At 67.2% G+C, this 56,167-nt stretch carries 54 protein-coding genes and 1 pseudogene (2 of these 55 cut by a window edge); 26 read left to right on the forward strand and 29 right to left on the reverse strand.

Annotation, left to right across the window (positions count from 1 at the left end; genetic code table 11):
- The 4 genes from ACSUZC_RS03625 to ACSUZC_RS03640 all read left to right on the forward strand — a co-directional run.
- Positions 1-546, forward strand: the 3' portion of a protein-coding gene (locus tag ACSUZC_RS03625) for an MFS transporter (protein ID WP_439031562.1). The gene continues 876 nt to the left of window position 1, outside the view; the window shows 546 of its 1,422 coding nt (coding positions 877-1,422); the start codon falls outside the window, past its left edge; it ends in the stop codon at positions 544-546.
- Positions 547-1,006: 460 nt separating this feature from the next.
- A complete protein-coding gene (locus ACSUZC_RS03630; protein WP_439031563.1) occupies positions 1,007-3,049 on the forward strand; it encodes a hydantoinase/oxoprolinase family protein in 2,043 nt (680 codons plus the stop codon).
- A 1-nt stretch (position 3,050) separates the two neighbouring features.
- Entirely contained in the window at positions 3,051-4,814 is a 1,764-nt protein-coding gene (locus tag ACSUZC_RS03635; protein WP_439031564.1) for a hydantoinase B/oxoprolinase family protein, read from the forward strand.
- A gap of 312 nt (positions 4,815-5,126) precedes the next feature.
- The gene (locus ACSUZC_RS03640; RefSeq protein WP_439031565.1) at positions 5,127-5,723 is read left to right on the forward strand and encodes a fumarylacetoacetate hydrolase family protein; all 597 of its coding nucleotides are present in this window, start codon (positions 5,127-5,129) and stop codon (positions 5,721-5,723) included.
- A gap of 1,224 nt (positions 5,724-6,947) precedes the next feature.
- Here the strand turns inward: ACSUZC_RS03640 and ACSUZC_RS03645 are convergent.
- The 7 genes and pseudogenes from ACSUZC_RS03645 to ACSUZC_RS03675 all read right to left on the reverse strand — a co-directional run bounded on the left by ACSUZC_RS03645 (position 6,948) and on the right by ACSUZC_RS03675 (position 14,047).
- Positions 6,948-8,573, reverse strand: coding sequence for a solute symporter family protein (locus ACSUZC_RS03645; protein ID WP_439032983.1), 1,626 nt, complete (start codon positions 8,571-8,573; stop codon positions 6,948-6,950).
- A 38-nt stretch (positions 8,574-8,611) separates the two neighbouring features.
- Entirely contained in the window at positions 8,612-8,968 is a 357-nt protein-coding gene (locus ACSUZC_RS03650; protein WP_439031566.1) for a DUF485 domain-containing protein, read from the reverse strand.
- A 157-nt stretch (positions 8,969-9,125) separates the two neighbouring features.
- Entirely contained in the window at positions 9,126-10,892 is a 1,767-nt protein-coding gene (locus ACSUZC_RS03655; protein WP_439031567.1) for a sodium/solute symporter, read from the reverse strand.
- Between the two features lie 119 nt (positions 10,893-11,011).
- Positions 11,012-11,398, reverse strand: a pseudogene (locus ACSUZC_RS03660) (hypothetical protein); the annotation flags it as partial.
- A complete protein-coding gene (locus ACSUZC_RS03665) occupies positions 11,391-12,206 on the reverse strand; it encodes a LytR/AlgR family response regulator transcription factor (protein WP_439031568.1) in 816 nt (271 codons plus the stop codon). The pseudogene ACSUZC_RS03660 and the gene ACSUZC_RS03665, both read right to left, overlap by 8 nt.
- 73 nt (positions 12,207-12,279) lie before the next feature.
- On the reverse strand, positions 12,280-13,470 hold the full coding sequence (locus ACSUZC_RS03670; RefSeq protein ID WP_439031569.1) for a sensor histidine kinase: 1,191 nt from the start codon (positions 13,468-13,470) through the stop codon (positions 12,280-12,282).
- Positions 13,463-14,047, reverse strand: a complete 585-nt coding sequence (locus tag ACSUZC_RS03675; RefSeq protein ID WP_439031570.1) for a TetR/AcrR family transcriptional regulator — start codon at positions 14,045-14,047, stop codon at positions 13,463-13,465. The genes ACSUZC_RS03670 and ACSUZC_RS03675 overlap by 8 nt, the downstream gene beginning before the upstream one ends.
- 81 nt (positions 14,048-14,128) lie before the next feature.
- Here ACSUZC_RS03675 and ACSUZC_RS03680 point away from each other — a divergent pair, with 81 nt between their 5' ends.
- Positions 14,129-15,070, forward strand: coding sequence for an SDR family NAD(P)-dependent oxidoreductase (locus ACSUZC_RS03680; protein WP_439031571.1), 942 nt, complete (start codon positions 14,129-14,131; stop codon positions 15,068-15,070).
- Here the strand turns inward: ACSUZC_RS03680 and ACSUZC_RS03685 are convergent.
- The 5 genes from ACSUZC_RS03685 to ACSUZC_RS03705 all read right to left on the reverse strand — a co-directional run bounded on the left by ACSUZC_RS03685 (position 15,064) and on the right by ACSUZC_RS03705 (position 18,938).
- Positions 15,064-16,650, reverse strand: a complete 1,587-nt coding sequence (locus ACSUZC_RS03685) for a polyamine aminopropyltransferase (RefSeq protein WP_439031572.1) — start codon at positions 16,648-16,650, stop codon at positions 15,064-15,066. The two genes, ACSUZC_RS03680 and ACSUZC_RS03685, sit on opposite strands and share 7 nt — an antisense overlap.
- A 22-nt stretch (positions 16,651-16,672) precedes the next feature.
- The gene (locus ACSUZC_RS03690; protein WP_439031573.1) at positions 16,673-17,098 is read right to left on the reverse strand and encodes a DUF350 domain-containing protein; all 426 of its coding nucleotides are present in this window, start codon (positions 17,096-17,098) and stop codon (positions 16,673-16,675) included.
- A 57-nt stretch (positions 17,099-17,155) separates the two neighbouring features.
- On the reverse strand, positions 17,156-17,692 hold the full coding sequence (locus ACSUZC_RS03695) for a DUF4247 domain-containing protein (protein ID WP_439031574.1): 537 nt from the start codon (positions 17,690-17,692) through the stop codon (positions 17,156-17,158).
- Positions 17,689-18,237: a DUF2617 family protein gene (locus ACSUZC_RS03700; protein ID WP_439031575.1), complete on the reverse strand. Its 549-nt coding sequence runs from the start codon at positions 18,235-18,237 to the stop codon at positions 17,689-17,691. The genes ACSUZC_RS03695 and ACSUZC_RS03700 overlap by 4 nt, the downstream gene beginning before the upstream one ends.
- Positions 18,238-18,302: 65 nt before the next feature.
- Complete coding sequence (locus ACSUZC_RS03705; protein ID WP_439031576.1) at positions 18,303-18,938, reverse strand: DUF4178 domain-containing protein; 636 nt, start codon at positions 18,936-18,938, stop codon at positions 18,303-18,305.
- A gap of 284 nt (positions 18,939-19,222) precedes the next feature.
- Here ACSUZC_RS03705 and groL point away from each other — a divergent pair, with 284 nt between their 5' ends.
- Positions 19,223-20,848: a chaperonin GroEL gene (gene groL / locus ACSUZC_RS03710; protein ID WP_238421819.1), complete on the forward strand. Its 1,626-nt coding sequence runs from the start codon at positions 19,223-19,225 to the stop codon at positions 20,846-20,848.
- 124 nt (positions 20,849-20,972) lie between these two features.
- Here groL and ACSUZC_RS03715 read toward each other — a convergent pair whose 3' ends face one another.
- Both ACSUZC_RS03715 and ACSUZC_RS03720 read right to left on the reverse strand, forming a co-directional pair.
- Positions 20,973-22,565, reverse strand: coding sequence for a DUF222 domain-containing protein (locus ACSUZC_RS03715; RefSeq protein ID WP_439031577.1), 1,593 nt, complete (start codon positions 22,563-22,565; stop codon positions 20,973-20,975).
- 45 nt (positions 22,566-22,610) lie between these two features.
- Positions 22,611-23,093, reverse strand: coding sequence for an ArsI/CadI family heavy metal resistance metalloenzyme (locus tag ACSUZC_RS03720; protein WP_439031578.1), 483 nt, complete (start codon positions 23,091-23,093; stop codon positions 22,611-22,613).
- A 96-nt stretch (positions 23,094-23,189) separates the two neighbouring features.
- Here ACSUZC_RS03720 and ACSUZC_RS03725 point away from each other — a divergent pair, with 96 nt between their 5' ends.
- Positions 23,190-23,552, forward strand: a complete 363-nt coding sequence (locus ACSUZC_RS03725) for an Rv2640c family ArsR-like transcriptional regulator (RefSeq protein ID WP_439031579.1) — start codon at positions 23,190-23,192, stop codon at positions 23,550-23,552.
- Positions 23,553-23,594: 42 nt separating this feature from the next.
- On the opposite strand, the gene ACSUZC_RS03730 is transcribed toward ACSUZC_RS03725, so the two are convergent.
- Entirely contained in the window at positions 23,595-23,735 is a 141-nt protein-coding gene (locus tag ACSUZC_RS03730; RefSeq protein ID WP_439031580.1) for a three-helix bundle dimerization domain-containing protein, read from the reverse strand.
- On the reverse strand, positions 23,732-23,983 hold the full coding sequence (locus ACSUZC_RS03735; RefSeq protein ID WP_439031581.1) for a hypothetical protein: 252 nt from the start codon (positions 23,981-23,983) through the stop codon (positions 23,732-23,734). Before ACSUZC_RS03735 ends, ACSUZC_RS03730 begins: the two co-directional genes overlap by 4 nt.
- A gap of 55 nt (positions 23,984-24,038) precedes the next feature.
- Here ACSUZC_RS03735 and ACSUZC_RS03740 point away from each other — a divergent pair, with 55 nt between their 5' ends.
- The 4 genes from ACSUZC_RS03740 (at position 24,039) to ACSUZC_RS03755 (ending at position 27,344) form a co-directional block, all read left to right on the forward strand.
- Positions 24,039-24,248 carry a hypothetical protein gene (locus tag ACSUZC_RS03740; RefSeq protein WP_439031582.1) on the forward strand — a complete coding sequence of 70 codons (210 nt, stop codon included), beginning with the start codon at positions 24,039-24,041 and terminating at the stop codon, positions 24,246-24,248.
- Positions 24,249-24,359: 111 nt separating this feature from the next.
- Positions 24,360-25,046, forward strand: coding sequence for a DUF899 domain-containing protein (locus ACSUZC_RS03745; RefSeq protein WP_439031583.1), 687 nt, complete (start codon positions 24,360-24,362; stop codon positions 25,044-25,046).
- Positions 25,047-25,162: 116 nt separating this feature from the next.
- Complete coding sequence (locus tag ACSUZC_RS03750) at positions 25,163-25,885, forward strand: response regulator transcription factor (protein ID WP_439031584.1); 723 nt, start codon at positions 25,163-25,165, stop codon at positions 25,883-25,885.
- Positions 25,860-27,344: a sensor histidine kinase gene (locus tag ACSUZC_RS03755; RefSeq protein WP_439031585.1), complete on the forward strand. Its 1,485-nt coding sequence runs from the start codon at positions 25,860-25,862 to the stop codon at positions 27,342-27,344. The genes ACSUZC_RS03750 and ACSUZC_RS03755 overlap by 26 nt, the downstream gene beginning before the upstream one ends.
- 4 nt (positions 27,345-27,348) lie before the next feature.
- Here ACSUZC_RS03755 and ACSUZC_RS03760 read toward each other — a convergent pair whose 3' ends face one another.
- The 4 genes from ACSUZC_RS03760 to ACSUZC_RS03775 all read right to left on the reverse strand — a co-directional run bounded on the left by ACSUZC_RS03760 (position 27,349) and on the right by ACSUZC_RS03775 (position 30,341).
- The gene (locus ACSUZC_RS03760; RefSeq protein ID WP_439031586.1) at positions 27,349-28,080 is read right to left on the reverse strand and encodes a cation transporter; all 732 of its coding nucleotides are present in this window, start codon (positions 28,078-28,080) and stop codon (positions 27,349-27,351) included.
- Positions 28,080-28,415 (reverse strand): ArsR/SmtB family transcription factor, encoded by a 336-nt coding sequence (locus ACSUZC_RS03765; RefSeq protein ID WP_439031587.1) that lies wholly within the window; start codon positions 28,413-28,415, stop codon positions 28,080-28,082. The genes ACSUZC_RS03760 and ACSUZC_RS03765 overlap by 1 nt, the downstream gene beginning before the upstream one ends.
- A gap of 62 nt (positions 28,416-28,477) precedes the next feature.
- A complete protein-coding gene (locus ACSUZC_RS03770; RefSeq protein WP_439031588.1) occupies positions 28,478-29,320 on the reverse strand; it encodes a hypothetical protein in 843 nt (280 codons plus the stop codon).
- A gap of 22 nt (positions 29,321-29,342) precedes the next feature.
- The gene (locus ACSUZC_RS03775) at positions 29,343-30,341 is read right to left on the reverse strand and encodes a DNA adenine methylase (protein ID WP_439032984.1); all 999 of its coding nucleotides are present in this window, start codon (positions 30,339-30,341) and stop codon (positions 29,343-29,345) included.
- Positions 30,342-30,546: 205 nt separating this feature from the next.
- On the opposite strand from ACSUZC_RS03775, the gene ACSUZC_RS03780 reads away from it, so the two are divergent.
- Positions 30,547-30,972 (forward strand): HIT family protein, encoded by a 426-nt coding sequence (locus tag ACSUZC_RS03780; protein WP_439031589.1) that lies wholly within the window; start codon positions 30,547-30,549, stop codon positions 30,970-30,972.
- Here ACSUZC_RS03780 and ACSUZC_RS03785 read toward each other — a convergent pair whose 3' ends face one another.
- Positions 30,973-33,090 carry a RecQ family ATP-dependent DNA helicase gene (locus ACSUZC_RS03785; RefSeq protein ID WP_439031590.1) on the reverse strand — a complete coding sequence of 706 codons (2,118 nt, stop codon included), beginning with the start codon at positions 33,088-33,090 and terminating at the stop codon, positions 30,973-30,975.
- Between the two features lie 134 nt (positions 33,091-33,224).
- On the opposite strand from ACSUZC_RS03785, the gene ACSUZC_RS03790 reads away from it, so the two are divergent.
- From ACSUZC_RS03790 to purD, 4 genes are all read left to right on the forward strand, one after another.
- Positions 33,225-34,490, forward strand: coding sequence for a glycosyltransferase (locus tag ACSUZC_RS03790; RefSeq protein WP_439031591.1), 1,266 nt, complete (start codon positions 33,225-33,227; stop codon positions 34,488-34,490).
- Entirely contained in the window at positions 34,487-36,583 is a 2,097-nt protein-coding gene (locus tag ACSUZC_RS03795; RefSeq protein WP_439031592.1) for an ArnT family glycosyltransferase, read from the forward strand. Before ACSUZC_RS03790 ends, ACSUZC_RS03795 begins: the two co-directional genes overlap by 4 nt.
- Before the next feature lie 194 nt (positions 36,584-36,777).
- Entirely contained in the window at positions 36,778-37,986 is a 1,209-nt protein-coding gene (locus tag ACSUZC_RS03800) for a low temperature requirement protein A (protein ID WP_439032985.1), read from the forward strand.
- 62 nt (positions 37,987-38,048) lie between these two features.
- Entirely contained in the window at positions 38,049-39,302 is a 1,254-nt protein-coding gene (gene purD, locus ACSUZC_RS03805) for a phosphoribosylamine--glycine ligase (RefSeq protein WP_439031593.1), read from the forward strand.
- Positions 39,303-39,373: 71 nt separating this feature from the next.
- Here the strand turns inward: purD and ACSUZC_RS03810 are convergent, their stop codons facing one another.
- The 3 genes from ACSUZC_RS03810 to ACSUZC_RS03820 all read right to left on the reverse strand — a co-directional run bounded on the left by ACSUZC_RS03810 (position 39,374) and on the right by ACSUZC_RS03820 (position 41,853).
- Complete coding sequence (locus tag ACSUZC_RS03810) at positions 39,374-40,342, reverse strand: alpha/beta hydrolase (protein WP_439031594.1); 969 nt, start codon at positions 40,340-40,342, stop codon at positions 39,374-39,376.
- A 179-nt stretch (positions 40,343-40,521) separates the two neighbouring features.
- Positions 40,522-41,007: a nucleoside deaminase gene (locus tag ACSUZC_RS03815; protein ID WP_439031595.1), complete on the reverse strand. Its 486-nt coding sequence runs from the start codon at positions 41,005-41,007 to the stop codon at positions 40,522-40,524.
- Positions 41,008-41,046: 39 nt separating this feature from the next.
- The gene (locus ACSUZC_RS03820) at positions 41,047-41,853 is read right to left on the reverse strand and encodes a DUF6882 domain-containing protein (RefSeq protein WP_439031596.1); all 807 of its coding nucleotides are present in this window, start codon (positions 41,851-41,853) and stop codon (positions 41,047-41,049) included.
- A gap of 181 nt (positions 41,854-42,034) precedes the next feature.
- Here ACSUZC_RS03820 and ACSUZC_RS03825 point away from each other — a divergent pair, with 181 nt between their 5' ends.
- The 3 genes from ACSUZC_RS03825 (at position 42,035) to purB (ending at position 44,710) form a co-directional block, all read left to right on the forward strand.
- The gene (locus tag ACSUZC_RS03825) at positions 42,035-42,628 is read left to right on the forward strand and encodes a TetR/AcrR family transcriptional regulator (RefSeq protein WP_238423359.1); all 594 of its coding nucleotides are present in this window, start codon (positions 42,035-42,037) and stop codon (positions 42,626-42,628) included.
- Between the two features lie 104 nt (positions 42,629-42,732).
- Complete coding sequence (locus ACSUZC_RS03830; protein WP_439031597.1) at positions 42,733-43,209, forward strand: hypothetical protein; 477 nt, start codon at positions 42,733-42,735, stop codon at positions 43,207-43,209.
- A 73-nt stretch (positions 43,210-43,282) separates the two neighbouring features.
- Positions 43,283-44,710, forward strand: coding sequence for an adenylosuccinate lyase (gene purB, locus ACSUZC_RS03835; protein ID WP_439031598.1), 1,428 nt, complete (start codon positions 43,283-43,285; stop codon positions 44,708-44,710).
- A gap of 141 nt (positions 44,711-44,851) precedes the next feature.
- On the opposite strand, the gene ACSUZC_RS03840 is transcribed toward purB, so the two are convergent.
- Positions 44,852-45,133 (reverse strand): SelT/SelW/SelH family protein, encoded by a 282-nt coding sequence (locus tag ACSUZC_RS03840; protein WP_439031599.1) that lies wholly within the window; start codon positions 45,131-45,133, stop codon positions 44,852-44,854.
- A 91-nt stretch (positions 45,134-45,224) separates the two neighbouring features.
- Between ACSUZC_RS03840 and ACSUZC_RS03845 the strand changes: the two genes are divergently transcribed.
- On the forward strand, positions 45,225-46,124 hold the full coding sequence (locus ACSUZC_RS03845) for a phosphoribosylaminoimidazolesuccinocarboxamide synthase (protein ID WP_439031600.1): 900 nt from the start codon (positions 45,225-45,227) through the stop codon (positions 46,122-46,124).
- On the forward strand, positions 46,121-48,265 hold the full coding sequence (locus ACSUZC_RS03850) for a S9 family peptidase (protein WP_439031601.1): 2,145 nt from the start codon (positions 46,121-46,123) through the stop codon (positions 48,263-48,265). Before ACSUZC_RS03845 ends, ACSUZC_RS03850 begins: the two co-directional genes overlap by 4 nt.
- An 88-nt stretch (positions 48,266-48,353) precedes the next feature.
- Here the strand turns inward: ACSUZC_RS03850 and ACSUZC_RS03855 are convergent, their stop codons facing one another.
- Both ACSUZC_RS03855 and ACSUZC_RS03860 read right to left on the reverse strand, forming a co-directional pair.
- Positions 48,354-49,901, reverse strand: coding sequence for a DHA2 family efflux MFS transporter permease subunit (locus tag ACSUZC_RS03855; RefSeq protein WP_439031602.1), 1,548 nt, complete (start codon positions 49,899-49,901; stop codon positions 48,354-48,356).
- Positions 49,898-50,386 carry a MarR family winged helix-turn-helix transcriptional regulator gene (locus ACSUZC_RS03860; protein ID WP_439031603.1) on the reverse strand — a complete coding sequence of 163 codons (489 nt, stop codon included), beginning with the start codon at positions 50,384-50,386 and terminating at the stop codon, positions 49,898-49,900. Before ACSUZC_RS03860 ends, ACSUZC_RS03855 begins: the two co-directional genes overlap by 4 nt.
- A gap of 143 nt (positions 50,387-50,529) precedes the next feature.
- Between ACSUZC_RS03860 and ACSUZC_RS03865 the strand changes: the two genes are divergently transcribed.
- The 4 genes from ACSUZC_RS03865 to ACSUZC_RS03880 all read left to right on the forward strand — a co-directional run bounded on the left by ACSUZC_RS03865 (position 50,530) and on the right by ACSUZC_RS03880 (position 53,361).
- Positions 50,530-51,012, forward strand: a complete 483-nt coding sequence (locus tag ACSUZC_RS03865; RefSeq protein WP_439031604.1) for a glutathione peroxidase — start codon at positions 50,530-50,532, stop codon at positions 51,010-51,012.
- A 97-nt stretch (positions 51,013-51,109) separates the two neighbouring features.
- Positions 51,110-51,349 carry a phosphoribosylformylglycinamidine synthase subunit PurS gene (gene purS / locus ACSUZC_RS03870; protein WP_004020746.1) on the forward strand — a complete coding sequence of 80 codons (240 nt, stop codon included), beginning with the start codon at positions 51,110-51,112 and terminating at the stop codon, positions 51,347-51,349.
- 9 nt (positions 51,350-51,358) lie between these two features.
- Positions 51,359-52,039: a phosphoribosylformylglycinamidine synthase subunit PurQ gene (gene purQ / locus ACSUZC_RS03875; RefSeq protein WP_238423327.1), complete on the forward strand. Its 681-nt coding sequence runs from the start codon at positions 51,359-51,361 to the stop codon at positions 52,037-52,039.
- A 29-nt stretch (positions 52,040-52,068) separates the two neighbouring features.
- The gene (locus tag ACSUZC_RS03880) at positions 52,069-53,361 is read left to right on the forward strand and encodes a M18 family aminopeptidase (protein ID WP_439031605.1); all 1,293 of its coding nucleotides are present in this window, start codon (positions 52,069-52,071) and stop codon (positions 53,359-53,361) included.
- An 18-nt stretch (positions 53,362-53,379) separates the two neighbouring features.
- Here ACSUZC_RS03880 and ACSUZC_RS03885 read toward each other — a convergent pair whose 3' ends face one another.
- Positions 53,380-54,144, reverse strand: a complete 765-nt coding sequence (locus tag ACSUZC_RS03885; RefSeq protein ID WP_439031606.1) for a lytic transglycosylase domain-containing protein — start codon at positions 54,142-54,144, stop codon at positions 53,380-53,382.
- 230 nt (positions 54,145-54,374) lie between these two features.
- The gene (locus tag ACSUZC_RS03890) at positions 54,375-55,685 is read right to left on the reverse strand and encodes an outer membrane protein assembly factor BamB family protein (protein WP_439031607.1); all 1,311 of its coding nucleotides are present in this window, start codon (positions 55,683-55,685) and stop codon (positions 54,375-54,377) included.
- A 117-nt stretch (positions 55,686-55,802) separates the two neighbouring features.
- Between ACSUZC_RS03890 and ACSUZC_RS03895 the strand changes: the two genes are divergently transcribed.
- A protein-coding gene (locus tag ACSUZC_RS03895) for an anthrone oxygenase family protein (protein WP_439031608.1) crosses the window boundary here: on the forward strand, positions 55,803-56,167 show its 5' portion. It continues 109 nt past the right edge of the window; 365 of the gene's 474 nt are visible here — the first part of the coding sequence; the start codon lies at positions 55,803-55,805; its stop codon lies beyond the right edge, outside the window.

The raw sequence follows: 56,167 nt of genomic DNA on the forward strand, positions 1-56,167 counted from the left end.
ATCTACGGGTACTCGATTTGGTTACCGACGATGTATGTGAGGGTCGGTGGCCTGTCCCCGAGTTCATCGCTCACCTTGACTGTCGCGCTGGGCATCATGCAGTTGATGGCGGTCTACGTGGGGGCGGTTCTCATCGAGCGCACGGGTCGAGTTCGCCTGCTCGTCGGGGGCGTTGTGACGGGCGCCGTGGGCGCGCTCGTCGGCTTCGTGGGTATCACCCTGTTCGGCGTGACGGATTGGAAGCTCCTGTTCTGCGCGGCAGTGATTCTGGCCGTAGGAGTGACGGTGCCCGCTGGGATGCTGTACCTGTACACCGCCGAACTGTTTCCCACCCGCATACGTGGGTTCGCAACCTCGCTGTGCAGCAGCATGAACCGATTGGCATCGATTCTCTCGCCTCTGTTCGTGGCGTGGCTCCTGAACGGCACGTGGGGCGCGGGTTCGATCTTTGCTGCCTTTCTGCTCGCCATGGTCGCTGCGGCGGTGATCGCCGGTGTCTTCGGAGTGGAAACTCGTGACCGGTCGTTGGAGGAGCTGTCCCCTTGAGCAGCAACGAACCCACGCTCGACGAGAATGACGGCAGTCCGAGGCAGACCGGATCATTTAGCTCACGTGCCCAGAATGGCGTGTCGAGATGATTGAACGACTCCGCTCTGCGCTGCAAGAACCAGCCGAATGCGCATTGTTCGTCACCGAACTGTCGGCCCGAGTCGGCTCTGACGACAACGAGTTCGAAATCGCGTTGGCCGACTTGAGGAATGCGGGGGAGTGCCTCGTCGTCGAACACTCCTTCAGCGACCCGCATGTGGAGGGAGATCTCCGCGTGGCCGCTTTGGTGACGGACGTCAGATCTCCTCGAGATGCGGCCGAGGCCGCTCGACGCGTGTGGGACCAGTGGCTGCGCGAGTTTCTCCGCACACACCGCTGTTCCTAGGACATTACGACCAGCGTGTAGGTCAGACACGCACCTACCAAGCAGAGAGAGACAAGATTCGTGGGAACTAGAGTGGCAGTCGACATCGGCGGGACATTCACCGATGTGGTCGCCTTCAATGATGCCAGCCAGCAATTGCATGTCGGAAAGTCACTCAGTACTCCCGATGATTTGATCCGGGGTATCGCCAGCGGCCTGGATGCGACCGGGGTGCCGATGTCTGAGCCCGAGATGGTCATCCACGGCAGCACTGTGGTCATCAACGCCCTGATCGAGCGCAAAGGTGCGGCGACGGCGTTGATAACCACGGCCGGGTTCCGTGACGTGTACGAGATCGGTCGGGTGAATCGACCTGATGCCTTCAACCTGGCATTCGTCCAACACCGACCGCTGATCGGTCGACAGAACGTCTTCGAGGTGCCCGAACGACTCGACGCGAGCGGTGCGGTGATCGAAGGATTCGATGAGGCTGCGGCACGGGAGGTCGCGCGATCGATCGGGCGGCGTGGACTGACCGCGGTGGCGGTGATGTTCCTCCATGCGTATCGCAACCCGGTTCACGAGGTTGCGATGGGCGAGATCCTGCGTGCCGAACTTCCCGGGGTGTACGTCAGTCTGTCTCATGAAGTCAGCCGTGAGTATCGCGAGTTCGAGCGCACATCGACGGTGGCTGCCAACGCTTTCGTGGGACCGACCGTCAGCGACTACCTCACTCGTCTGCAGTCGACCCTGGCCGATGCAGGAAATCGCGGATCGCTGGCCATCATGCAGTCCAACGGTGGCCTGTCCGACGTGGCGCGCATAGCCGCCGAGCCGATCCAGATGATGGAGTCGGGTCCGGCCGGGGGGGTTGTGGGCACGATCGAGGTCTGCCGGTCGCTTGGTCTACGGGATGCGATCGCGTTCGACATGGGTGGAACCACCGCGAAGGCATCGGTCATTCGGGATCTCTCATTCCCCACGGCGGCAGAGTACTTCGTCGGTGGCTACGCGAGCGGTCTGCCGATGCAGATTCCGTGCCTGGACATCGTCGAGGTCGGGACCGGTGGCGGCAGCATTGCGTGGACAGACGCCGCCGGGGGCGTGCATGTCGGCCCAGAAAGCGCGGGCGCTGCACCCGGGCCCGCTTGTTACGGACAGGGGGGTACCGAACCCACGGTGACCGATGCAGCGGTGGTGCTGGGATTCATCTCCGGCGAGGGCAGTCTGTCGGGCGGACTTCAACTCGACGGCGACGCTGCCGGCGTCGCCGTCCAATCACTGGCGACTCGTATCGGACTCGACCGCAACTCAGCCGCTGCCGGGGTTCTCTCCATCGCTGCAGCATCGATGGCGAATGCAGTGCGTGCGGTGACCACCGAGCGAGGTCTCGACCCGCGTGACTTCGCGTTGTTCGCCTACGGTGGCAATGGTCCGCTGCACATATCCCTCGTGGCGCGCGAGTTGGGGATCACCAGGGTGATCATCCCGCAAGCGCCGGCAGTCTTCTCTGCGCTCGGGATGCTCATGGCCGATCTCCGCCGGGACACCGTTGTCACGAACATCCGTCGCCTTGATGGTTTGCGCGCGACCGACTTCGAGGCCGAGTTATCGTCGCTCGAAAGCGAACTCGCGGAATCGATGTCGGAGGGCGACGTCGGGTACTCCCACATGACCTTTCTCCGCGCGGTCGACATGCGTTACGTCGGCCAGGAGCACTCCATCACGGTCGACATCAGCGGGGTCGATCTCGGCCCCTCGAATCTCGCCGTGTTGAAGTCGATGTTCGACAAGGCCCACCAGGAGCGGTTCAACCACTCGGCCGCAGACGAGTCCGCCGAGATTGTGTCGGTACGGGTGTCCGCGTTAGGGCGGATGCCGCGTATCGAACAGGCCAAGATCGGCCTGGGAACGGCGGAGCCGCCGCAGGACGCACAACGCGGATCGCGATCGTTGATCTTCGAGGAAGGCACTGCCGTCGATAGTTCGGTCTACATTCGATCCGAACTGCTCGCCGGGAACGTGATAGTCGGACCCGCGGTGATCGAAGAGGACACGACCACCACCCTGCTCCGACCGAGCGACTCGGTTGCTGTCGATGCCTTCGGCAACCTCAACCTGACGATCGGACACTGACATGACCACATCATCACTTCCGTCGGCCGCCACGGCGTTGGACCCGATTTCTGCCGAGATCATCAGGGATGCCTTCGTTTCCATCACGGACGAGATGAAGACCAACCTGATGCGTACTGCGTACAACCTGATCATCTACGAGGCACAGGACTTCACGGTCGGTCTGTTCAACGCCGAGGGTGAAACGGTGTCCATCGGACTCGGGCTGCCCATGTTCGTGGGTGGGTTGTCGCGTGCCGTCAAAGCGAAAATCGACTATTACGGCCGCGACGGAATCGAACCGGGCGACATCCTGCTCACCAACGACGCCTATATCATGGGCAGCCATCTCAACCACATGATTTTCACCCTGCCGATCTTCCACGCGGGTGAACTCGTCGCTTTCGCCTCGTCGATGGCGCACTGGGCAGATGTCGGGGGTGTGCTCGGCGGCACGACGCAGGACATCTACAGCGAGGGCTTGCAGATGCCGATCGTGAAGGTGTTCAAACGCGGCGTGCAAGACGACGAGATCACCCGCATCATCGAGACGAACGTCCGATTCGCCGATCTGGCGATGGGCGACTTTCGCGCCCAGGTGGCCGCGATTCGCACCGGCGAAGCGCGGATGACCGAACTGCTCCAGCGGCACGGTGCCGACACGATCAGCCTGGCGATGACCGAGACATTCAAGCGCAGTGCGGCTCTGGCGCGTCGGGCGGTACAAGAGATCCCAGACGGCACGTACCGGGCTTCCACTGCCATGGACGACGACGGGGTGTCGCCGGGGGTACCCATCCCCATCACGGTCACCGTCACCGTCGCGGACGACCAGATGACCATCGACCTCAGCGAGGTGGCGCCGCAGGTCGCCGGCTACTTCAACTCCGGGGAAACCGCAGGGATATCGGCCGCACAGGTCGCATTCAAGTGTCTGACATCGCCGAATGACTACCCGGTCAACGCTGGTTCGTTCGAACCGGTCTCGGTCGTGCTACCGCCTGGCACTGTGGTCAGCGCGACCAAGCCGGCAGCAATGCGCTGGTGGATGACCTTCCCGATGACTGTGGTCGACTGCATCATGAAGGCACTTGCCACGGCGATGCCCGAGCGGTCCATTGCCGGACACCACGCCGATCTCGCCGTCGGCAGTTTGTACGGGACCGACCGTGACACCGGACGGCTGTTTGTCTTCTTCGGGGGAGCACAGGGTGGTGGCTGGGGCGCGACATCCACTAAGGACGGCGAGAGCGCCACGATCTGCATCAACGACGGCGACACTCACAACACCCCGATCGAATCAAATGAGATCAAGTATCCTTCATTGCTGTTCGAGCGCTACGAGCTGCGCCCGGACTCGGGAGGGCCGGGGCGCAACAGGGGTGGGCTCGGTACGCGACTCGACGTTCGTAGCCACAGCAAGGTGAAACTAAACAGCTTCATGGACCGTACAGTCGAGGCCCCCTGGGGGATCGACGGGGGCGGACCTGCGCATCCGAATCGTCTGTCAATCCGGCGGGAGGGAGCAGACTTCCTCCCACAACCGTCTGGCAAGGTCGACAGCCTGGAGTTGCGCGCCGGGGACGGTTATCGCATCGAAACGGGTGGAGGCGGCGGATACGGCGACCCGTTCACCCGCGATCCGGAGGCTGTGTTGGCTGACGTGCGCGCCGGGTACGTGACATCCGAGATGGCACGAGACCAGTACGGCGTCAGGGTTATTGCAGACAGCGATGACGTTTGGACGGTCGACCACGCCGGCACTGCTGCCCGGCGTTCTCAGTAACTTCCGCACGAAAGGCGGTCCCTCATGTCCAGCTTCTCCATAGCGAACCTAGCGGGCTCATTTCGCCCGGTGGTCCTCGAATCCCGCGGGGTCGTGCCCGTCGATGTCTTGGTCGACACCCCGGCGGACGATTTCGCCCAACTCATCGACAAGTGGGATGCGGTTGTCGACTCGATCGGTATACGTCTCGAGCACCCCGATTCGGACGGCCTCGACTGGTGCGATCCGTCGTCATTGTCATTCGCACCCGCCGGGGTGCGGAGGCCCGCAATCTATTGCGCGGGAGCCAATTACGCCGATCACGTCGCCGAGATGGGCGCCGAGGCGAGCAAGCGGGCTTTCCATTTTCTCTCGCCGGCAACCACTCTGAACGCACACGGTTGCGACGTCGTGCGACCTCACGGGGCCACCATGCTGGATTGGGAGGTGGAACTCGCGGCTATTATCGGTCGCCGCGCACGTGACATCTCACGCGACGATGCACTGTCCACAGTCCTGGGATACACCGTGGCGAACGACTTCTCGGTGCGTGACCCCGAAATGATGCGGCACCCCGTCTTCGGCATCGATTGGATGGCGGCGAAGAACGGCGAAGGCCTCACCCCGCTGGGGCCCGGGATCGTGCCTGCGCGCTTCATTCACGATCACACCGAACTCGGCCTGCGGCTCACGGTCAACGGTGAGACACGACAGAAGTCGAACACGTCGCAGATGATCGTGACGTTGGCCGAGCAAATCGCGTCACTCAGTTCAATGATCACGCTCGAGCCCGGCGATGTCGTCCTGACCGGGACGCCCGCGGGAACAGCCGCGGCCTACGGTCACTACCTGAACGACGGAGATGTCGTTGAGGCGACTGTCGTCGGAATTGGCACGATAAGCAACACAATCGTTACGGCGTCACCCTAAACGAGGGTGTGCAGCTGACCCAGACCGAGCTGGCCCAGTGCATGGGTTTCAGACAGGCCGCGGTGTCGGGGTTGGAGCACGCGAGGACCTGTTGCTGTCGACGCTGGCCAACTACCTAGCGGCCGTGGCCACCGAGGTGACCATCACCGCCCGGTTCGGCGACGATATCGTCGAGGTACCAATTGTCGGCCGCGAGAGCACAGGGTATACGGGGCGTGAGGGAGCGAACGAAAGAGTGGTGGGTGAGATCGTCGGTTCTCAACTATTTCGGTGGCGATCGCTGGTGTCCTATTCAAACTGTCGTGGCCGGCCGCTCCGTCCAGATTAGGAGGCGTCATTCGGTGCAGAATAACTCAACCAGTCTGGCGGAGTTTCGAACATATAGGCCTTTTGAGGCCTCGCGCATCGAGCCGGACCACGTTATTCCAGGCGTCGTGCGTCCACCGGCTCAGCATGTCGTCCGCCGCGTTTGCCGGCGCGTTCGGGCCGAGCGCGATGATCGTGTTGGCCGGGATCGCCGCACGGTTCGGCGCTTCTAGATTACAGGGTTGCGGGCCGCCCAACCGGACGTAGCACCCTGTCCGGTATAGCTCGGGGGCGGGTGCCGTCATTGGTCACGCTCCGACCGGGTTGCTCGACAACCAATACTCCGGGAATCTTTCGGGATTCCCGAAGTGGTGGTGGTCGATGTAACCGTGTCTTCGTGCTCCCAGCCATGCGCAAACTCCCTGGGGCGGACCTTCGGTGAACATCTCGTCGAAGGCTTGGCGATCGATTCGGTAGTGCATTTAGGGGTCAGTGATCGTGATCGAGAAAGCGATTAGCGCGTCCTCGTGAAACTCTGTGTGACGCATGCAGCTCGCAGCCGGTGGATTCGCTGACCTTGGACTAGCTTTATCGCTTCGCCGTCGCGTCCTTAGCCGCCCCCCCACCGAGCAGTCGATAGCGCACACCGCGCGCCAGTGCCTGCTCGTTCGCCAGGCGGTCACGAACGCGTGTTTCGGTCTCGGCACGGAGTCGCGGTCCACAACCACTGGGTTTGCTCGAACCGCTCTTCCTCGATGACTGCACAGCGCGACTCAGTGTCGGTGACCCCCATGCGGGACAGCGTAGAGACAAGTGCCTTCCATCCCGACGCCCACATCCACAGATCCACCACCAATGGACAGGCGCACCACCGAATCGGTGATGCGCCTGTCCATTGAAGGTGGGTTTGTCGATGGCCTAGTGCTGCACGGCCTTCTCCGCGCCGATGCCGGTGAGGGAGCGAACCTCCATCTCCGCGTTGCGTTCCGGGGTGCCGTTGTCCGACGGGGTCGTCAGCGTGCCGACGATGCCGAGGACGAAGGCCAGCGGGATCGAGATGATGCCCGGGTTGGCCAGCGGGAACCAGGCGAAGTCGGCGCCGGAGATCATGGCGGTCGACGACCCGGAGACGGCGGGGGAGAAGATGATCAGCACGATCGTGGAGATCAGGCCGCCGTACATGCTCCACAGGGCGCCGCGGGTGTTGAACCGCTTCCAGTAGAGCGAGTAGACGATCGTCGGCAGGTTCGCGGCCGCGGCGATCGCGAAGGCCAGTGCCACCAGGAAGGCGATGTTCTGGCCGTTGGCGAGGATGCCGAGGATGATGCTCACGATGCCGAGGACGACGACGGTGTACCGCGAGACGCGGACTTGGTCGGCCTCACTTGCCCTGTTGCGCTTGATCACCGAGGCGTAGATGTCGTGGGCGAATGACGCCGATGCGGTGATGGCGAGGCCGGCGACCACGGCGAGGATGGTCGCGAAGGCGACCGCCGAGATGATGCCCAGCAGGACGACGCCGCCGAGCTCGAACGCCAACAGCGGTGCCGCGGAGTTCTGTCCGCCGGCGGCGTCGAGGATCTTGTCCGGTCCGACCAGGGCGGCCGCACCGTAACCGAGCACCAGGGTGAACAGGTAGAAGGCGCCGATCAGGGCGATGGCCCAGACCACGGATTTGCGAGCCTCCTTGGCGGTCGGCACGGTGTAGAAGCGCATCAACACGTGCGGCAGGCCCGCGGTGCCGAGGACGAGTGCGATGGCGAGCGAGATGAAGTTGATCTGGCTCGTCAGCGATCCTCCGTACTGGGCGCCAGGAGCGAGAACATCACGCGCAGCGACCTTTTCGCTGGTCGAATCGGTCACTGCGTCCTGTGCCGCACCGAGGATCGATGACAGGTTCATGCCGAACTTGGCCAGCACGATGAAGGTCATGATGCCGGCGCCCGCGATGAGCAGGACTGCCTTGATGATCTGCACCCAGGTGGTGCCCTTCATGCCGCCGATGAGGACGTAGACGATCATCAGCGCACCGACGACTGCGATGACGATGGACTGACCGACGCGTCCCTCGATGTCGAGGAGCAGTGCGACGAGGCCGCCGGCGCCGGCCATCTGGGCGAGCAGGTAGAACAGCGACACCGCGAGGGTGGAGATCGCCGCGGCCAGACGGACCGGGCGCTGCTTGAGCCGGAAGCTCAGGACGTCGGCCATCGTGAACTTGCCGGTGTTGCGCAACAATTCGGCTACGAGCAGCAGCGCCACGAGCCACGCGACGAGGAAGCCGATGGAGTAGAGGAAGCCGTCGTAACCGTAGACCGCGATGGCGCCGGCGATGCCGAGGAAGCTGGCCGCCGACAGGTAGTCGCCGGCGATCGCGATGCCGTTCTGCGGTCCGGAGAATCCGCGGCCGCCGGTGAAGAAGTCGGCGGCGGTGTTGTTGTTCTTGCTGGCCTTGATGACCACGAACATCGTGACGGCGACGAACGCCGCGAAGATACCGATGTTGGCGACGGGGCTACCGACGGTCGCCGCGAGGACGGTCACGTCGGTGGTGTGTACAGAGATGTCTGCAGCGGGGATGTTCACAGCGAGGGACCGCCTTCCATCTCGTTGCGGATCGCCTCGGCCTTCGGATCGAGGTTGCGATTGGCGAAGCGTACGTACATGCCGGTGATGACGAAGGTGCTGACGAATTGCAGCAGGCCCAGGATGAGGCCGAGGTTGATGTTGCCCCAGACCCGGGTCGCCATGAAGTCATGCGCGAAGGCGCCGAGCAGCACGTAGACGGCGTACCAGATCAGGAAGAACGCGGTCAGCGGGAAGACGAACTTCCGCAGGGTTCGCCGTAGTTCCTGGAACTCCGGGCTGGCCTGCATCGCGAGAAATTCCTCGCCGGTCGGCGCGTGTGGCGCCGGTGGTGGTTGGTCGACGGTCGACACGTTTCCTCCCAGGGTGACGTGGCCACATGTGTGATGGCTCTACGACAGTCAGCCTGAATGAGGTGCAGATCACAGACAATCAGGTGGCCTGGGTCACACGCCGAAGCCTGCGGACTGTGCGACAGGCGGTCGATGGGCCACGACGAACGGCGAGCGGTCACCTGTCCGATCGGTCATCGGCCACCCGCCCGGGTGTGCGGTCCAGCCCCATCCCGACGCGTTCCGGAACATGCATCCGCGCGAAGATCCGCGCGCGGTCGGGTGGCAGGCTGCGGCGCGTCGCCCTGCTGACCAGCACCATCGTGCCGAAGGCGAGCGGGACGGTCACCGCTGCGGGGTAACCGATCGCCACGGCCGGCCAGCCCCCGAGCGCGGCGTCGTCCACGACCCCCGCGATGGCGAGCATCGTCGCCGATCCCGACGAGACGCCGCCGACGACCAGTCCCGCGATCGCTCCGGCTGCGGTCAGCCCACGCCACCAGATACCCAGCACCAGCAGCGGGCACAGCGTCGACGCCGCGACGGCGAACACCAGTCCGACGGTCCGCGAGAGTTCCAGCGATGCGGCTGCCAGCGACAGACCGATCGGGATGAGTCCGCCGATGACCGCCGCGACGCGGAAGTCGCGGACCCGCCCGCGTAGCACGTCGGTCGCGAGTGCTCCCGCGACCGACACCAGCAACCCCGACGATGTCGCGAGGAACGCCGCGATCGCCCCGGCGGCGACGAGGGCCGCCAGGATCTGCCCGCCGACCCCGCTGATCGCGGCGCTCGGCAACAGCAACACCGCGGCGTCGGCCGTTCCGGTGATGAGCAGCTCGGGTACGTAGAGGCGCGCGAACACGCCGAGCAGGATGGGGAACAGGTAGAACAGCGAGAGCAGGGCGATGACCACGAGCGCAGTACGTCGCGCCGACCGCCCGTCGGGGTTGGTGTAGAACCGCACCAGTACGTGTGGGAGTCCCATCACGCCGAGGAACGTCGCGATGATGAGCGAGAGCACCTGATACAGAGGGTGCTTGCCGCCGAATCCACCACCCGGTGAGATCCATTCCGAGCCGTGCACCGGGGCGCCTGCCACGACGGGTGTCGCGGCACCGGCGTCGAGGATGATCGTCGACCCGGCGGCGATGACATGTCGACCGGGTGTCGTGATCGGTGCGTCGTCCACGACGACCCCGTCGAGGGTGCCCGTGACCCGCACGCCCGTCGGTTCGGCGACGGTGACCGACACATCGGTGGTGACGTCGACGGTGGTGGCGACCGTGATGCGGGGTGGTGCAAGTTCGCCCACCGGGGCCGGGTCGTTGGCGAAGACACCGATCAGCACGAATGCGGGGACCGCGATCGCGGTCAGCTTGAGCCAGTACTGGAAGGCCTGCACGAAGGTGATCGATCGCATGCCGCCACCGACGACGTTGACGATCACGATCAGTCCGACGCCCACCACTCCGGCCCACACGGGTGCGCCGAGGAGGATGTTCAGGGTCAGGCCCGCGCCCTGGAACTGCGGGATGAGGTAGAGCACGCAGACCACGACCACGACGACCATCGCGGTCTTCCGCACCGCGGGCGAAGCGAGGCGGAACTCGGCGAAGTCGGGCACGGTGTATGCCCCGGAGCGTCGCAGTGGCGCGGCGACGAACAGCAGTAGGCCGAGGTAGCCCGCGGTGAATCCGACGGGGTACCAGAGAGCGTCGGCACCGTATTTGGCGACGAGTCCGGCCACGCCGAGAAACGATGCGGCCGACAGATATTCGCCGGACACCGCGGCGGCGTTCCAGCGTGCCCCGACGGTCCGGGACGCGACCAGGAAGTCCGAGGTGGTCCGGGAGAAGCGTCCGCCCCAGGCGCCGACGGCGACGGTCGTGACCGCCGCGACGAGCAGCCCGACCGCGGTGACGACATCGATATCACCGGTCATGTGCGCGGGTCCTCGGTGATGTCGCTCCCGACGGGGTCGGTGATGTCGCTCCCGACGGGGTCGGTGATGTCGCTCCCGACGGAGTCGGTGATGTCGCTCCCGACGGAGTCGTTGATGTCGCTCCCGACGGGGTCGGTGATGTCATCGTCGACGAGTCCCATGAAGTCGCGTTCCGCTTGTTCGGCGAGATGTACGTAGAGCCGGCCGGTCAGGTAGAGGAGCGGAAAGGCGAGCAGTCCCAGCACCAGCCAGGGCAAGCGGATGCCGAAGACGTCGGCGTCGGCGACGCTCGGCATGAGCCAGAACACCATCGGGATCGTGGCGGCGACCACGAGCAACGCGCCTCCGAGGCGTAGGCCGAGTCCGAGCTGGGCGCGCATCAGGCCACGGACCAGTGCGTCGCCGACCTCGGTCTGTTCCTGCACCTCCACCCTGGTGCGCACCATCCGCGCGCCGCGCCGGGCGGCCAGTACCACCCGCTCGCGTTGGGGAGGCTGCTCAGGCATCGCTTCGGCCGGCGGGAGAACGGTAGTGGCGCAGCGGGTCCCGGATGAGACGGTCCTTGAGTTCGCGGACCTGCCTGCGGCTCACGGGTAGTTCGACGGCCGCGGACGCGCCGTTGGCTCGTACGCACACCACGGTGCCGCCGCCTGCGGTGCGGAGTCCGGTGACCATCGGGAGTGCGACGAGGTACGACCGGTGGACGCGCGCGAATCCGCGCTCTTGCCAGCGTGATTCGAGTGTGGACAACGGAATCCGGACCAGGTGTGCGCCGGAGTCCGAGTGCAGGCGGGCGTAGTCGCCGACGGCTTCGACCCAGGAGATCGAGTCGCGGCGCACGAGCGAGGTCACCCCACTCATCTCCACCGGGATGACGTCCTCGGAGTTGAGGTGCCGCTCGGCGCGGTGGGCGGGCGCCGGCGGTTCGGTTGTGCGTCCGCGGTTGTCCAGACTCGCACGCACCCGTTCGACGGCCTGGGTGAGACGTTGTTCGCGAAGGGGCTTCAACAGGTAGTCGACGGCGCCCACCTCGAAGGCGTCGACGGCTTTGTCGTCGTGAGCTGTGACGAACACGATGGCCGGTGGCGAGGCGTACTTGGCGAGTACCCCGGCCAGTTCGAGTCCCGAGAGTCCGGGCATGTTGATGTCGAGGAAGATCGCGTCGATGCGGTGGTCGTTCAGCTCGCGAAGCGCCCCGGTCGCGTCCGACGCCGACAACACCTCGCCGACGTCGTCCTGCCGGTCGAGCAGGTAGCGCAGTTCGTCGAGGGCGGGCGGTTCGTCGTCGACCGCGAGGACCACCAATCCGGTCATCGGCCACCTCCCGCTTCGACGACAGCCCGCACTTTACCGCTCACGCAACCGGCCACCGGCAGAAACGGGGCCGTCACGCTCGGATCCCGGCGCGGAACTTCGGGACCCGCATGCCGACCTTGGTGCCCGCCCCGACGGCGGTCTCGACGACCAGCCCGTAGTCGTTGCCGAACGCGGCGCGCAGGCGGTAGTCGACATTGGTCAGGCCGACGTGGGCGCCCTCGCTGTGGTCGAGAGCGTCGAGCGCGCCGCTTCTCAGCAGTTCGGGGTCCATGCCGACGCCGTCGTCTTCGACGGTGATGACGCAGTCCGACCCCTCGTCGGCGGCGGTGATGGTGATCGTGCCCCCGCCCTTGGAGGCGAGCCCGTGTCGGACCGCGTTCTCGACGAGGGGCTGCAGTGCGAGGAAGGGGACGACCACGTTGAGCACCTCGGGTGCGACGTGGAGCCGGACGTCCAGCGAGTTGCCGAAGCGTGCACGTTCGAGGGTGAGGTACCGGTCGATGTTGCGGAGTTCGTCGGCGAGGACGGTGTATTCGCCGGCGGCCCGGAACGAGTACCGGGTGAAATCGGCGAAGTCGAGGACGAGTTCGCGAGCGCGGTCGGGGTCGGTGCGCACGAACGACGCGATGGTGTTGAGCGCGTTGTAGATGAAGTGCGGACTGATCTGGGCACGCAGCGCCAGCACCTCGGCGCGGTTGAGCCGGGCACGGGAGGCGTCGAGGTCGGCGAGCTCGATCTGGCTCGACGCGTAGCGGGCGACCTCGGCGATGGCGCCGAGCATTCCGGGTCCGGGCCTCCGGGTCGTCGCGACCACCAGGACCCCGACCCCGGCGTCGTCGGTGACGAGGGGTTGTGCGACGAGGGCACGAACCGGTGACTCGGTTCCGCCGGGGTCGGTGAGCAGTACACGTCGCAGATCGGCCAGCGCCGATGCCGCGGCACCGTCGGCGTGCCCGAGCATCTCCGTGTCCCACAGGTCGTCGCCCGAGGATTCGGTGGCGAGCCGGGCGGGTTCGCCGTCGTAGAGGGCGACGGCCTCGGCAGCGGTGAGCGTGTGCAGGTGCGGGAGCGCCTCGCGGGCCGATTCCGCGGACAGTCCGGTACGCAGGGAGCGCGCGGCGAGTGACGCGGTGTGTAGCGCCGTGTGCACGGCCCGCTCGGCAGGTGTCCGCACGACCCTGCGGGTGCGGATCAGGACGACCGCACCCACGCAGGCGAGCAGCCCGAGGATGACCAGCGCGATGGCGACGCTGCTAGACATCGGTGTTCCGTGCGGCACGGGCGGTGGTCGAGACCGCGAGCTCGAGGAGGGTGTCCCGGTCGGCGTGCCATTTCGCCTGCGGGAGATGGCCGTGTGTGTCGAGATCGGTGAGCCCATGCGCCACGGCGAGGAGGAGGGCCGCGTGGTGGCGGGCCGCGTCGGGAGGAACGATCCGGCCCACCAGCGCCAGGAGTCCGTCCTGGGCTCGGACCGCACCGGGGATCGCCGGTGCTCCGGCGGGTGACGCGAACATCAACCGGTAGAGGTGTGGACGTCGGATTCCCAGGTCGGACAACCCACGAAGCGCCGTACGCACTGCCTCCTCGGCGGTCGGTGTCGCATCGGCGACGATGGCGTCGAGCGCGTCGGCCACGAGCTCCCATGCCTCTGCGGCCAGGGCGGCCAGCAGGTCGTCTTTGTCGTCGAAGTGCCGGTAGGCCGCTGTGCGCGACACCCCGGCGCCGCTGCCGACCTCGCGGAGCGTGACCGCTTCGGGTCCGCCGCGGTCGAGCAGCGAGCCTGCGGCGGCCAGGAGTGCCTGCCGGGTCTGGGCCGCGCTCTCGGCTCGGGTGGTCATCGGACCACCATACAGTTGACAGCGTCAACCCAAGGGCGTTCACTGTGGTTGACAATGTCAACTCAACAGGCAGGTCTTGTCGTGAACACTCACCCGAACGCCAACGTCCCGTGGACCCTGGTCATGACAGGCGCCACGCGTGGCCTCGGTCTGGTCGCCGCACGGCATGTGCTCGCCACCGATGCGCACTGCCACCTCGTCGTACTCGCCCGAGGCGGTGAATTGCCCGCGCACCTCGGTGAGTACGGCGCTCGGGTCAGGGTCGTTGCCGCCGATCTCGCCGACATCACGAGCACGCTGGCCGCCGCATCGGCAATCCGGGTCATGCTCGACGACGGTGTGGTGCCGCCGCTGCGCGGCTTGGCGGGAAATGCGGGCATCCAGTTCGTCGACGACGACCAGGTCACCGCCGACGGACTCGAGACGACCTTCGCGGTCAACGTGCTCGCCAACCACCTGTTGATCGGTGAGCTCGCGGGGGAGCTCGTCGACGGCGCGCGGATCACCATCACGGTGAGTGACACCCATTTCGGCGACTTCCGGCACAACCTGGGACTCGTTCCGGCTCCCCGGTGGATGTCACCGGCGCGGCTCGCGCGCCCGGGAGCATTCGGCGGAACCGGCGGTGCCGGTGGGCGCACCGCCTATTCGACGAGCAAACTCGCTGCCGTTCACCTCGTGCACGAGTGGGCGCGCAGACTGCCCGACGGAGTCGAGATCGTCTCGTACAACCCGGCCTTCGTGCCGGGGACGGGACTGGCGCGCGCGGCCAGTGCGCCGCAGCGATGGGCGAACCGGTGGGTTCTCCCCGGGTTGGCGCTGACCGGTCTGGTCGATCGCGTGCCGGTGGGCGGCAGGCGTTTGGCATCGGCGATCCTGGGCGACCCGCAGGCGCCCAGCGGCGCCTACATCGACCGTGGTCAGGTGTCGGACTCTTCAGCGGAGAGCCATGATCGTGCAAGGGAACTCGAGCTGTGGGACGAACTCGAGCGGTTGCGGACGCTTGCGCGGTCCGATCAGTAAGTAGCCCACTCGCCTTGTGCGTACCTCAGTATCCGTGGGTCCATCAGGGTCGACGGAGGGAGGTCGATGGGCTGCCGATCGAGCGGGAACACCGTTGCGGCGGTGAGCTGTTCGGGGCCGAGGAAGCGCAGCGGGCCCGGGGCGTCGACCGTCGGGGTGACGGGGCCCTCCGCGCCGGCGAGGTGAAAACCCCAGTCGCCGAAGGCGGGCACGTCGACGTGGTAGGGCGTCGCGGTCAGTCCGGCGGCGCGCATGGTGGATGCGATGCACCAGAACGACTTCGGCGCGAAGTACGGTGACCCGGCCTGCACCACGGTACGGCCACCGGGGGCCAGGTGCGCGCGGACGAGGGTGTAGAACTCGGTGGAATACAGCTTGGCGGTGGCCGAGTCGTCGGGGTCGGGCATGTCGACGATGATGACGTCGAAACGACGGTCGGTGCCGCGGAGCCAGGTGAACGCGTCGGCGGCGACGACCTCGGCCCGCGGGTTCGTCATGGAGCCGCGGTTGAGCGCGACGAGACGTTCGTCCTGGCGGGCGAGGCGGATCATCTCCGGATCGAGTTCGACCAGGGTGACCTGTCCGGCGTCGGGATAGGAGAGGACCTCGCGTAACGCGAGGCCGTCGCCGCCGCCGAGAACCAGCACCGACTTGTGCGAGCCGGACATCGCCGGATGCACCAGCGCCTCGTGGTATCGATGCTCGTCGGCGGAGGCGAACTGGAGGTCGCCGTTGAGGTAGAGCCGGGTGTCGACGCCTGCGCCGCTGCGGTTCTCGGTGATCACGATGTCCTGATAGGCGCTGCGTTCGGCGGCGACGATCGGGTCGCGGTACAGGGCCTGCCGTGCCGTCACCTCGAAACGGGACGAGAGCAGCAACCCGGCGATCAGGGCCGCGACCACGGCGACCGCCGCCGCGGACAGGGTGACCAACCGGGTACGGCTCAACGACCTGCGGAAGATCACGAAGACCAGGAAGCATCCCGCGGCCGCGTTGACGAGTCCGACGACGAGCGCGCCGCGCAACTGACCGAAGACCGGTAGCAGCAGAAAGGGAAAACAGAGGCCGCCGATGAGTGCACCGATGTAGTCGACGGCGAACATGTCCGCGACCGCCGACCCGGCCTCCTGGCGTCGAATCCGTTGGAGCAGAACCATCAGCAGCGGGATCTCGGCACCGATGAGGAGCCCGAGCACGAAGGCCACCACGATGAGCGCGGGGGTGTACAGCTCGAGGTAGGCGAACGCGGCGTAGAGGGCCATCACCGACAGTCCGCCGATGAGGGCGAGCAGCAACTCGATGACGGCGAACGACGTGATCGACTGCGGTTGCAGCGGTTTGGCGGCCAGCGAACCCACGCCCATCGCGAACACCATGACCGCGAGCACGATCGACGCCTGGGTCGCGGTGTTCCCGATCAGGAACGATCCGAGCGATACGAGTGCCAGCTCGTATACGAGACCGCAGGCGGCGCAGACGAACACGACGGCCAGGAGCGCCGTCCGCGCGAAACGGGGACGCTCGGCCAGGGTGTCGGTGGAGAGATCGCCGACCGGTGCTGCGGGGTCGTCGACGGTCACGGCCGAGCGGGGGAGTGCGGTGTCACAGGATGGAAGCGGCGATGATGATCGAGACGCCGATGTGTGCGACGCCCTGGACCCAGACGGCGGGATGGCTCTCGGGATGGACGAGCAATTCGCCGAGCTTGCCGGGGGTCAGCACATCGATGACGAGGAATGTCACACCCATGACGACGAGTCCGATCACCGAATACACGGCGGTGTAGGTGAGGCCTTCGACGAGGCGCCCCTCGCTGGCGACGATCGCGGCGGTGACGATGATGGCCACCGCGAGCAGGTTGGAGCCCACCAGGATCCCGGCGTTGCGGTTGCGGTCGGTCCACAGTTGGTGACGCAGCTTTCCGGGGGTCAGCAGGTCGAGGACCGCGAACGACACGATCATCAAGATCACGCCGACACCGGCGTAGGCGCCTGCTGCGTAGGCGTTCTCGGCGATATCAGCGAGCATGGTCATCTCCGTGGGTAGTTCGGACGAGATCGGATTCGGATGCCGGACCGGTCGGTGTCATTTGCCGCCACCGCCACTTCCACCGCCGCGGTAACCGCTGCCGCCGCCGGCATATCTGGGTGTGGGAACCCAGAAGACGCCGACGTAGCTGTGGTAGTGGTTGTAGCCCGACCGATAGTCGCGGCTGAGCATGACGCGGGTTTTGTCCGCGCCGTACGGGAACAGTCCGACGAGGTAGTCGGGATACTGCAGAAACTGGGACCCCGAGACGTTGCCCGTACCGGCGGCGCCGCCTCGCTGATCGGTGGGACGCTCCGCGTCTCGGATCTCCGCGGCGACCTGCGACGGATTCCCGTCGGCGACATAGGCATCCACGTCGCCCTCGTCGAGTGCGGTGTTCCGCTCGTAGTTCTGCGAGATGTAGTTGCGCGCCGAACCCCCGATGCCCCCGCCGCCGAGCGCGCGGGCACCGCACGCGCCGACGAGCGCGAAGATCGTGATGACGACGATCACCCCGATGATGATGTTGCGGATCTTGTTGAGCCTGCGCCGCGGATCGGGCGGCGGTCCGCCCGGCGGCGGCTGGTCGGTCATGGGCGGGCCACCGGGCCGCGGTCGATCCGGCTGGAGGTGATCACCACTTCACCGGCTTGCGGATAGGTGTGCCAGGTGTGCCAGGAGATCATCTCCTCCGACGACTCCGACACGATCGCGGTGACGGCCTGCGGTTCGCCCGGGAACCTGCCCATCACGCACGGATGCCCGACCGCCATCTGTTCCGAGACCCGGACGGTGAGCTGTTCGATCAACGCGGCCAACTGATCGGCCGTGGCCCGCTCCACGCGCGAACTGAAGTAGTAACCGCTCTCCTGGAAGCTCTCCGGGAGAGCCGACGTGACATCGGGCAGGCAGGCGACGGTCTCCAGGATGCGCTGCGCGCCGTCGTCGACGAGTACCTGATGGCTCGCGCCGAGCAGTCGCACCGAGACCGTGATGCCGTCGATCTCGGCGTCCTCCTGGGCCAGCGGCTCCTGCAACGGAGCGCTGAGTGAGAATCCGAGCTGCGCGGCACTGGTGTCGGCGTAGGCGACGGCCAGTTGCGCGGTCGGGTCACCGGGGTGTTCGGAATGGTCTGTCATGCGTGTGAAAAATCTCCGTGCTCAGGACGTCTCGGTCGGGACGGCGTCGAAGGTGAACGTCGTGCTCAGTGCGTCTCCGGAGCGGGGTTGGTGGGGTAGATGCGGTAGTCGGTGCGGGAGAGGACCTCGCCACGGGCGCATTCCCACCCGCTGCCGTAGTCCTCGAAGGACAACCGGTCGGGGCCGGCCTCGTAGTCGTGGTAGGCCATCCGGCCCGACGCCGCGACGCCGGTGGTTCCCGCGGAGGTGAAGCGCGCCGACCCGGCTTCCTCGGACTGGTATCTGCGGCCCTCGACCTCGAGGGTGTCGGGTCCGGGAGTCACGGCCACACCGGAGAGCTCGCGCCACAGGACGACCTCGAGGTCCGGGTCGTCCTCGACCGAGATCCAGGCCTTGGACCCGACACCGGTGTCGAGGAAGTTCTCGGTCCACGTGTAACCGTCCTGGGTGAGCCGTAGGGTGCCACGCACCGCGTAGGTCTCACCGCGCAGTTCGACGAGATCGCCGGGCTTGAGGTCGCGCGGGTCGCCGTAGACCGAGTCGTCGTCGGCCGACGAGAAAGGGTCGCCGGGGCGGTAGGTGCGATCACGGAGCGCGTCCTGCTCGGCTTGGCGGGCCTTGCGGTTGCCCAGGAAATTGAAGATGACGACCACCGCGATGATCGCGAGCAGCGCCACGATGATGATCAGCAGGAACTCCACGCCGCTGACCCTATCTCTATCGCCGAACACAGTCAGCTCGGTTCGTCGGGCTGAATGATCGCGGGGGTGTCAGGGGCCGGGGGGTTCGTCGGTGATCGGGGCCGATGGGGGCGACCTTGCACTCGTACAGGCCGAGTGCTAAAAACGAGGTTGGCACTCACGGACTGTGAGTGCCAGGTCGGGACGGTGAGACCGGTACCGAATGACACACCGGTCGTCCGTCGCGGGCACCGAGTTCCGGCCATACGAACCTAGTGTCACCCCCTTCGGAGGATCACTTACCCATGGCCAAGCAAATCGCGTTCGACGAAGAGGCCCGTCGCGGCCTCGAGCGGGGCCTCAACAGCCTCGCCGACGCCGTCAAGGTGACGTTGGGACCCAAGGGTCGCAACGTTGTCCTGGAGAAGAAGTGGGGCGCCCCCACGATCACCAACGATGGTGTGTCCATCGCCAAGGAGATCGAGCTGGAGGACCCGTACGAGAAGATCGGTGCCGAGCTCGTCAAGGAGGTCGCCAAGAAGACCGACGACGTCGCAGGTGACGGCACCACCACCGCTACCGTTCTCGCCCAGGCCCTCGTTCGCGAAGGTCTGCGCAACGTCGCTGCCGGCGCCAACCCGCTGGGTCTGAAGCGCGGCATCGAGAAGGCCGTCGAGGCCGTCACCGAGTCGCTGCTGAAGAGCGCCAAGGAGGTCGAGACCAAGGAGCAGATCGCTGCCACCGCCGGTATCTCGGCAGGCGACCCCTCGATCGGCGAGCTGATCGCCGAGGCGATGGACAAGGTCGGCAAGGAAGGCGTCATCACGGTCGAGGAGTCCAACACCTTCGGCCTGCAGCTCGAGCTCACCGAGGGCATGCGCTTCGACAAGGGCTACATCTCGGGCTACTTCGTCACCGACGCCGACCGCCAGGAAGCCGTCCTCGACGACCCGTACATCCTGCTGGTCTCGGGCAAGGTCTCGACCATCAAGGATCTGCTGCCGCTGCTGGAGAAGGTCATCCAGGCCGGCAAGCCGCTGCTGATCATCGCCGAGGACGTCGAGGGCGAAGCCCTCTCCACCCTCGTGGTCAACAAGCTCAAGGGCACCTTCAAGTCCGTCGCCGTCAAGGCTCCGGGCTTCGGTGACCGCCGCAAGGCCATGCTGGCCGACATCGCCATCCTCAGCGGTGGCGAGGTCATCAGCGAAGAGGTCGGCCTGTCCCTCGAGGGCGCCGGCGTCGAGCTGCTCGGCACCGCTCGCAAGGTCGTCGTGACCAAGGACGAGACCACCATCGTCGAGGGTGCGGGCGATCCCGACGCCATCGCCGGTCGCGTGGCGCAGATCCGCGGCGAGATCGAGAACAGCGACTCCGACTACGACCGTGAGAAGCTGCAGGAGCGTCTGGCCAAGCTGGCCGGCGGTGTTGCGGTCATCAAGGCGGGCGCGGCCACCGAGGTCGAGCTCAAGGAGCGCAAGCACCGCATCGAGGACGCCGTCCGCAACGCGAAGGCTGCCGTCGAAGAGGGCATCGTCGCCGGCGGTGGCGTGGCCCTGCTGCAGTCGGAGCCGGCCATCGACGCTCTCTCGCTCGAGGGTGACGAGGCCACCGGCGCCAACATCGTGAAGGTCGCTCTCTCGGCTCCGGCCAAGCAGATCGCCATCAACGCCGGCCTCGAGCCGGGCGTCGTCGCCGACAAGGTCCTCAACTCGCCCACCGGCACCGGCCTCAACGCCGCCACCGGTGTGTACGAGGACCTGCTCAAGGCCGGCATCAACGACCCGGTGAAGGTCACCCGCTCGGCGCTGCAGAACGCAGCCTCGATCGCGGCTCTGTTCCTCACCACCGAGGCCGTCGTCGCCGACAAGCCCGAGAAGAACGCTGCCCCGGCCATGCCGGGCGGCGACGAGATGGGCGGCATGGGATTCTGACCTGACTCCGTCAGGGATGGGATTCTGACCAACTGATCAGATCCCTGCGTCTCTCAACGCAGTTCAACCGAAGGCCGGTCACCCGCAAGGGTGGCCGGCCTTCGGCGTTGTGAGCATCAGATGTTCAGAACGGTGGTGGGTTGGCGGCTTCCCACGCGTCGAGTTCGCGACGGTGGGTGGTGGTGCGGGCTTCTCGCATCTCATTGAGCCGGCGTCGTGCGGGGTGATCGGGTGGCTGTCGGGGGACGAGGTAGCCGAACAGGTCGCGTCCGTTGAAGGCGTTGCCGACGAAGGTGTGTCCGGTGGGGGACCGGAACCACGCGTTGCAGTAGTCGTCGTGGTAGTCCTGCCACATCCCGAACGTCTTGATTCGGTGGTGAAAACGACACAGCGGCTTGAGGTTGCGCTGTGTGGTGGTGCCGCCGGTTGCGGGCGTGTGGTGGTCGAACGGGACGGTATGGTCGAGATCTGTCGTCCATACCGGTTGCGTGCAGCCGGGGAAGGTGCAGCACGGTTCGCCGCACCGAACCAGCGTCTGGAGTGTTCGGCTGGGGGTGTAGCGGGTAGCGGTCGCGATCGGCGGGTCGGTTCCGACGACAAACGACCGTCGTGCTCCGTCGAGCAGGGATCGCATGGTGTCGGCGTCGATGAGCCCGTGGCCGTCGAGGAATCCCGGGTCGTCGTCGAGGTCGAGCAGTGTCGACAGGTTGACCACGATGTGGAAGCTCGGCACTGGGGCGTGGGGTCCGGCGACGGCGGGAGGTGGGGCGGGTTCGGTTGGCGTCGGCAAGGTCTCGGGTTCCGGTTTGTCGAGGTCGACCGGTGCGGGTGGAGATGCGCAGTGTGGGCAACGGCACGGCAGGACAGTGCGGTGGGAGGCCAACGCGATCAGGGCATCGACGCGTCGTTGTCGTGTTGTGCGTGGGTCTTCGGGATGGACCGAGTTGGCCATCGTGTTCAGTTGGGCATCGAGGGTGGCGGCGTCGGTGACGGGCAGACTGCCGCTGATGCGGGATTGTCCGGGCTGAAATCGGTCGGGTCCGATGGTGATGTTGCGGTCGTCGGTGGCGCGTTCGCGGCGTCGGCGTACCGCGTCGGGCGCGTGTGTGGCGACGATCGAGTCGACCAGCGTGGTGAAGCGGGTTGTCGACATCGGTGGACGCGCCAGGATCGCTTCGGCCAGATGCGCATCGACCCGCTGCATGTCCGCATCGGACACGAAGTCGGTGCGCGTGACCGCGATCATGAACCGGCGTTGGTCGATACGGCCACATGCCAACGCGTTCCCGGTCAGCATCAACCGATACCGCAGCACATCGCCGGTACGGATCAGTTCACGCGCCTGCGCTGCGGTGATCATCAGGGCCGCACCCAGTTCGGCGGTGGCCTGGTCGAACCCGTCGGGACCGAACTCGGCGTACGGGTCGATCCCCGAGTTGGCCTCGGCGGCGCGGCGGTGGAGCTCATCCGCCGACGACGCTTGACCGTCGTGGTGTTCGGTGCGCCGGAGGTGGTGGTCTAGTTCGCGCTCCTCGTGGAGCAGGCTCGCCGCGCTCAGGAGTCGGTACGACGCGGCGGAGGTGATCGACGCGCAGTGAGTGATGACGTCGACGAGCTCGGCGGCCGACAGTTCGTTGTCGAATTGCACCGCAGGCAGCGGGAACTCGTCTTCGGGCTCCTCGCCCGATGTGTTCGTGCCGCCGCCCCCGAACTGCATGAGTCAAACATACGTGCGACCACCGACAAGATTTGCGCCGCTGGTTCAGCAGCAAGCCGGCCGGGGATCGGTGGTACCGGCGGTCTCGCCGCAACAGACCGAACCCTGTCCGGCATCCTCGACGCTGTTCTCCGCCAACAGCTTCGGGCTGGTGCCGAAGGTGTCGGAGTCGGCCAGCACCGTGTACACCTCCCACTTCTCGCCGGCCGGGCCGGTGACCCACACCTTGTCCTGGGTTGCGAAGCAACAGGTGGAGTTGATCTCCTCCTGTGTGAACAAGCCCTCGCCGGACAGCCGCGCGATCTCGGCGTGCACTTTCTCGCTCGACTCGACCTCGACTCCCAGATGATTGATCGTGCCGCCCCGGCCCGGGTTCTCCAGGAGCACCAGCTTGAGCGGAGGCTCGGCGATCGCGAAATTGGCATACCCGGGCTTTTGTTTGGCCGGAGCGGTGTCGAACAGCTTGGAGTAGAACTCGATCGCGGCATCGAGATCGTCGACGTTGAGTGCGAGCTGCATACGGGACATGACAACCAGCCTTTCACCTGTGAGACATATATCGAACTACCTCTGTAGGGTGCCACCTTTTCGACATATGTCAATAGCTTGGCGTAAACTCAAGTCATGCCGAAGACCTTGCCGATGGTCGACATCAGTGCCCCCATCTGCTGCGCACCGGTGTCGGCTGCGCCTCTCGACGATGCAGCCGCGCTCGAGATAGCGCTACGGCTCAAGGCGCTTGCCGATCCTGTGCGCATCAAACTCGTCTCGATCCTCCTCGCCGACGACGGCGAGGGGATCTGCACGTGCGACCTCGCGACCGCGGTCGGGCTCACCGAGGCCACGACGAGCCACCACCTGGGTCAGTTGCGCAAGGCCGGCATGGTCTCGCCGGAACGGCGCGGAATGAACGTCTACTACCGGGCGAGACCGGAGTCGCTGGAAGCTCTGCGCAACGTCCTCACCCCGGCCGGCGGATGCTGCTGACCATCGGCGACGGCCTCAGGTGGGCCGGTTGACCGGCCCGAGTCACTCCCCGGTGTGCGGTGGAACGGTAGCGGGGTCGGCCATGACTTCGGTACCGCCGAGTGTTTTGTTGGCCCGGCGCTCCACCAGCAGCGGCACGAAGTCACGGGCCCCGGTTCCGTCGAAATGCCGGTGTGCCCTCACACCCCTCGCGTGTCGTGGCGTCCGGTCCCGAGGGCGTGTCTCGGTGATCTGTGAAGTTCATAGTGCGACCTCAGCGCCGCGGCCGTGTCATAGGCCTCCCGCAACTCGGCGATCTCCCCGGTGATGTCGCGGCTCCGTCGGCCCGACTGTTCGATGCGCGACACCAGAAATCGCGTGTGCCGTTCCACTTCGTCCAGCAGCATCATGGCCTGTGCTCTCCCGGTGTCCTGGTACTTCGTCTCCCCCATGGGCACTGATGGTGATGGCCGGCGGTGAACGATCGGAGAACCTACGATTACGGCCATGGTTCGGTCGCGAGGGTCTGTCGATCCCGTCGCACAGGCGCAAGCCCGGGTGCTGGTCGATGAGTTGGAACGCGTCGCGGACTCGTTGGTCGACAGTCTGCAGTCCGGCCGGGGCGGCGTGAAGGCTCAGCGCGCGGCACGCCGGGAACTGTATGAGGTCCGCGAGCACGTGCGTCGACTCCAACATGCGTACGAACTCCTCGTCTAATCGTGTGCGCTCCGGCCGGCGAGGCGCCGCAGGGACGGCTCCGATGACTTCGGCCGCTGGTTCCGGTCTGCCTCTGTGAACGTTCTGTCACCGGAGTGAAAAGGCACCGACATGAGCGACGCACGACCCCCCGTGACCGACCGCGAGACCTGGGCAGCGGCGCTGGCCGACCTGCGCAGACGGGAGAAGGCGGCCACTCGCGAGCTCGACGCCGTCGCGGCCCAGCGTCGTCGGCTCCCCATGGTCGAGCTCGACGACTACATCCTCACGGGTGCGGAAGGGCCAATCCGCCTTGCCGAGGTCTTCGACGGGCGCTCGCAACTCATCGTCTACAACCACATGTGGAACGACGGTGCGACCTTCCAGTGCCCGGGCTGCACTGGGTTCACCACTCAGTTCAGCCGGCTCGACTACCTCGCCGACTACGACGCCCGCTTCGTGATCGTCACCCCCGGACCCATCGACGAGGCGCTCGCCTACAAACGACGGGTCGGCAACCGGATGGACTGGTATTCCTCTGCCGGAACGACCTTCTCCGCCGACGTCGACGCCGCGCAGGGTGAGGGTTTCGCGGTCAACGTGTTCCTCCGGGATGGCGACACCGTGTACCGCACCTGGCACTCGGCCGGACGCGGCACCGAACAGCTCGGGTTCGTGTTCGGGCTTCTCGACGTGTTGCCGTACGGGCGCCAGGAGGAATGGCAGGACTCGCCCGTCGGGTGGCCGCAGAGCCCGACCTTCACGCGCTGGCGGGGGTCAGAGGAGATCGCCGCGGCGTACGGTGAACCGGATGCGTGAAGAGGCGGGTAGGCGGGGAGCAGCCGTGAGGACGTACGTCGTCGCAGGTCAGCCCTCACAGGAAGTTCCCAGCGTGCCGACAGAGAGGTACCAGGCGATGCTGGGAGTCTGATCGTGTGAGTGAACCGTCGAAGCAGAGCAGCGCGCGCGGAGCGAAGGTCCTCGTCGTCGACGACGAGGAGAACATCCGGCAGCTGCTGTCGGTGTCGTTGAAGTTCCAGGGGTACGACGTGGAGACGGCAGCCGACGGTCCCGCCGCGCTCGACCGCTGCCGCACCAGCAAACCGGACGTCCTGGTGCTCGACGTGATGATGCCGGGGATGGACGGCTTCGGGCTCCTGCGCAGGCTCCGCGCCGACGGGGTCGACGCGCCGGCACTGTTCCTGTCGGCCCGGGACTCGCTCGAGGACAAGATCAACGGTCTCACCATCGGCGGCGACGACTACGTGACCAAACCGTTCAGTCTCGAGGAGGTCGTCGCACGTCTGCAGGTGTTGTTGCGCCGCAGTGGATTCGACGATCAGCGTCGCGCGTCGTCGCGGATCGCCTTCGCCGACATCGAACTCGACGACGAGACCCACGAGGTGTTCAAGGCCGGGAAGCCGGTCCAGCTCTCGCCGACGGAATTCACCCTGCTGCGGTACTTCATGGTCAACGCGGGCACGGTACTGTCGAAACCCCGCATCCTCGATCACGTCTGGAATTACGACTTCGGCGGCGAGGTGAACGTCGTCGAATCCTATGTGTCCTACCTCCGTCGGAAGCTCGACACCGGAGACAAGCGCCTGATCCACACTCTCCGTGGGGTGGGCTATGTCATGCGTGAGCCTCGTGACTGAGGTGAGTTCCCCCGCTCGGGGGGTGCGTGCCCGCGGTGTGCCGCTGCGGATCTCGCTGGTGGCGCTGACCGTGCTGCTGGTCGTCGTCGGACTGTTGGCCTCGGGGGTCGCGGTCACGTCGTCGATGCGTCAGGATCTGATCTCGCGCACCGACGAGGGGCTCGAGAACGCGGTCAATTCATGGGCGCAGCCGCGTGGGTTCGTCGGCGACGGTCCCGGCCCGCCGGGTCCCCGCCGGCCTCCGTCGCCGTACTACGTGGAGTCGGTCGTGTACGGCCCGGGCGGTGTGTCGACCGACAGCGTCTACAACCAGTTCGACGATTCCCCCGACCTCGCCTCCCTCACCGCCGACGATGCGGGCCCCGAGACCGTGGCGTCGGTCGACGGGGACGGACCACAGTGGCGGGTCATCAAGGTCAGCAACGCTTTCGGGCGCTCGATCGTGGCCACGCCGATGTCCGACATCGACGACACGGTGAGCAGGTTGATCCGTCTGCAACTCGCGATCGGCGCGCTCGTCACCCTGCTCATCGGGGTGCTCGGATATCTGCTCGTCCGGCGGAGCCTGCGTCCGCTGCGACGCGTCGAGGAGACCGCACACGAGATCGCCCAGGGAAACCTGACGAGGCGGGTGCCGGTCGCGCCGCCCAACACCGAGGTGGGGAGTCTGTCGGAGTCACTGAACCGGATGCTCGGGCAGATCCAGCACGCCTTCGCCGCCACGGCGTCGTCCGAACAGCAGGCCCGTGCGTCCGAGGAGCGGATGCGACGCTTCGTCGCCGACGCCAGCCACGAACTGCGGACACCGTTGACCTCGATCAAGGGTTTCGCCGAGTTGTACTCGCAGGGCGGGGTTCCGGATGTCACCGACGCCATGCGGCGTATCAACGACGAGGCCGGGCGGATGAATCTGCTGGTCGAGGATCTGCTGATGCTGGCGCGCCTCGACGCTCAGCGTCCACTCGACGTAGCGCCTGTCGATCTCCTCGCGCTGGCGGCGGATGCCGTGCAGAGTGCGCGTGTCGCCGCACCCGATCGCGAGATCCGGCTCGACGTCGTGACCGGCGACCGGCCGCCGGTGGTGTCCGGTGACGGACCCCGACTGGTGCAGGTGTTGCGCAACCTGATCGGCAACGCGGTGAACCACACGCCCGCGGACGCCTCCATCACCGTCGGGGTGCGAGTGGACGAGAGCACGGATCCGGGTCAGGTGGTGCTGAGCGTCGCCGACACGGGACCGGGCCTGACGGCCGAGGATGCCGCGCATGTCTTCGAACGGTTCTACCGGGGTGATGAGTCCCGGCAACGCGGTGCTGGTGGCGGCAGCGGCCTGGGTCTGTCGATCGTCGCCGCCCTCGTTGCGGCGCATGGCGGCCAGGTGGGCGTTGACACCGGTCCCGGTGCGGGCGCGACGTTCTGGGTGCGGCTGCCGATGGCGCGCGTGGCCGGCAACGCCTGAGGACTCAACCCCGAGGGCCCTCATCACCGTCTGCGCAGCAGTCACATCCGTGGTCGGTCGGGGTGACTGTGGCGGTCGCGCCGACACCCGGCGCACAGCACCCGTCACCCCGCCAGGCGTTGATCCCCTCCCGCGCGGCGATCGCCGCGATGACGAGAGCGGCGATCGGGTCTGCCCACGACCAGCCGAGCGAACTGTTGAGCACGAGGCCGAGGAGCAACACCGCGGACAGGTACGTGCAGAGCAGGGTCTGCTTCGAATCGGCCACCGCGCTCAGCGAACCGAGCTCGCGGCCGGCGCGACGTTCCGCCCACGACAGTGCCGGCATGACCGCCAGGCTGACCGCCGCGAGCGCGATCCCGATCGTCGAGTGCCGGGCATCGTCGTTCACGCCGAACAGGGCCCGCAGCGAGTCGACTGTGATGTAAAGGGCCAGCGCGAAGAACGAGAACGCGATGATCCGCAGCGTCGGCTTCTCGCGTCGTTGCGGATCCTCGGCGGTGAACTGCCAGGCGACCGCGGCCGCAGAGGACACCTCGATCACCGAATCCAGGCCGAAGCCGATCAGCGCACCCGATGAGACCCGCATGCCCTCGCCGATCGCGATGACCGCTTCGAGGACGTTGTAGGTGATGGTTGCGGCGACGAACCAGCGGATCCTCCGCTGCAGCACCCGTCTTCTGTCGATCGTGAGTGCGGGCCCTCTCATCGACGGCAGGCCGAGCTCGGACGTCATCAGCAGCACTCGTCTGCGGAGGCGTCGGCACAGCACGCCGGATCGACGGCGAGCACGAGGCCGAGCAGGTCCCCCAATGCATGCGCGATCTTCTCGTCGGCGAGCTCATATCGCGTCCGACGCCCCTCGGGGACTGCGACGACGAGGCCGCACCCACGCAGGCACGCAAGATGATTGGAGAGTGTCTGCCGCGAGACCCCGATCGCCGTCGCCAGGTCAGCGGGGTACGCCGAGCCGGTTCGCAGCCGCAACAGCGCCTGCGTGCGCGTCGTATCCGACAGCGCGTGACCGAACCTCGTCAACGCATCGCGATGGGTGGAGGCCACCAAGTTCATGGCGGTTATAGTACATCCGATCCTGAATTCAGGAAATCATGAACGCTGCGGCCCGATCCGTGTCAGTCGATCAGTCGTCGTAGCTTCGCGAACTCGGTGACATCCTCGCGGAACCGGTCCAGTCCGACGAGCGTGTACATCCCGTCGATCTGCCGGGTCGCCCACAACTGATGGATGCGGCGGAGATCGGATTGTCGTGACTTCCAGCCGATGCCGTCGATCACCGCGAGCACCAGCTGTGTGGGCAGGCGCACCTCGGCCATCTCCTCGATCTCGCGTACGGCATCGGTGAGCTTCGAGCCGGTCGAATCGAATCCCTTTGCCGCCACGACGATGTCGGCTGACGCGGGGTCGCCGACGATGAGGTCGGCGGGAGCGGTCCGCCCGTTGCGACCGGCGAATCGGGACCGGGTGACGTAGTCGAGTCCGATGTCGCGGGCGATGTCCTCGATCTCGTCTTCTATGCGCCGGCCCGACGCCCCCGCGCGTGTGGCGGTCGCTCTGGTACCCGCCCGCGCGACGAGGATGTCGGCGAAGGTGAAGGTGCGCGTGAGTTGTGTCCGCAGCATCCGGACGAGGTCGAACTCGGTGTCGAGCCAGGTCACGAGCTCGACGGGCTGGCTGCGGGCCAGCGCATGCCATCCGCTGGTGTCGAACCGGTCGCGCAGGGCGTTCTTCAGCTTCTCCTGCGAGAGTCCCACCGCGAGCCCGAGGACGGGTACGTCGGTGGGATTGTCACGTACCCATGCGGCCAGGCCGGTGATGTCGGTGTCGAGGAGTCCGCCGAGGCGGGCGGTGGCCGCGACGATCCGTTCGGCCTCCGGTGTGGCCGTCGTCGGGTCGACGTGGGACGTCAAGCGTCCCAACGATTTCAGATAATCATCGAAGTCTCCGGCGGTGCTCATGGTCTCGTCTGATCCGGTCCGGTCAGTCCCGGCCGATGAACAGGTACTCGCTGACGTCACGACGGGTGGCCGCGGCGTGCGTGCCGAAGCTGTACTTGTGATCGATCGCGATGACCTCGACCGATGGCTTCACCTTGCCGAGCAGGTCGACGATACGGTCCTTGCCCGGCAACGCATTCGACGAATACGACAGCACGATCGCACCCGCGTCACCGAAGTGTTCGAAGGTCCGGAGCAACGCATCCTCGATGGTGCGCTTGTAGGCGAACGGGGTGAACCGCTTGGGCAGCTTCTTGGTCTTGGTGTTCTCCATGATGCTCATGCCCTGCCAATAGGCCGACAGGCCTTCGAGGAAGTGGTAGCGCTTGATGTAGTCGTTGTCATCGGTCGGCGGCGCATACGGGGGATCGAGGTAGACGAGGTCGGGCGGTGCCGCCCACGGCAGCTCGAGGTCGAAGATGTCCCCGCGGACGCTGCGGCTGGCGCGGGTGTTGCTGAACACCGTCGCGTTGTAGTCCGCCGCCGCACGGAGACGGAAATGGTCACGCAGCGACATCGTCAAATCGCGACGACCGTCGGCGTAGCGCGTGGAGTCGGTGAACGTGAACACGCCGCGGGGTTGTTTACGCGCCGCCGACAGGACGAGGGCCGAGATCGCCAGGTCGCGTCGATAACCGCGCAACGCGTCGATGTGTGACCACGCGGAGTCGAGGAACGCCCGGTCCTCGGTGGTGAAGTACAGGCCGTCGAACGTGCGGGATATGTAATCGCGGTCGTCGGCGGCGGGACCGCAGATCTCGTCCACGAGCTCGGGCTCGAGGCGGACGCTCGAGTTGGCCACCGACGCCCGGGTGATGATGTGCGGAAAGTTGAGGAAGTCGTTGCTGAGGACTTCGAAACCCTGCGCCTTGAGCAGGTACGACACCACGCCCGATCCGGAGAACGCATCGACCGCGGTGGACCCGCCGATCTCGGCGAAGGTGCGTTCGAGGTGGGGGAGCAACCGGTACTTCGACCCCATGTACCGCAACCGGGGAAAACGCTGCGCGCGGGCGAGGACGTCGCTGGATCCGACGCCGGATCGAACGCCGCGTCCCGATCGGGAAGTATCTGGCCCACTCACACCGAAAGGATGTCATGGACCTCCGACACCCCCGGGCGCAACACTCGCGGGCTCGGCATCGCAGACGGTCGGGCGCGCGGGTTCACCCCCTAGACTCGGACCCATGGCATCGGTTTTCAGCATGATCATCAACGGCGATCTTCCCGGTCGATTCGTCTGGAAGGACGGTCAGGCAGTCGCTTTCCTCACCATCGAGCCGGTCACCCCCGGGCACGTCCTCGTGGTGCCGCGTAACGAGGTCGACCACTGGGAGCAGATGGATGCCGCCGCATTCGCACATCTAGGCGAGGTCGCCCAGAACGTGGGCCGCGCGGTCAAGGATGCGTTCGACGCCCCCCGCATGGGCCTGCTGATCGCCGGTCTCGAGGTGCCGCATGTGCACGTCCATGTCTTCCCGGCGCTCTCGCTCGAGACCTTCGACCTCGCCAACGCGAACAAGAACGTCAGCCCCGAGGACCTCGACGCCGCGGCCGAGAAGATCCGCGCCAGCCTGCGCTCGCTGGGCTACGGCGAGTACGTCTCCGACTGATCAGACCGTCCGGTGGATCAACAGCGGTAGGACCGCGGTCGCGCCGGCCTCGCGGAGCGCGGCGGCGGCCAGCGTGATCGGCCACCCGGAACCGTTGGCGTCGACCACGAGCATCACGTTGCGGCCCGCGACCTCCGGCGGATCGCCGAGGTGGTCGCGCCAGTAGGCTGCCTCGACGGCTCCCGTCGCATCGGCGGGCGGATCCCCGATACGCACCGGGAAGATGCTGCCCTCACGCTTGCCGACGGCTCGCAGATGCTCGGCCAGGGTCTCGGCCAGCGTGGTACCGGTGAGCCGGAGCGACACGATGAGGTCCGCGCGCACGCCCGTCTCGCGGACCCACGCCGACAGCGTCGCGACTGCGGCGTCGCCGAGTTCGGCCAGCGCCCGCTCGTCTCCGTTTCGGGCCGCGGCGAGCACCTCCACCCACTCGGGCGCGTCGGCGTGTGCGAGCACCCGGCCGGGGGCGGCGAGCAGGTCGGCGGGAATCCTTCCGCGACGGCCGAAGTCGCCGCCGGGCCACATCTTGCGAGGTTCGAGGGTCTGTGCGCTCCGGCGCAGTGTGGAGGTCACCGTGCGGACGATCTCGTCGTCCACGGCCCCGGTGAGTCCCTCGCTCAGCGTCCCCCGACAAACCGAGCACCGGCCGCAGTCCGCCGCCTGCGGATCGTCGAGTGACTCGGTCAGCAACCGCATGAGGCAGGTGCGTCCCGCGATGTAGGACCGCATGATGTCGGCTTCGCGACGGCGGACGGCCAGCACGCCGTCGTAGTGCTCGGCGTCGTAGGTCCAGGGTGTGCCCGTGGCGACCCAGCCATCGGGGGTGCGGTCGGTGACCCCGTCCACCGCAAGCTGTTTGAGCATCAGCTCGATGCGGGTGCGCCGGAATCGCGTGGCCGCCTCGAGTTGCACCACCGACTGCGGCTCGTCCGCGGCATCCAGTGCGGCGAGCAGATCGCGCATCTTGTCCGGGTCGGGGATCGTCGCGGTGGCGAAGTGGTCCCAGATGCGGTCGTCGGTCTGCGAGGCCAGGAGCATGACGACGGCGTCGTCGAGCGCGCGTCCGGCACGACCGACCTGCTGATAGTAGGAGACCGGTGACGGCGGCGAACCGACGTGCACGACGAAACCGAGATCGGGCTTGTCGTAACCCATCCCGAGTGCCGACGTCGCGACCAGCGCCTTCACCTCGTTGCGCAACAACGCATCCTCGAGTTCGTGGCGGCGGTCGGCGTCGAGCTGCCCGGTGTACGCGGCGACGGGTGATGCGTCCCCGTGGACGGCCCGGATGGCCTCCACGAGACGGTCCGCGTCGGCGACGGTGAGGACGTAGACGATGCCCGAACCGGGGAGCTGCGGGAGGGACTGTGCGACCCACGCGTAACGCTGCACGGGGGACAACCCGTCGAGCACGTTGAGATGCAACGACTTTCGTGCGAGCGGCCCGCGCAGTACGAGGGTCGGCCCGGAGGTGCTGCCGGCGTCGAGCTGCGCGGCGACGTCCTCGGTGACGCGGGCGTTGGCGGTCGCGGTGGTCGCGAGGACCGGGGTGGTGGGGTTGACCGTGCGCAGCACGTCGGCGACCCGGCGGTAGTCCGGCCGGAAGTCGTGGCCCCAGTCGGAGACGGCGTGCGCCTCGTCGATCACGAGCAAGCCGAGGCTGCCGGCCAGCGCGTCGAGGACACGACGGCCGAATCCCGGGTTGGCGAGCCGTTCCGGCGACACGAGCAGGACGTCGAGGTCGCCCGCTCGCAGCTGCGCCTCGATGGCTGACCATTCGTCGACGTTGGACGAGTTCAGCGTGGCAGCCGACAGTCCACCGCGCCCGGCCGCGGCGACCTGATCGCGCATCAGCGACAGCAGCGGCGACACGATCAGGGTCGGGCCACCCCCGCCGGCGCGGATGATCGCGGTCGCGCTCCAGTAGACCGCCGATTTGCCCCATCCGGTCGCCTGGACGACGAGCACCCGGGCGCCCGTCGCCGCAGCGTCGGGCGTCGCGGCCAGCGCGGTGACCGCGCGGAGCTGGTCCTCGCGCAATCTGGCACCGTCGCCGGCCAGGCTGGTGATGACACGGTTGGCGACGGTCAGCTGGTCGGGAGCGAGGGTGGCGGTCATGCGGCCCAATGTAGTGGCGACCACGGACACCGAGGTCAGGCCGTCCACACGCGCCGCTCCCGAGCGCAACCGCTCACAGGAACCTGGCAGCGTGCACGCAGGGTGGCCCGAGTTCTGGATTCCACTGTGATCGCATGATCCCAGAAGCACCGCCGGGCCGGACGGCGCAGATGTACACACTCGCCGACACCTCGACGTCGAATCCGGTCCTCGACATCGTCGTCCCCGTCTACAACGAACAGGCCGACATCGCCTCGTCGGTTCGGAGCCTGACCGACCACCTACGACTGCACGTGCCGTACCCGTCGCGGGTCACCATCGCCGACAACGCCAGCACCGATGACACGCTCGCCATCGCCGTCGCGCTCGCCGCAGAGATCGACGGCATCCGTGTGGTCCATCTCGAGGCGAAAGGGCGGGGTCGCGCGCTGAACGCGGTGTGGCGGGCCAGCGACGCCGAGATCGTCGCCTATTGCGACGTGGACCTCTCGACCGACCTCAACGCCCTGATGCCGCTGATCGCGCCGTTGGTGTCGGGGCATTCCGACATCGCCATCGGTACCCGCCTCAATCGGTCGTCCCGGGTGATCCGCGGACCCAAACGCGAGTTCATCTCCCGCTCGTACAACCTGATGCTCCGTACCGCGATGGGCGCCAGATTCTCCGATGCCCAGTGCGGTTTCAAGGCGATGCGCACCGACATCGCCCGCGAACTGTTGCCCTTCGTCGCCGACACGGGCTGGTTCTTCGACACCGAACTGCTCGTGCTGGCCGAGCAGATCGGCCTGCGCATCGCCGAGGTGCCCGTCGACTGGATCGACGATCCCGACAGCACCGTCGACATCGTGCCGACCGCGATCGCGGATCTGAAAGGCTGTGCGCGAGTGGGCCTCGCCCTCGCGATGGGACGGTTGCCGATCGCGCAGCTGCGGGCTTCCATCGGCCGCGACCGTGCCGCCGGACCGCAGATCGACGGCGTGCCCCATGGTCTGGTCGGTCAGCTCGCACGTTTCTGTGTGGTGGGGCTGGCGTCGACGCTCGCGTACGCGGTGTTGTTCCTGGCCCTGCACGCCTTCCTGGGAGCCCAGATCTCCAATGTCGTCGCGCTCGGGATCACCGCAGTGCTCAACACCGCGGCCAACCGTCGGTTCAGCTTCGGCATCCGTGGCCGCGACAACGCGTTGCGGCACCAGCTGTTCGGGCTCGGGGTGTTCCTGTTCGGGTGGCTCGTCACGTCCGGAGCGCTGCTGGTCCTCCACTCGGTCGCGCCGGACGCGACCAAGCACATCGAACTGATGATCCTCGTGACCGCGAATCTGGTGGCGACGCTCACGCGGTTCGTCGGTCTTCGCTGGGTGTTCCGTAAGGCATCCGGCCCTACCGCGGAGGTTGCCGCATGAGCACGACAGTCACGCCGTCGCCGCCGGCGACATCACCCGGCCCGGCAGGATCGGACCTCCCGGAACCGAACCCGACGAGCTCACGGGCCCAATGGGTGTCGGTCGCCGCGCTGCTGCTCGGCACGGCCATCGCCTACCTGTGGAACCTGTCGATCAACGGGTGGGCGAACTCCTTCTACTCCGCGGCGATCCAGGCCGGATCGCAGTCGTGGAAGGCCTGGTTCTTCGGTTCGTCGGACATGGCGAACTCGATCACGGTGGACAAACCGCCCGCCTCGCTGTGGATTCCGGGCCTGAGCGCTCGCATCTTCGGCGTCAACTCCTGGTCGATCCTCGTTCCCGAGGCGCTCATGGGTGTCGCCTCGGTGGCCCTGCTCTACCTGATCACGCGAAAGTACCTGGGCCACTGGGCTGGAATACTCGCCGGAACCGTGCTGGCTGTCACCCCGGTCGCGGCGATGATGTTCCGCTTCGACAACCCCGAGGCACTGCTCATCCTGCTGATGGTCGCGGCGGTGTGGGCGATGATGAAGGGTCTCGAGGACGGTCGCTGGCGCTGGCTGGTGCTCACCGGGGTCTTCGTGGGCTTCGGCTTCCTGACCAAGCAGCTGCAGGTGATGTTGATCGTTCCGCCGCTGGCGGTGACCTACCTGGCGTTCGGTCCGCGCGGATGGGCGCGACGGATCGCGCAGTTGTTCGCCGCGCTCGGCGCCATGATCGTCAGTGCCGGCTGGTGGGTTCTTGCCGTCGAACTGTGGCCCGCCTCGTCGCGCCCGTACATCGGTGGCTCACAGAACAACTCGATCCTCGAACTGACTTTCGGCTACAACGGTCTCGGCCGGCTCAACGGCAACGAGACCGGAGCCGTCGTCCCCGGCGGTGGCGGAAACGCGATGGAGGGCATGGCCGGTGGACCGGGTGGCCCCGGCGGCGGTGGCGGCGCGTGGGGCGAAACCGGTTGGCTGCGGATGTTCGAACCCGCGCAGGGCGGGCAGACCGCCTGGCTCATCCCGACCGGACTCGTGCTGGCCGTCGTCGCGCTGGTGCTGATCGGCCGGGCCCGGCGTACGGATCCGCGGCGCGCCTACCTCGTCGTCTGGGGCCTGTGGCTGCTGGTGACGATGGCTGTGTTCAGTTTCATGGCCGGGATCTTCCACCAGTACTACACGGCGGCACTCGCTCCCGCGGTGGCCGCGGTGGTCGCCGGGGGTGCGACGGTGTGCTGGTCGCATCGCGATCGGCTGTGGGTGCGGACTGCGCTGGGGATCTCGGTGGCGATCACTGCGATCTGGGGTTTCGTCCTGCTGAATCGGACACCCGACTTCGTGCCCTGGCTGCGGTTCGCCGTACTGGCCGTGGGGTTGGTGGCCGCGATCGCGATGGTGTTCGCGAACCGGCGGAGCATCGCGGCAGTTGCGCTGATAGGCGCCATCGCCGCGGGTCTGGCAGGCCCCGTGGCCTACACCGTGGACACCATCGCCACCGAGAAGAGCGGATCGATCGTCACCGCGGGTCCCCGCGTCGAGGGTGAGTTCGGGCCGGGTGGAGCCGGTGGACCGGGTGGTCGGGGCGGCCCGTTCGGCGGACCCGGCGGTCCCGGTGGACAGGGCGGTCCCGGCCGGCAACAGCAGGGAATGCCCGGGAGCGCGCCCGGGGTCGGGGGTCCGGGCGGCAGCATCAGCCGCGGCGGTGACGGGGCCGGCGGTTTGCTCCGCGGCTCGACGCCGTCGCAGGCCATGGTCGACAAGCTCACCGCGAATGCCGACGACTACACCTGGGTCGCGGCGGCCGTGGGCTCGCAGTCCGCGTCGGGCTACCAACTGGAGACCGGATACTCGGTCATGCCGATCGGCGGCTTCAACGGCAGCGACCCCTCGCCGACGCTGACCGAATTCCAGGAGCTCGTCGCCGCGAGAAAGATCCACTACTTCATCGGCGGTGGCGGTATGGGTGGCGGAGGTATGGGTGGCGACGGTATGGGTGGCGACTCGTCCGACCCGTCGTCGCAGATCAGCAGCTGGGTGCAGGAGAACTACACCGCGGTCACCGTCGACGGAGTGACCATGTACGACCTGACCCGACCCGTCGGCTGACAGAGTCTTCCGTCCTCGACGGGAGGCGGTTCGAACGACAGGGGGACGTGCACCCGGCACGTCCCCCTTGTCGCGCTCGGGTGGGCACGCTCTACAGTCGCGATGTGACAACGGGCGACGATCCCACGACACCATTCGACCGCGGCACCGGTTCGGCCACCCGATCCCGCCCGCCTCGATCCCGCATCCGGCCGATGACCGGTCGCGATCCGCACCAGGACGGTCGCGTCGCCACCGGCCTCGAGTTGTTCTACGACCTGGTCTTCGTCGTGGGCTTCTCCGTGGCGACGACCCTGGCCGGCCACCAGTTCGCGGAGGGCCACTACGCGGCGACCTTCATCGGCTTCTTCCTGTGCACCTTCTCGGCCATCTGGGCGTGGATCAACTTCGCGTGGTTCGCGTCCGCGTTCGACACCGACGACTGGGTCTTCCGCGTCGTCACCCTGATCCAGATGATCGGCGTCGCCATCATCGCGGTGGGCATGCCCGCGGTGTTCACCTCCGTCGCCGCAGGCGGCGACATCGACAACCGGGTCCTGGTGCTCGGCTACATCGTGATGCGCGTCGGCATGGTGATCCAGTGGTTGAGGGCGGCGTCGCAGAGCGAACGGCACCGTCGTGCCTGTCTGGTCTACGCGGGCGCCACCGTGCTCGCGCAGGTGTGGTGGGTGATCGTGCTGGTCGCCGACATGCCGCTGGTGATGACCGTCTGCGGCATGCTCATCGGTGTCCTGATCGAGATGATGGGGCCCTACATCGCCGAGACCCGGACCGGGCGGACGCCCTGGCACGCACATCACATCGCCGAGCGATACGGCCTCCTGACGATCGTCACCCTCGGCGAGGGGGTGGTCGGCGTCGTCGCGCTCCTGGGGGCGCAGGTCGCCGGATTCGGGTGGACGTTCGAGACTGCGCTCCTCGGCTTCACGACGATGACCGCCACGTTCGCGATGTGGTGGATCTACAGCGTGATCCCCAGCGGCGAGGTGCTGCACGCCCACCGGGAGAAGGCGTTCCCGTGGGGGTACGGGCACATCGTGCTGTTCATGTCGGCCGTCGGTGTGGGGGTGGGGCTGCACGTCGCGGCGCTCTACCTCGAGCACCACGCCAGCGTCTCCGACGAGGTGGTCGTCGCCAGTGTCGTCGCGCCGCTGGCGGTCTACTGCCTCGGTATCGTCGTGCTGACCGGTTACCTGCTCGGATTCGACCCCACCAGCGTGGTCCAGGCGGTCGCGGTCGTCGGTGTCCTCGCGTCGGCGATGATCCTGTGCACGGTGGGTGTGTCGGTGATCGTGGCGATCGCGATAGCCACCCTCGCGCCGGTGGCCATGGTCGTCGTCGACGAGGTGGTCGGTGCGCGGCGCCGGGACCGCGCCCTCGTGGGCCTGGGTGACGCCGGCTGAGCGACGCTGCGCCGTCCGGCACCCCGGACCCCTTCGGAGGGCCACCGTTTAGAGTCATGGGCGTGCGCGTACTCGTGATCGGCTCGGGCGGCCGCGAACATGCCCTCCTCCTCGGCCTCCGGAACGATCCGTCGGTCACCGATCTGCATGTCGCCCCCGGTAACGCGGGAACCGCGGCGATCGCCACCAACCACGCCGTCGACGCCGTGTCGAGCGACGAGGTCGTGGCGCTCGCGCAGAAGCTCGGCGCCGATCTCGTCGTCATCGGGCCCGAGGTTCCGTTGGTCGTCGGCGTCGCCGATGCCCTGCGCGCCGCGGGTATCGCGACATTCGGCCCGAGTGCCGCGGCCGCACAGATCGAGGGGTCCAAGGCTTTCGCCAAGGACGTGATGAACGCGGCGGGTGTGAGGACCGCGCATGCCGAGGTCGTCGACAACCCGGGGCGTCTCGATGCCGCGCTCGACCGCTTCGGCCCCACCTGGGTCGTCAAGGACGACGGCCTCGCAGCAGGCAAGGGCGTGGTGGTGACGACCGATCGCGACGCCGCCCGCGACCACGCGGCCGAATGTCTCGAGAGCGGCCATCCCGTCCTGCTGGAGAGCTTCCTCGACGGGCCGGAGGTGTCGCTGTTCTGTCTCGTCGACGGGGAGACCGTCGTGCCACTGCTGCCCGCGCAGGATCACAAGCGCGTCGGCGACAACGATGCCGGGCCCAACACCGGTGGCATGGGTGCCTATACCCCGTTGCCCTGGCTCCCGGATGAGATGACCGGGCGTATCGTCGACGAGGTCGTGAAACCCGTTGCCGCCGAGATGGTTCGGCGAGGAATTCCGTTCTCCGGGTTGCTGTACGCCGGTCTGGCGATCGGGCAGGACGGACCGGCCGTCGTCGAATTCAACTGCCGCTTCGGCGATCCCGAGACCCAGGCGGTCCTCGCGCTCCTCGAGTCCCCGCTCGGCCGGGCGTTGCACGCGACGGCAACCGGAACCCTCGCCGACCTGCCGCCACTCGAATGGCGGCAGGGTGCCGCCGTCACCGTCGTGGTGGCCGCCGAGTACTACCCCGGCAAGCCGCGCACCGGCGACGTCATCACCGGTGCCGAGGCCACGGGTGTGCTGCACGCCGGGACCGCACGCAACACCGACGGCGCGATCGTCTCCGCCGGCGGACGTGTACTCGCCGTGGTCGGCACGGGCGCCGACCTCGCCGAGGCCCGCGAACAGGCCTACGCGCGCATCGAGAAGATCAAACTCCCCGGTTCACACTTCCGCACCGACATCGGCCGGAACGCCCTCGAAGGTCGCATCAGCATCTGAGCCGCTCACCGGATCCGTTCCCGCTCACCGAAATCCGGTGAGCGGGAACGGAATCAGTGAGCGAACGTGGGTCAGACCGCGAGATTGCGGCCGAGGAACTCGACCTGCTCGGGCAGGACGCTGCGCCAGTACCGGTTGGTGTGACCGCCCGCCGCGGTACCGAAGGCGGCCGGGGGACGCAGGCCCGCGGCCCACTGGCGGGTGTAGGTGTAGAACTGGTCGCTCGAACCGATGTTGATCAGGAGCGGGATCTTCGCGAACTTCGGCTGTGCACCGAACAGCGAGTTGGCCTGGTAGTCGGCGAGGCTGTCGAAGGCGCGCGGCGGGAAGTTGCGCGGATCGGCCCACATCGCCGGCGAGCTCACCGCGACCGCCGCGACGCGCGGGGACCCCAGCATGGCGGCGAGCCGTAGGGCGCCGTAACCGCCCATCGACCATCCGAACAGACCGATCCGGTCGGTGGACAGGTTGAGGTCGGGGTTGCTCGCGAGCATCGGCAGGAATTCGTCGAGCACCATCGCGCCGCCGTCCGTGCCATCGGTGCGCCGGTGGTAGTAGTTGCGGCCGATGTCGGCGGCGGCGAGGGCAAACGGCGCGTTGCCGGCGTCGACGTACTGCTGCATCACCGTCTGCATCTCGAGCTTCGGTCCGAAGATCGATTTCTCGTTGGTGTTCAGCGCGTGCAGGACGACGACGACGGGGAGCCTGCCCGTGACCCCGTTCGGCCGGGCGACAGCCCAGCGCGTGTCGCGGCCACCCATCCGCGCGGAACGGAAGCTCCCGGTGACCAGGGGTGGGCCACTCGTGACGGGTGGCGGGGACGCCTCGACGGGCAGTTCGTCGTCCGCACGGCCCTCGATGTTGCGGGCCTGCACCGAGGTCGGCGGAGCCGAATCGGCGCACGCCGCGACCCCGAGGGCCGTCGCCCCGAGTCCGGCTGCGAGCACGGCACGACGTCCGACGCGGGCAGCGGTGTAGTGCCCGGGTCGGGCGGAGGTGCGCTCGTCGGTGTCGCGGGGGTGGGTTGGCACGTCGGTCATCGAGTCAACAGGGTAATCGCCGACCCCCGCTCCGTGGCAACGTCACGTTCGCGGGCGCGCCTGTATCTGAGAGATCTGTCTCATTCCCGCCCTCGGTGGGGTCTGTTCGGAGGACACCGAGCGTGTACTCGATGCGCTGCGCGAGATGCGTATTGGTGACTCCGCGGCGGTGGTCCGCGTCAGGAGCCGGGGTGCCAGAACCCGGCGTGGACCTCGCGCGCCGCGTCGAGCGGGTACGGGCCGCGCACGGTGATACTCCGAGTCCCCGCCTCGAAGACCTGCCGGCACGGCATCGCCAGCGTGGGGTTGGCCGGGTCGTCGCCGGTCATCGACCGCAACTCGTCCTCGCCGAGCGCGTACACCACGGTTCCGATGCCCGCCCAGTAGATCGCCCCGGCGCACATCGCGCAGGGTTCGGTGCTGGTGTACAGCGTGAATGCGGACAGTTCGGCCGGATCCAGATGGCCGACGGCCCGGACGACGTTGGTCTCGGCATGACCGGTGGGGTCTCGATCGGTGTCGACGGAGTTCCGACCCTCCGCGACGACGGAGCCGTCCGGCGCGGCCACCAGTGCTCCGAACGGATGGTCGCCTCGGGCACGGGCCTGCGCGGCGAGCTCGATCGCCCGGACGAGGAGGGGGATGTCGCCATCGGTGGTCGGCATCTCCCGATGGTCGCACGCGGACGGGTCGCCGGTGGCGGGTCAGGCCCGGTCCGCGAGGTCGCAGTGGAAGTCGACGGGACGGGCGCGGCGGTCGAACTCGACGTGCGCGACGGAGATGCCGTCGGTGACATCGCAGATCGGGGACCGGCCGCCGTCGGTGCCGGCTCGCCAGTTGATGTGCCAGCCCTGCCGCGCGGCCATGCCGTGGATGGCGACCCGATGATCGTTGACCGCAAGTGATCTCATCATCGACGGCATTCTGGTCGCGAAGTCGGCGAAGCTCGGCTCGGGCAGGACGATGTCGTCGAGCAGGAACACCGCGAGGTCCCCGCCCCGACCGGTGTCCCCGGTATCGCTGTCGTCCCCGTCGGTCCTCTCGTCCCCCTCGTCGAGGCGTGCCGTGCAGTAGGGACTGATGCCGGTGCTCTCGACGGCCGCGGCGGCGACGACGTCGACGGCCTCGGTGCGCCGGTCCGCGGTTTCGTCGCGAGACAGCTTCGGCGGCAACTCGATTCGCGGGACGGCGAAGTCGTCGATGCCGAACCGGGCGCCCGCCTCCCGCAAGGCGGAAGCGGGTCCGGACGGATCCCCGCGGGGATGGGCCCAGCCCCACACGATCGCCGCGGGCTCGATCACCGCGATGAGTGTGGCGCGCGCCCGCACGACGCGACGACCGGCCGGCCCGGTGGTGTCGAGGGATGTGAAGTCGACCGTCCGCGCGGTCGGGTCGCACCGGACGGCGAACGTGCCGAGGCGTTCGCGGAGGAAGTCGGCGAACGCGACCTGCCGCAGGCAGGTGTAGAGCGCCGCGTAATCGGCGACAGCGTGGAGGCCGTCGAACTGCATGCGCTCACGTTAACCGGGGGCGGGACCGGCCAAACCCCGTGTCCGACGTCCGACTGACGTCCGCGATCGAATCGCGACCCCGCCGAGGATGGCCGGTACTTATACGGGAATACGACTGCGGGCGCGCTGCTTTCGTAAAAGCAATACGGCGGTACCGACCCTTTGGCAGCATGAACACATGATGACGTCGGCGGCGACACCCAAGGGTGCGCGTCGGCGGTCCCGCTTGATCGAGGCCGCCGGCGAGTTGCTGCTCGAGGGCGGCTTCGACGCCGTGCGTCATCGCGCGGTCGCCGAACGGGCGCAACTCCCGCTGGCGTCGACGACCTACTATTTCGGTTCGCTCGACGACCTGATGGCCGAGGCTGCCGCCAATCTGTGCAGCCATGACGAAATCGCAGTCGCCGCGCGCTGCAACGCTCTTCCGCGTCGGCACAGGGGCAGCAGCGCCACGGCGAGTGCTCTGGCGGACGTCTTCGTGGGATCGGACACGACGATCCAGCAGCTGTCCGCCAGGTACGAGATGATCGCACTCGCCGCCCGCTATCCGCGTCTGCGTGAGGTCGTCGCGGTCCGCGGACAGTCGCTCGCGCTCCACCACTGCGAGGTGCTCGTCAAGTCGCATCGCGTGGCCGACCCCGTCCACATCGCCCAGCTGATCGGCATCGAGGACGGCGCCATCGTCGGTGCCCTGGGACAGACGGCGGTCCGGCCCGTCGACGCGGTGCGCGACGCCCTGCTCGACGTCGTCGACGTCTTGGCCCCGCGAGAGTGAAAGGCTCGCGACCGACGACCCCGGAAAGCTCCCGAAAGAGCCGCACGAGGCGACGGTCGATGACACGATGGGGCGTCAGGTCACCATTCGGCGGAGGGGATCGGATGCCGGCGAACAAGCAATTCGTGGACAGCGCGTCGGTGGCGCGGAGCGGTCGCGGGGGATCGGTGCCTCGTCGACGACGGCGGGCCGGGATCGTCACGGCTCTCGGCGTACCGGTTCTCGTTGCGCTGGGTCTCGTCGGGACGGCGCTCGCGCCCTCGGCCCACGCGGCCCCGGCCGGCCGCGTCGATGCATCCGCGGCGTTCTCGTCGGCCGTCTACGGCACCGGGTGCACGTATCCGCTCACGATGCCGGTCAACTCGTCGGGGTGGGTCGAGTTCTACGAGGTCAGGGCCGGTGTGCCACCGCGGTTGGTCGGGCGGGACCTACCGCAGGGTGCGCTGGCGTCGACCACCTGGGTGCCCCATCGCATCGGCGACAAGTATCTGTACGCGGTGCAGAACGGCAAGGTCTCGCCGCCGACGTTCGTCCGCGTCCGCCAGGGATACGGCTCCAACGGCACGTGCATCGCCTTCTGAGTTCAGCCGTGGCAGGAACGTGGACCCTTCGCCGATTTTGAGGATCTGATCGACGGCCACCTACACTGGGCGGGTGTCGAAGCCCGCCATTGCCAACGTCCTGGCCAGCCGCTATGCCTCCGCCGAGCTCACTGAGCTGTGGTCGGCGAGCACCAAGATCGAACTCGAACGGCAGCTGTGGATCGCGGTGCTCAAGGCCCAGCGGGACCTCGGCATCGACGTCCCGGCCGACGCCATCGCCGACTACGAACGCGTGGTCGGGCAGGTCGACCTCGCCTCGATCGCCGACCGTGAGCGGGTCACCCGCCACGACGTGAAGGCGCGCATCGAGGAGTTCAACGCCCTCGCCGGACACGAGCAGATCCACAAGGGCATGACCAGCCGCGATCTCACCGAGAACGTGGAGCAGCTGCAGATCCTGCGGTCGCTCGAGCACGTCCACGCCCACGGTGTCGCGGTGTTGGCTCGGATCGTCGCCCGCGCCGCGGACTACTCCTCGGTCGTGATGGCCGGCCGCAGCCACAACGTCGCCGCCCAGGCCACCACTCTGGGCAAGCGATTCGCTTCCGCCGCCGACGAACTCATGATCGCGCTCACCCGATTGCGCGACCTCATCGACCGCTACCCGCTGCGCGGGATCAAGGGACCGATGGGGACCTCGCAGGACATGCTCGACCTCCTCGGCGGCGACGCGGTCAAGCTCGCCGACCTGGAGTCGCGCGTCGCCGACCACCTCGGCTTCGCCCGCTCCTTCACGTCGGTGGGCCAGATCTACCCGCGCTCACTCGATCACGACGTCGTCTCGGCACTGGTGCAGGTCGCTGCCGCGCCGTCGTCGCTGGCGCACACCATCCGGCTGATGGCCGGTCACGAACTGGTGACCGAGGGCTTCCAGCCCGGTCAGGTGGGCAGTTCGGCGATGCCGCACAAGATGAACACCCGCAGCTGCGAGCGTGTCAACGGACTCGCCGTGGTTCTGCGCGGCTACGGGTCGATGGCAGCGGAGTTGGCCGGCGCCCAGTGGAACGAGGGCGACGTGTTCTGTTCGGTGGTGCGTCGCGTCGCGCTCCCCGACGCGTTCTTCGCGATCGACGGGCTCATGGAGACCTTCTTGACGGTCCTCGACGAGTTCGGCGCCTACCCCGCGGTGATCGCCAATGAGCTCGACCGCTACCTGCCGTTCCTGGCGACCACCAAGGTCCTCATGGCTGCGGTGCGCGCGGGTGTCGGACGCGAGACCGCCCACGAGGCGATCAAGGAGAACGCCGTCGCGGTGGCGCTGGCGATGCGCGAGGAGGGACGCGAACCCGACCTCCTGGACCGCCTCGCCGCCGACGACCGCCTCCCGCTCGACCGTGTGCAGCTCGACGCGCTGCTCGCCGACAAGACCGCCTTCGTGGGAGCCGCCGAGCAGCAGGTCGCCGATGTCATCGCGGCTGCGGAGAAGATCATCGGGCAGTACCCCGACGCCGCCGGTTACGCGCCCGCGCCGATTCTCTAGCTCTCCGCAGACCCTTCGTGACGCCCCTCCGCAAGCTCCGGGGCTCCTCAGGGAGCAGCACTGCCCCGCTGCTCAGGGAGACGCGCCGCCCCGCCGAGCTGCTCAGGGAGCAGCGTCGTCCCGCTCCCTGAGGAGCGAGCGTCACGAAGGGTCGCCATGCCCCAGGTTCCAGTCCGGGAACGCGACATCGCGGACGCGTCGCTTGAGTTCGGCGGCGCCGGGGAACCCGCCGTCGCTCTTGCGTTCCCAGATCCGCGTCCTGTCCACGTCGATGACGAACACCCCGCCGGTGCCGGGGACCAGCGTGACCGAGCCGAGATCGGTGCCGAAGGTGTTGAGCAGCTCCGACGCCATCCACGACGCCCGCAGCAGCCAGTTGCACTGGGTGCAGTAGGTGATGGTGATGTGGGGCGGCGCATCCATCGGTCCAGGATGTCAGAGGTGCCCTGACGGCGCGCACCGCGGAAGGTCCCTGCCGCCCCGCGGGTGCGCCCCACCCTCTAGGGTCGAGTCCATGCGTCCTGAACTGCAGTCCTACCGCCATCTGGCGTCGGGGAAGGTCCGCGAGATCTACGAGATCGACGCCGACACCCTGCTGTTGGTGGCGTCCGACCGGATCTCCGCCTACGACCACGTCCTGAGTCCCGCGATCCCCGACAAGGGACGCATTCTCACGGCGATGAGCTTTTTCTGGTTCGACGAACTCGGTGTGCCCAACCACCTCGCGGGTGGCCCGGACGACGAGAGGATCCCGGCTCGCGTCGTCGGGCGTTCGATGGTGGTGCGCAGGCTGCCCATGGTGCAGGTCGAATGTGTCGCCCGTGGATACCTGACCGGCTCGGGTCTGCTCGACTACGAGGCTACCGGCGCCGTGTGCGGTGTCGAGCTCCCGGCGGGACTGACGGAGGCGAGCAGATTGCCCGAGCCCATCTTCACGCCGGCGACCAAGGCCGCCCAGGGCGAGCACGACGAGAACATCAGCTTCGAGCGGGTCGTCGAGCAGGAGGGTGAGGAGTTGGCACAGGCTCTGCGCGCGGCGACTCTCGACATCTACCGACGCGGCGCGGCGGTCGCGGCCGACCGTGGGATCATCCTCGCCGACACCAAATTCGAGTTCGGTCGCGGACCCGACGGGGGTCTCGTCCTCGCCGACGAGGTGCTCACCCCCGACTCGTCGCGCTACTGGGAAGCCGCGACCTACGAGGCGGGCACGGTGCAGCCGAGCTTCGACAAGCAGATCGTGCGGAACTGGCTGACCAGTGCGGAATCCGGGTGGGACAGGGCGTCCGACGAGGCTCCGCCGGAGTTGCCCGACGACGTCGTCGACCGCACCCGTCAGCGTTACATCGATGCCTACGAATGGATCTCGCAGAAGTCCTTTGCCGATTGGCCCGGCGCGGAGGTGGTCTCGTGACCGATGAGCGGACCGCGGCGACCCCGCCGGTAGCCAAGAAGGTGCCCACCGAGCGCACCCATCACGGCGACACCTTCGTCGACGAGTACGAATGGCTGCGCGACAAGGACGATCCGGAGGTGATCGCCTACCTCGAGGCGCAGAACGCGTTCACCGAGTCGCACACCGCCCAGCTGGCCGACCTGCGTAAGCAGATCTTCGCGGAGATCAAGAGCCGCACCAAGGAAACCGACATGTCGGTGCCCAACCGGCGCGGGCGGTTCTGGTACTACGGGCGTACCCATGAGGGCAAGCAGTATGCGACGTCCTGCCGGTGCCCCATCCGATCCGACGACGACTGGGTACCCCCGGAGGTCGGCGACGATCCGCTCCCCGGCGAGGAGATCCTGCTCGACGCCAATGTCGAGGCAGAGGGACACGACTTCTTCAGCCTGGGCGCGCTGACCGTCAGTGACGACGGCGACTGGCTCGCCTACAGCACCGACGTCGTCGGTGACGAGCGATACACGCTGCGCATCAAAGATCTTCGCACCGGTGAGCTGCTGCCGGACGAGGTTCCCGACACGTCGGGGAGTGCGGTGTGGTCGGCCGATGCCCGACACGTCTTCTACTCCACGGTCGACGCCGCGTGGCGTCCGGACACGGTGTGGCGCCACGACATCGGCGCCGGAACCGACGACGTGAAGGTCTTCCACGAGCCCGACGAGCGGTTCTGGGTCGGCATGGGCACCACCCGCAGCGACAAGTATCTCGTCATCGGGGTCGGATCGAAGATCACCTCGGAGAGCTACCTGCTCCCCGCCGACGATCCCACCGGCGAATTCGTCAGCGTCGCAACACGTGTGGACGGTGTGGAGTACAGCGTCGAGCATGCGGTCATCGGCGGTGACGACTACCTCGTCATCGTGCACAACGATGTCCGGGACGGGCAGAAGGCAGAGAACTTCGCCATCGACCTCGCACCCGTCGACGACCCGTCCGCCCGTCGCGAGCTCATCGCACACGACCCGCAGCGACGCATCGAGGACCTCGACGCCTTCGCCGACCACCTCGTCCTGTCCTACCGGCGGGATGCGCTGCCGCGCCTGGCGATCGCCGATCTACGGCAGGTCGACGGCATCCCGGCGGAGTCGGACTTCGTCGAGGTGGCTTTTGATCAGGAGTTGAGTTCGGCGGGCCTCGCGGCCAATCCGGAGTGGAGCGCTCCGAAGCTGCGGATCGGCTACGGCAGCTTCATCGAACCGGCCGAGTTGTTCGAACTCGACGTCGCCACCGGTGAACGGACGCTGCTCAAGCGTCAGCCCGTCCTCGGCGGTTACGATCCGGCCGACTACGTGCAGTCCCGTGAGTGGGCTGTTGCCGACGGCGGCACCCGCATCCCACTGTCGGTGGTGCGGCGCAAGGAGACCGACGCGGCCAGGCCTGCGCCCCTGTTGCTGTACGGCTACGGCTCCTACGAGGCGAGTATCGACCCGTACTTCTCGGTGGCCCGGTTGTCGATGCTCGATCGAGGCATGGTGTTCGTCCTCGCCCACATCCGCGGTGGCGGCGAGATGGGCCGCTACTGGTACGAGAACGGCAAGGAGCTCAGCAAGAAGAACACCTTCACCGACTTCGTCGCCGCGGGACGGCACCTCGTCGAATCAGGTTGGACGACACCGCAACAGATGGTCGCCGAAGGTGGTTCGGCCGGCGGGCTGCTGGTCGGCGCGGTGGCCAATCTGGCCCCGGAACTGTTCAACGGCATCCTCGCGTCGGTGCCGTTCGTCGACGCGCTGAACTCGATCCTCGATCCGTCGTTGCCGCTCACGGTCATCGAGTGGGACGAGTGGGGAGATCCGCTCCACGACCCGAAGGTTTACGAGTACATGAAGACCTACACGCCCTACGAGAACGTGGAGTCGAAGCCCTACCCGCCGATCCTCGCGCTGACCTCTCTGAACGACACCCGGGTGCTGTTCACCGAGGCTGCGAAATGGGTTGCGCGACTCCAGGACAAGTCGACGTCGGACAACCCGATCCTGCTGAAGACCGAGATGTCGGCCGGACACGGCGGCGTGAGCGGCCGATACAAGCAGTGGGAAGAGGTCGCCTTCGAGCTGGCGTGGATCCTCCAGCAGTCGGGCGCGCTCGAGAACTGACCTGACCCGTGTGCGACGAAGCCCCGTTCGACTTGGTCGAACGGGGCTTCGGGTTTCGACAAGCTCAACCAGCGGGGAGAGGGAGCGATCAGTGCATCATGATCGGACCGCGGTCCATGTCCTCTTCGGTGAGCGGCGACGCGATCTTCTTGCGGGGCAGGAAGAACGCAGGGATCAGCGTCAGGACGATCAGCACGACCGAGATCGTGAAGGTGTTGGAGAACACGTCCGCAGCGGTCTCGAAGAACGACTCCGGCAGCGGATTCGGCACGCCCGGCGGCAGCGGCGCGTCGGAGGTGTTCGCCATGATCGCGAGACCGGCCTCCGGCTTGCTCGCGAGGCTGCTGGCCAGGATCACCGAGATCACCGCTGTGCCGATCGACGTCGCCGACTGCTGGATGACGTTGAGCAACGTCGAACCGTCGGGCACCTGCTTGTTGCTGAGGGTGGCCAGTGCCGAGGACATGATCGGCATCATGGTCATGCCCATACCGAGCCCCTGGACGAACAGGGAACCGCAGATCAGCCAGTAGGAGGTGTCGGCGCCGAGGAACATGAACGTCCCGAGTCCCAGCACGATCAGGACGATGCCCGACAGCACGAACTTGCCCGGACCCACTTTGTCGGTGAGTCGTCCCGCGATGGGCATCGTCAGCATCGCGCCGATGCCCTGTGGGGCGAGGAGCAGACCCGCGGTCAGGGTGGACTCGCCGCGCACGCCGATGAAGTACTGCGGGAACAGCAGTGCCGCACCGAAGAAGGCGACCATGAACAGCACCATCGTCACGACGGCGACGCTCAGCGTCCGGTTGGCGAACAGCCGCAGATCGAGCAACGGATTCTTCTTGCGCAGGGCGTGGAAGATGAACGCGACGATCAGGATCGCGCCGATGATCGTCGGGATCAGAACCGAACCGGTGACGAAGGTGCGGTGTTCGGCGCTGGAAGAGATACCGAACAAGAACAGCGCCAGGCCCGGCGACAGCAGCAGCAATCCGACGACGTCGATCGACGGCCGGGTGGTCTCGGCGTCGTCACGCAGCACGATCCAGGAGAAGATCAGGGCGCCGATGCCGATCGGGACGTTGATCAGGAAGATCCAGTGCCAGCTCAGCTGCTCGATCAGGACGCCGCCCAGGATGGGACCCGAGATCGGGCCGAGCAGCATCGGGATACCGAGAACGGCCATGACCGAGCCGACCCGTTCGGGTCCGGCGGCCTTGGTCAGCATCATCATGCCGACCGGCATCAGCATGCCGCCGCCGAGTCCCTGGATCACGCGGAACAAGACCAGCATCCCGATGTTCGGCGCCAGCGCGCACAGCACCGATCCCAGGGTGAACAGCACCAGCGAGACGAGGTACACCCGCTTGGTGCCGAAACGCGATGCCGCCCAGCTCGACAGAGGGATGACAGCGGCGAGGGCGAGCGTGTAACCGGTCGCCGTCCAGGCGGCGCCTGCGGCGTCGGTGCCGAACTCCTGCTGGAAGGTGTTCTGCGCGACCGCGACCACGGTGACGTCGAGGATGGACATGATCGCGCCGAGCACGACCACGCCGGCGACCAGCAGGACGTGCCGGTCCAGCTTGGTGTCTGGTGGGCCTTCGTGCAGGTGGCCACCGGTGGATGAAGTCATTCGGGTGTTCCTATTCGATCGGGCAGACAGAAGTGGTCGACGGCGTCGTCGACGATCGGACGTAGTGCGGCGCAGAGCTCGTCACGCATGTCGGCCGGCAGGTTGGCGACGAAATGCCGGACGGTCTCGTGCTTCACGGCCAGGTGGGTCTCCAGGTAGCGCCGGCCCCCGTCGGTGAGGGAGATGCGCTTGACCCGACGGTCGGTCGGGTCCTCGCGACGGTCGGCCAGCCCGCCGCAGACCAGCTTGTCCACCGTCCGTCCGGCGGCGGCCAGCGACAGTTGGACCTGTTCGGCGATCGCGTTGACCGACATCGGTCCGGTGTGACAACCGAGGGCGGAGAGGATTCGCAACTGGGAGAACGTGATCTCCGTGGCTGCGAGGCTTTCCAGGGCCTCGGGCCGGCTCAGGTCGATGAGCCGGTCCAGGAATGTGTTGAGTGCCGACGACGCAGCGTTCACCGAGTCCTCGGCGCCTCTGCTCACTCCACACTCCCTGGGCACCCGGAAATGCTAACCCGAACGCAACTATTGCAGGAACGCAATTAAGGGTGACCTTGCGCATAGCCGACGAGTGCTGTGATGCCCGTCTCCCGCCGAGCCCTCGTCGGCCGTCTAATCTGGCGTTCATGGCCAACATCAAGGACATCCCGGTTTCTGCACTCGACGGCTCCGACGTCTCGCTGAACGACTTCGGCGGGCCGCTCCTCGTCGTGAACGTCGCCAGCAAGTGCGGACTGACCCCGCAGTACGCGGGCCTCGAAGAGCTCGCCAAGACATACGGTGACAAGGGCCTCACCGTCGTCGGAGTGCCCTGCAACCAGTTCATGGGGCAGGAACCGGGCACCGCCGAGGAGATCGCCACGTTCTGCTCGGCGACCTACGGTGTGACGTTTCCGCTGCTGGAGAAGACAGATGTCAACGGCGACGGTCGCCACCCGCTCTACGCCGAACTCACCCGGCACGCCGACGCCGACGGCGAGGCGGGCGACATCCAATGGAACTTCGAGAAGTTTCTCGTCAACGCCGACGGTGAGGTCGTCAACCGCTTCCGGCCGCGCACCGAGCCCACCGACCCGGCGGTCATCGCCGCCATCGAATCCGTGCTCTGAGGCGATTTGGCGCACCCGGTAAGCTGACCGGCGTGAACTGATCGGCGGAAGTACCGATCAGGCGACAACCGACCAGCAGACATTTGAGGAGCGGTCCATGGCGCGAGTGGTGGTCGACGTGATGCCCAAAGCCGAGATTCTCGACCCGCAGGGCCAGGCCATCGTCGGTGCCCTGGGCCGGCTCGGGTTCAGCGGCATCGGCGACGTCCGTCAGGGCAAGCGATTCGAACTCGAGGTCGACGACTCAGTCGACGACACGACGCTCGAGCGCATCGCCGAAGAGCTCCTGACCAACACGGTCATCGAGAACTTCAACGTGTCGCGCGTCGCGGAGTAGAGGGCAGCCATGACAGCACGTATCGGGGTCATCACCTTCCCCGGAACACTCGACGACGTCGACGCCGCACGCGCGGTCCGGCTCGCGGGTGCCGAGCCGGTCTCGCTGTGGCACGGCGACGCCGACCTCAAGGGCGTCGACGCGATCATCGTCCCGGGCGGTTTCTCCTACGGCGACTACCTCCGCGCGGGGGCCATCGCACGGTTCGCGCCCGTGATGGGTTCGGTCGTGGAGGCCGCGGGCAAGGGTATGCCGGTCCTGGGTATCTGCAACGGTTTCCAGGTGCTGTGCGAGGCCGGATTGCTGCCGGGTGCGCTGACCCGCAACGAGGGACTGCACTTCATCTGCCGTGACGAATGGCTGCGCGTGGAGTCCAACACCACCGCGTGGACGACCCGGTTCGAGCAGGGCGCGGAGATCCTGATCCCGCTGAAGTCCGGCGAGGGCCGTTACGTGGCGTCGCAGCGCAAGCTCGAGGAACTCGAAGGGGAGGGCCTGGTCGTGTTCCGGTTCCCGGAACGCAACCCCAACGGCTCGGCCCTCGAGATCGCCGGGATCTCCAGCCCGAACGGGCGGATCGTTGGGCTGATGCCGCACCCCGAGCACGCCACCGAGCCGCTCACCGGTCCGAGCGACGACGGTCTCGGGCTCTTCTACTCGGTGATCGACTCCGTTCTCGCCTCGGTGTGAGTACGCCGCGCCCCACTTCCGGAGCACACATGCCGGCATCCCCGACACTGCCGACCACCGCGACCGCACGTGGGCTCGGTGCGTTCGTCGATGCCTCGCCCTCGCCGTTCCACGTGTGCGCGACAGTCGCCGCAGAACTCGAGAGTGCCGGATACACACGGCTTTTCGAAGACCGAGAGTGGTCCGGTGCCGAACTGGGCGCTACATCGGCGCGGTATTACGTGATCCGTGGCGGGTCGATCATCGCGTGGGAGGCGGGGGAGTCGTCCGCGTTCCGGATCGTGGGCGGCCACACCGACAGTCCCAACCTGCGTCTCAAGCAGCATCCCGACCGGTCGTCGGCGGGTATCGCGATGATCGCACTCGAGCCGTACGGCGGGGCCTGGCTGAACTCCTGGCTCGATCGCGACCTCGGGTTGTCCGGCAGGCTCGCATATCGCGCCGGGGATCGGGTGGCGCACACGCTGGTTCACGTGACCGAGCCCGTGGTTCGCGTGCCGCAGCTCGCCATCCACCTGTCCGAGGACCGCAAGGGCGTGGCACTCGACCCCCAGCGCCACGTGAACGGCGTCTGGGGTCTGGACGACGCGGCGCCGGATGTGCTCGATTGGGTGGCGGAGTACGCCGGGATCGATCCCGGCACGCTGCTCGGCTGGGAACTGATGACCCACGACGTCGCTCCGTCGGCGATCATCGGTGCCGGCGAGAACCTGCTCAGCGCACCACGTCTCGACAATCAGGGTACCTGCTATGCCGGACTGCGGGCGCTGCTCGACGCCGGGTCGTCGAACCACACGAAGATGCTGGTGCTGTTCGATCACGAAGAGGTCGGCAGCGGTTCCGAACGTGGCGCGGCGTCGGACTTCCTGGGCTCGATCTGTGAACGAATCGTTCTGGCGCGGGGCGGATCCCGCGCGGACTTCCTCCAGGCCATGGCCGCGAGCCTCTGCCTGTCGGGCGACATGGCGCATGCCACACACCCGAACTATCCCGAACGTCACGAGCCCGGACACCGGATTTCCATCGGCGGCGGGCCGGTCCTGAAGGTGAACCAGAACCTCAGGTACGCATCCGATGCCATGGGCGAGGCGGTCTTCGCTCTGGCCTGCGACGCGGCCGGTGTGCCGATGCAGCGTTACGTCCACCGCGCGGATCTGCCGTGCGGGTCGACGATCGGGCCGATCACCGCGTCGCGCACCGGGCTCGCGACCGTCGACGTGGGTGCGCCACAACTCGCGATGCATTCGGCGCGAGAGCTCATGGGTGCGGCCGACGTGCCCATGTATTCGGCTGCGCTGCAGGCATTTCTGACGCAGAGCTGAGTGCGGCGGGTGCCGCGATCAGTACTCGCGGGCGAAACCGAGGACCTTGTTCACGTAGTCCATCGAATTGTTGTAGCGCAGGACGGCGGTGACCAGCGACGACGAGTCGCGCAGATCGAGGTTCTCGTCGCAGAGGTAGTTCGCAGTGGTGAGCGCGGCGTCGAAGATGTTCTGGGGGTCGGACTTCCCGTCGTGATTGCCGTCGGCGGCATACATCTTCCATGTCGAGGGCAGGAACTGCATGGGTCCGACCGCCCGATCGTAGACCGGGTCGCCGTCGAGCGAACCGCCGTCGGTGTCGCTGATGACCTCGTTGCCCGCGAGCGAACCGTCGAGTCGCGGACCGAAGATCGCACTGCGCAGCGCACCGTCGGGCGTCACGTTGCCCTGGTCGGCGTGGTGGGACTCGACGCGGCCGATGCCGGCGATCACCTTCCAGTCGATGCCGCATCGCGGGTGGGTGCTCTTGACGTCGGTGGCCGCCGACTCGTACGCCTCGTAGTTCGTCGCCGGGACCGCGCCCGTCGTCACGCTGGCGGGCCGGACGGGCGGTGGTGGCGGGCTCGGCAGGATCGGGCGGGCCTGGACCGCGGGGGTGAGGGCCGGCGTCGTCGTGGCCGTCTCGGCGGCCGGCTGCGGTGCGGAGACCGGCGTGGGCGCCATCGTGTGGCTGGAGAGCTCGGCTCCCGCTGTGGCTGCGCCCGCCAGGACGCCTACCGGCAGGAGGGCTGTGGCCCACAGCGGTGTGCGGGACCTCTTCCGTGGCTTGGAGTGCTTACCCAAAACTGATCGACCTCGCGTGTACATCTGATGGTTCGTGCTTCTGCAACCGAGCCGACCGTACACATCGCCGTGAGCAAAGCGTTACCTTCCTGTGACCGATGCAGGACTGGACCGCAGGCCATTTCTGTGTCTTTGCAGGTGAGCGGGAGTGTCATCCCGGTATTGTGAGACCGCGCACAAAAGGTGTGAGCCCCGTTGTCGATGGCGCCGTGCGGACCGTCGGGTGTGGGTCAGTTCGGGCGCAACATCGACAGGGTGCTGCCCTCGCTCACGACGATGTAGCCGTCGATCACCCGGACCAGACCCGGTGACGACAGCCCGCGCTCCCACGCGATGGTGTTCTCTGGGGTGAGGGCGGTCAACTGTCCCTGGTTGGACACGACCATGGTGGTACCCGACGACCCGATACACCGCGGGTTGGCAAGGACCGTCTGCTGCGGGCCGGGAGCCGGGCCGGTACCGATGTGATGCCCGTCGGCGAGAGCATAGGTGGAGCGAGAACCGTCGAGGCGACCGAAGTTGACGAGCGATCCGCAGGTGATCGCGTTGGCCTTGGACAGCTCACGGTCGCGGATCTGCCACAGCGCATCCGGTCGCGCCGGGTCGCGGACCTCGTACTGCCCTTCGGCGACGAAGACCCGGTTGGCCGCATTGAGGACCGGCAGGGTGGACGGGCCGGGAAGCACGCCCAGCCCCTCGGCCGTCGCGACCGGTTCGGCGTCGACCCGGCCGTTGATCGTGGCGTAGGTGACGACCTTCTCCTCGCCGTACGCCTGGTGATCGACGGTGACCCCGGAGGGGTACAGCCTGATGGTGCACTGGTCGCAACCGATGCGGTCGTCGCCGTCGACCGGGTTGACCAGATGCTGGCTGGCGTCGGCGGTCTTGATGACGACGATGTCGCCGGTCACCTCGACCGAGACGACCGGGGCGGCGAAGGTGCGCGCCCAGAGCGTGTTGCCGGTCGGGGTGTTCAGCGACACCTGGTGACCGACGCGGTTGACCCGGAGGAAGTTGGTGCCGAGCCCCTCGACCGTCTTGGTGTCCATGTACTGCGAGGTCATCGTCGGCACGCCCTGGTCGTCGACGAGGTAGAAGCCGTCGTCGAGCGGATCGCCGAGCTGCACCGCGCAGCCCACCTGGCCGGCCTCGTTGACGGCGCAGTCGCCCAGGCCCGCGTTGATCGGGTTGTCCCAGAGCAGCTTTCCGGTACGACGATCGACCATCACATAGGAGCGCCCCAGTCCGGACGGATAAGCGACCAGCCAACCCTCTTCCGAGGAGTCGGCGACCTCGATGGTGACCTCGCCGCGGTAACCGGGCAGGCCTTCTTGTCCGACGATGGTCCAGCCTTCGGCCGGGGCGCGCTGGTAGTCACGGAGCTCCCCGTAGGCGTACTCGGTGTCGTCGGCCTGTGTGCTGCCGGAGGCGAGCACCACGCCGCCGGTGACAACGAGTGCCGCACACAGGAGCAGGACGACGGTCCCGATGCCGAACGGCGAGCGCGCGAGAAGTGCCCGGACCCGGGAGCGAGACGACATGGACAAGAGTCAATCATGACAGTCGCCTGCGGTACCGGACCGGGAGCGGGACCACAGAACGGGACATTTCACCGTGTGGGCATGGTGTTCTGGCGCCGGAGGCGGTGGACTGTCGGCATGGAACTGCTGCGAGATGTGCTGGTGACTCTCACGATCGTGTGCACCGGGCTCAGCGCCGGGGTGCTGGCCGGCTTCGGATACGCCGTCATCCCGGGGCTGAACCGGGCCGGGGCGGCCGTGGCGGTGCCGGCGATGCAACGGATGAACGGCGCGATACTCAATCCGCTGTTCGCGGTGATCTTCGCGGGCGGGGTGGTCTTCGGGTGCGCGAGTACCTGGGCGTCCTGGGATTCGGGCCTGCGTTGGTGGGTCGTCGCGGCGACGGCGCTGACGACCCTCGGCGTGGTGATCACCATGGCCGTCAACGTTCCGGCCAACAACCGTCTCGACGCTGCGGGCGAGGTCCCCGGGGACGAGGCCGG

It is taken from the genome of Gordonia terrae (genome assembly GCF_051789125.1).
Lineage (GTDB): Bacteria > Actinomycetota > Actinomycetes > Mycobacteriales > Mycobacteriaceae > Gordonia > Gordonia terrae_A.

Bases quoted from the DNA above. Each gene is read 5' to 3' on its own strand.
- ACSUZC_RS03740 (WP_439031582.1), top strand. From the start codon at position 24,039: ATGGTTCGGTCGCGAGGGTCTGTCGATCCCGTCGCACAGGCGCAAGCC.
- ACSUZC_RS03845 (WP_439031600.1), top strand. From the start codon at position 45,225: ATGCGTCCTGAACTGCAGTCCTACCGCCATCTGGCGTCGGGGAAGGTC.
- ACSUZC_RS03695 (WP_439031574.1), bottom strand. From the start codon at position 17,692: ATGACCGACCAGCCGCCGCCGGGCGGACCGCCGCCCGATCCGCGGCGC.
- ACSUZC_RS03720 (WP_439031578.1), bottom strand. From the start codon at position 23,093: ATGTCCCGTATGCAGCTCGCACTCAACGTCGACGATCTCGATGCCGCG.
- ACSUZC_RS03675 (WP_439031570.1), bottom strand. From the start codon at position 14,047: ATGACCACCCGAGCCGAGAGCGCGGCCCAGACCCGGCAGGCACTCCTG.
- ACSUZC_RS03770 (WP_439031588.1), bottom strand. From the start codon at position 29,320: ATGAGCACCGCCGGAGACTTCGATGATTATCTGAAATCGTTGGGACGC.
- ACSUZC_RS03665 (WP_439031568.1), bottom strand. From the start codon at position 12,206: ATGACCGGATTGGTGGTCCTCGCGGTCGACGACGAACCGCCCGCCCTC.
- ACSUZC_RS03840 (WP_439031599.1), bottom strand. From the start codon at position 45,133: ATGGATGCGCCGCCCCACATCACCATCACCTACTGCACCCAGTGCAAC.
- ACSUZC_RS03690 (WP_439031573.1), bottom strand. From the start codon at position 17,098: ATGCTCGCTGATATCGCCGAGAACGCCTACGCAGCAGGCGCCTACGCC.
- ACSUZC_RS03745 (WP_439031583.1), top strand. From the start codon at position 24,360: ATGAGCGACGCACGACCCCCCGTGACCGACCGCGAGACCTGGGCAGCG.
- ACSUZC_RS03830 (WP_439031597.1), top strand. From the start codon at position 42,733: ATGCCGGCGAACAAGCAATTCGTGGACAGCGCGTCGGTGGCGCGGAGC.
- ACSUZC_RS03785 (WP_439031590.1), bottom strand. From the start codon at position 33,090: ATGACCGCCACCCTCGCTCCCGACCAGCTGACCGTCGCCAACCGTGTC.
- ACSUZC_RS03715 (WP_439031577.1), bottom strand. From the start codon at position 22,565: ATGCAGTTCGGGGGCGGCGGCACGAACACATCGGGCGAGGAGCCCGAA.
- ACSUZC_RS03760 (WP_439031586.1), bottom strand. From the start codon at position 28,080: ATGACGTCCGAGCTCGGCCTGCCGTCGATGAGAGGGCCCGCACTCACG.
- ACSUZC_RS03725 (WP_439031579.1), top strand. From the start codon at position 23,190: ATGCCGAAGACCTTGCCGATGGTCGACATCAGTGCCCCCATCTGCTGC.
- ACSUZC_RS03855 (WP_439031602.1), bottom strand. From the start codon at position 49,901: ATGACTTCATCCACCGGTGGCCACCTGCACGAAGGCCCACCAGACACC.
- ACSUZC_RS03825 (WP_238423359.1), top strand. From the start codon at position 42,035: ATGACGTCGGCGGCGACACCCAAGGGTGCGCGTCGGCGGTCCCGCTTG.
- ACSUZC_RS03755 (WP_439031585.1), top strand. From the start codon at position 25,860: ATGTCATGCGTGAGCCTCGTGACTGAGGTGAGTTCCCCCGCTCGGGGG.
- ACSUZC_RS03640 (WP_439031565.1), top strand. From the start codon at position 5,127: ATGGGCGCCGAGGCGAGCAAGCGGGCTTTCCATTTTCTCTCGCCGGCA.
- ACSUZC_RS03790 (WP_439031591.1), top strand. From the start codon at position 33,225: ATGATCCCAGAAGCACCGCCGGGCCGGACGGCGCAGATGTACACACTC.
- ACSUZC_RS03865 (WP_439031604.1), top strand. From the start codon at position 50,530: ATGGCCAACATCAAGGACATCCCGGTTTCTGCACTCGACGGCTCCGAC.
- ACSUZC_RS03670 (WP_439031569.1), bottom strand. From the start codon at position 13,470: ATGTCTAGCAGCGTCGCCATCGCGCTGGTCATCCTCGGGCTGCTCGCC.
- ACSUZC_RS03735 (WP_439031581.1), bottom strand. From the start codon at position 23,983: ATGGGGGAGACGAAGTACCAGGACACCGGGAGAGCACAGGCCATGATG.
- ACSUZC_RS03765 (WP_439031587.1), bottom strand. From the start codon at position 28,415: ATGAACTTGGTGGCCTCCACCCATCGCGATGCGTTGACGAGGTTCGGT.
- ACSUZC_RS03880 (WP_439031605.1), top strand. From the start codon at position 52,069: ATGCCGGCATCCCCGACACTGCCGACCACCGCGACCGCACGTGGGCTC.
- ACSUZC_RS03635 (WP_439031564.1), top strand. From the start codon at position 3,051: ATGACCACATCATCACTTCCGTCGGCCGCCACGGCGTTGGACCCGATT.
- ACSUZC_RS03700 (WP_439031575.1), bottom strand. From the start codon at position 18,237: ATGACAGACCATTCCGAACACCCCGGTGACCCGACCGCGCAACTGGCC.
- ACSUZC_RS03890 (WP_439031607.1), bottom strand. From the start codon at position 55,685: ATGTCGTCTCGCTCCCGGGTCCGGGCACTTCTCGCGCGCTCGCCGTTC.
- purS (WP_004020746.1), top strand. From the start codon at position 51,110: ATGGCGCGAGTGGTGGTCGACGTGATGCCCAAAGCCGAGATTCTCGAC.
- ACSUZC_RS03655 (WP_439031567.1), bottom strand. From the start codon at position 10,892: ATGACCGGTGATATCGATGTCGTCACCGCGGTCGGGCTGCTCGTCGCG.
- ACSUZC_RS03800 (WP_439032985.1), top strand. From the start codon at position 36,778: ATGACCGGTCGCGATCCGCACCAGGACGGTCGCGTCGCCACCGGCCTC.
- ACSUZC_RS03795 (WP_439031592.1), top strand. From the start codon at position 34,487: ATGAGCACGACAGTCACGCCGTCGCCGCCGGCGACATCACCCGGCCCG.
- purQ (WP_238423327.1), top strand. From the start codon at position 51,359: ATGACAGCACGTATCGGGGTCATCACCTTCCCCGGAACACTCGACGAC.
- groL (WP_238421819.1), top strand. From the start codon at position 19,223: ATGGCCAAGCAAATCGCGTTCGACGAAGAGGCCCGTCGCGGCCTCGAG.
- ACSUZC_RS03780 (WP_439031589.1), top strand. From the start codon at position 30,547: ATGGCATCGGTTTTCAGCATGATCATCAACGGCGATCTTCCCGGTCGA.
- ACSUZC_RS03810 (WP_439031594.1), bottom strand. From the start codon at position 40,342: ATGACCGACGTGCCAACCCACCCCCGCGACACCGACGAGCGCACCTCC.
- ACSUZC_RS03775 (WP_439032984.1), bottom strand. From the start codon at position 30,341: ATGGGGTCGAAGTACCGGTTGCTCCCCCACCTCGAACGCACCTTCGCC.
- ACSUZC_RS03820 (WP_439031596.1), bottom strand. From the start codon at position 41,853: ATGCAGTTCGACGGCCTCCACGCTGTCGCCGATTACGCGGCGCTCTAC.
- ACSUZC_RS03815 (WP_439031595.1), bottom strand. From the start codon at position 41,007: ATGCCGACCACCGATGGCGACATCCCCCTCCTCGTCCGGGCGATCGAG.